The 46,723-nt window shown below is 67.9% G+C and carries 44 protein-coding genes; 22 read left to right on the top strand and 22 right to left on the bottom strand.

Annotated features, from left to right (window positions below; translation table 11 throughout):
• Nucleotides 1-103: 103 nt before the first annotated feature.
• From ACYSM9_RS18065 to tkt, 3 genes are read right to left on the bottom strand one after another with little or no spacing between them, the layout of a single operon-like run.
• Complete coding sequence (locus tag ACYSM9_RS18065) at nucleotides 104-1,735, bottom strand: glucose-6-phosphate isomerase (protein WP_461858333.1); 1,632 nt, start codon at nucleotides 1,733-1,735, stop codon at nucleotides 104-106.
• Nucleotides 1,736-1,741: 6 nt separating this feature from the next.
• The gene (gene tal / locus ACYSM9_RS18060) at nucleotides 1,742-2,857 is read right to left on the bottom strand and encodes a transaldolase (protein WP_461858332.1); all 1,116 of its coding nucleotides are present in this window, start codon (nucleotides 2,855-2,857) and stop codon (nucleotides 1,742-1,744) included.
• Between the two features lie 27 nt (nucleotides 2,858-2,884).
• Entirely contained in the window at nucleotides 2,885-5,002 is a 2,118-nt protein-coding gene (gene tkt, locus ACYSM9_RS18055) for a transketolase (protein ID WP_461858334.1), read from the bottom strand.
• A gap of 510 nt (nucleotides 5,003-5,512) precedes the next feature.
• Between tkt and ACYSM9_RS18050 the strand changes: the two genes are divergently transcribed.
• A complete protein-coding gene (locus tag ACYSM9_RS18050; RefSeq protein ID WP_461858331.1) occupies nucleotides 5,513-6,472 on the top strand; it encodes a heme o synthase in 960 nt (319 codons plus the stop codon).
• Nucleotides 6,473-6,680: 208 nt separating this feature from the next.
• Complete coding sequence (locus tag ACYSM9_RS18045) at nucleotides 6,681-8,936, top strand: SulP family inorganic anion transporter (protein WP_461858330.1); 2,256 nt, start codon at nucleotides 6,681-6,683, stop codon at nucleotides 8,934-8,936.
• Between the two features lie 93 nt (nucleotides 8,937-9,029).
• Here the strand turns inward: ACYSM9_RS18045 and ACYSM9_RS18040 are convergent, their stop codons facing one another.
• From ACYSM9_RS18040 to ACYSM9_RS18030, 3 genes are read right to left on the bottom strand one after another with little or no spacing between them, the layout of a single operon-like run.
• A complete protein-coding gene (locus tag ACYSM9_RS18040) occupies nucleotides 9,030-9,974 on the bottom strand; it encodes a COX15/CtaA family protein (protein ID WP_461858329.1) in 945 nt (314 codons plus the stop codon).
• A gap of 7 nt (nucleotides 9,975-9,981) precedes the next feature.
• Nucleotides 9,982-10,749, bottom strand: a complete 768-nt coding sequence (locus tag ACYSM9_RS18035; RefSeq protein WP_461858328.1) for an ABC transporter permease — start codon at nucleotides 10,747-10,749, stop codon at nucleotides 9,982-9,984.
• Nucleotides 10,746-11,714: an ABC transporter ATP-binding protein gene (locus ACYSM9_RS18030; RefSeq protein WP_461858327.1), complete on the bottom strand. Its 969-nt coding sequence runs from the start codon at nucleotides 11,712-11,714 to the stop codon at nucleotides 10,746-10,748. Before ACYSM9_RS18030 ends, ACYSM9_RS18035 begins: the two co-directional genes overlap by 4 nt.
• A 132-nt stretch (nucleotides 11,715-11,846) precedes the next feature.
• On the opposite strand from ACYSM9_RS18030, the gene ACYSM9_RS18025 reads away from it, so the two are divergent.
• From ACYSM9_RS18025 to ACYSM9_RS18000, 6 genes are read left to right on the top strand one after another with little or no spacing between them, the layout of a single operon-like run.
• Nucleotides 11,847-12,653: a helix-turn-helix transcriptional regulator gene (locus ACYSM9_RS18025; protein ID WP_461858326.1), complete on the top strand. Its 807-nt coding sequence runs from the start codon at nucleotides 11,847-11,849 to the stop codon at nucleotides 12,651-12,653.
• Nucleotides 12,653-14,116 (top strand): Fe-S cluster assembly protein SufB, encoded by a 1,464-nt coding sequence (gene sufB, locus ACYSM9_RS18020; protein WP_454486332.1) that lies wholly within the window; start codon nucleotides 12,653-12,655, stop codon nucleotides 14,114-14,116. Before ACYSM9_RS18025 ends, sufB begins: the two co-directional genes overlap by 1 nt.
• Nucleotides 14,116-15,357 (top strand): Fe-S cluster assembly protein SufD, encoded by a 1,242-nt coding sequence (gene sufD, locus ACYSM9_RS18015; RefSeq protein WP_461858325.1) that lies wholly within the window; start codon nucleotides 14,116-14,118, stop codon nucleotides 15,355-15,357. The genes sufB and sufD overlap by 1 nt, the downstream gene beginning before the upstream one ends.
• Before the next feature lie 20 nt (nucleotides 15,358-15,377).
• Nucleotides 15,378-15,734, top strand: coding sequence for a non-heme iron oxygenase ferredoxin subunit (locus ACYSM9_RS18010; protein ID WP_461858324.1), 357 nt, complete (start codon nucleotides 15,378-15,380; stop codon nucleotides 15,732-15,734).
• A 40-nt stretch (nucleotides 15,735-15,774) separates the two neighbouring features.
• A complete protein-coding gene (gene sufC / locus ACYSM9_RS18005) occupies nucleotides 15,775-16,569 on the top strand; it encodes a Fe-S cluster assembly ATPase SufC (protein WP_461858323.1) in 795 nt (264 codons plus the stop codon).
• Between the two features lie 12 nt (nucleotides 16,570-16,581).
• Nucleotides 16,582-16,914, top strand: coding sequence for a metal-sulfur cluster assembly factor (locus tag ACYSM9_RS18000; protein ID WP_009357674.1), 333 nt, complete (start codon nucleotides 16,582-16,584; stop codon nucleotides 16,912-16,914).
• Between the two features lie 133 nt (nucleotides 16,915-17,047).
• Here ACYSM9_RS18000 and ypfJ read toward each other — a convergent pair whose 3' ends face one another.
• Entirely contained in the window at nucleotides 17,048-17,929 is an 882-nt protein-coding gene (gene ypfJ / locus ACYSM9_RS17995) for a KPN_02809 family neutral zinc metallopeptidase (protein WP_461858322.1), read from the bottom strand.
• A 58-nt stretch (nucleotides 17,930-17,987) separates the two neighbouring features.
• Here ypfJ and ACYSM9_RS17990 point away from each other — a divergent pair, with 58 nt between their 5' ends.
• Together ACYSM9_RS17990 and ACYSM9_RS17985 are read left to right on the top strand one after the other, a co-directional pair.
• On the top strand, nucleotides 17,988-19,391 hold the full coding sequence (locus ACYSM9_RS17990) for a class I adenylate-forming enzyme family protein (RefSeq protein WP_461858321.1): 1,404 nt from the start codon (nucleotides 17,988-17,990) through the stop codon (nucleotides 19,389-19,391).
• Nucleotides 19,381-20,568 carry a thiolase family protein gene (locus ACYSM9_RS17985; RefSeq protein WP_461858320.1) on the top strand — a complete coding sequence of 396 codons (1,188 nt, stop codon included), beginning with the start codon at nucleotides 19,381-19,383 and terminating at the stop codon, nucleotides 20,566-20,568. Before ACYSM9_RS17990 ends, ACYSM9_RS17985 begins: the two co-directional genes overlap by 11 nt.
• A 13-nt stretch (nucleotides 20,569-20,581) precedes the next feature.
• On the opposite strand, the gene ACYSM9_RS17980 is transcribed toward ACYSM9_RS17985, so the two are convergent.
• From ACYSM9_RS17980 to ACYSM9_RS17960, 5 genes are all read right to left on the bottom strand, one after another.
• Complete coding sequence (locus ACYSM9_RS17980; protein ID WP_461858319.1) at nucleotides 20,582-21,205, bottom strand: energy-coupling factor transporter transmembrane component T family protein; 624 nt, start codon at nucleotides 21,203-21,205, stop codon at nucleotides 20,582-20,584.
• A complete protein-coding gene (locus ACYSM9_RS17975) occupies nucleotides 21,202-21,933 on the bottom strand; it encodes an energy-coupling factor ABC transporter ATP-binding protein (protein ID WP_461858318.1) in 732 nt (243 codons plus the stop codon). The genes ACYSM9_RS17980 and ACYSM9_RS17975 overlap by 4 nt, the downstream gene beginning before the upstream one ends.
• A 10-nt stretch (nucleotides 21,934-21,943) precedes the next feature.
• Nucleotides 21,944-22,588: a biotin transporter BioY gene (locus tag ACYSM9_RS17970; protein WP_461858317.1), complete on the bottom strand. Its 645-nt coding sequence runs from the start codon at nucleotides 22,586-22,588 to the stop codon at nucleotides 21,944-21,946.
• 174 nt (nucleotides 22,589-22,762) lie between these two features.
• A complete protein-coding gene (locus tag ACYSM9_RS17965; RefSeq protein ID WP_461858316.1) occupies nucleotides 22,763-23,575 on the bottom strand; it encodes a hypothetical protein in 813 nt (270 codons plus the stop codon).
• 19 nt (nucleotides 23,576-23,594) lie between these two features.
• A complete protein-coding gene (locus tag ACYSM9_RS17960) occupies nucleotides 23,595-24,659 on the bottom strand; it encodes a spore photoproduct lyase family protein (protein WP_461858315.1) in 1,065 nt (354 codons plus the stop codon).
• A gap of 193 nt (nucleotides 24,660-24,852) precedes the next feature.
• On the opposite strand from ACYSM9_RS17960, the gene ACYSM9_RS17955 reads away from it, so the two are divergent.
• On the top strand, nucleotides 24,853-26,451 hold the full coding sequence (locus ACYSM9_RS17955; protein WP_461858314.1) for an ABC-F family ATP-binding cassette domain-containing protein: 1,599 nt from the start codon (nucleotides 24,853-24,855) through the stop codon (nucleotides 26,449-26,451).
• A gap of 5 nt (nucleotides 26,452-26,456) precedes the next feature.
• On the opposite strand, the gene ACYSM9_RS17950 is transcribed toward ACYSM9_RS17955, so the two are convergent.
• From ACYSM9_RS17950 to ACYSM9_RS17935, 4 genes are read right to left on the bottom strand one after another with little or no spacing between them, the layout of a single operon-like run.
• Nucleotides 26,457-26,933, bottom strand: coding sequence for a YbaK/EbsC family protein (locus ACYSM9_RS17950; RefSeq protein ID WP_461858313.1), 477 nt, complete (start codon nucleotides 26,931-26,933; stop codon nucleotides 26,457-26,459).
• 3 nt (nucleotides 26,934-26,936) lie between these two features.
• Complete coding sequence (locus ACYSM9_RS17945; RefSeq protein ID WP_461858312.1) at nucleotides 26,937-27,812, bottom strand: SURF1 family cytochrome oxidase biogenesis protein; 876 nt, start codon at nucleotides 27,810-27,812, stop codon at nucleotides 26,937-26,939.
• A complete protein-coding gene (locus ACYSM9_RS17940) occupies nucleotides 27,813-28,076 on the bottom strand; it encodes a hypothetical protein (RefSeq protein ID WP_461858311.1) in 264 nt (87 codons plus the stop codon).
• Nucleotides 28,073-28,504, bottom strand: coding sequence for a DUF3099 domain-containing protein (locus ACYSM9_RS17935; RefSeq protein WP_461858310.1), 432 nt, complete (start codon nucleotides 28,502-28,504; stop codon nucleotides 28,073-28,075). The genes ACYSM9_RS17940 and ACYSM9_RS17935 overlap by 4 nt, the downstream gene beginning before the upstream one ends.
• A gap of 152 nt (nucleotides 28,505-28,656) precedes the next feature.
• Between ACYSM9_RS17935 and ACYSM9_RS17930 the strand changes: the two genes are divergently transcribed.
• The 3 genes from ACYSM9_RS17930 to ACYSM9_RS17920 all read left to right on the top strand — a co-directional run bounded on the left by ACYSM9_RS17930 (nucleotide 28,657) and on the right by ACYSM9_RS17920 (nucleotide 30,612).
• The gene (locus ACYSM9_RS17930; RefSeq protein ID WP_461858309.1) at nucleotides 28,657-29,382 is read left to right on the top strand and encodes a beta-ketoacyl-ACP reductase; all 726 of its coding nucleotides are present in this window, start codon (nucleotides 28,657-28,659) and stop codon (nucleotides 29,380-29,382) included.
• A gap of 138 nt (nucleotides 29,383-29,520) precedes the next feature.
• Nucleotides 29,521-30,285, top strand: a complete 765-nt coding sequence (locus tag ACYSM9_RS17925; RefSeq protein WP_461858308.1) for an SDR family oxidoreductase — start codon at nucleotides 29,521-29,523, stop codon at nucleotides 30,283-30,285.
• A gap of 117 nt (nucleotides 30,286-30,402) precedes the next feature.
• Nucleotides 30,403-30,612: a PLDc N-terminal domain-containing protein gene (locus tag ACYSM9_RS17920; RefSeq protein WP_461858307.1), complete on the top strand. Its 210-nt coding sequence runs from the start codon at nucleotides 30,403-30,405 to the stop codon at nucleotides 30,610-30,612.
• Between the two features lie 8 nt (nucleotides 30,613-30,620).
• Here the strand turns inward: ACYSM9_RS17920 and serB are convergent, their stop codons facing one another.
• Nucleotides 30,621-31,514: a phosphoserine phosphatase SerB gene (serB, locus tag ACYSM9_RS17915; RefSeq protein WP_461858306.1), complete on the bottom strand. Its 894-nt coding sequence runs from the start codon at nucleotides 31,512-31,514 to the stop codon at nucleotides 30,621-30,623.
• Between the two features lie 136 nt (nucleotides 31,515-31,650).
• Here serB and ACYSM9_RS17910 point away from each other — a divergent pair, with 136 nt between their 5' ends.
• From ACYSM9_RS17910 to ACYSM9_RS17900, 3 genes are read left to right on the top strand one after another with little or no spacing between them, the layout of a single operon-like run.
• Nucleotides 31,651-32,436 carry an ABC transporter ATP-binding protein gene (locus ACYSM9_RS17910; RefSeq protein WP_461858305.1) on the top strand — a complete coding sequence of 262 codons (786 nt, stop codon included), beginning with the start codon at nucleotides 31,651-31,653 and terminating at the stop codon, nucleotides 32,434-32,436.
• Nucleotides 32,437-32,453: 17 nt separating this feature from the next.
• On the top strand, nucleotides 32,454-33,239 hold the full coding sequence (locus ACYSM9_RS17905; protein ID WP_461858304.1) for a sulfite exporter TauE/SafE family protein: 786 nt from the start codon (nucleotides 32,454-32,456) through the stop codon (nucleotides 33,237-33,239).
• Between the two features lie 7 nt (nucleotides 33,240-33,246).
• Entirely contained in the window at nucleotides 33,247-34,140 is an 894-nt protein-coding gene (locus ACYSM9_RS17900) for a TrmH family RNA methyltransferase (protein WP_461858303.1), read from the top strand.
• Nucleotides 34,141-34,288: 148 nt separating this feature from the next.
• On the opposite strand, the gene ACYSM9_RS17895 is transcribed toward ACYSM9_RS17900, so the two are convergent.
• Nucleotides 34,289-35,674 (bottom strand): NAD(P)-binding protein, encoded by a 1,386-nt coding sequence (locus ACYSM9_RS17895; protein ID WP_461858302.1) that lies wholly within the window; start codon nucleotides 35,672-35,674, stop codon nucleotides 34,289-34,291.
• A 232-nt stretch (nucleotides 35,675-35,906) separates the two neighbouring features.
• Here ACYSM9_RS17895 and ACYSM9_RS17890 point away from each other — a divergent pair, with 232 nt between their 5' ends.
• On the top strand, nucleotides 35,907-36,164 hold the full coding sequence (locus ACYSM9_RS17890; RefSeq protein ID WP_003802336.1) for a type B 50S ribosomal protein L31: 258 nt from the start codon (nucleotides 35,907-35,909) through the stop codon (nucleotides 36,162-36,164).
• A 99-nt stretch (nucleotides 36,165-36,263) separates the two neighbouring features.
• A complete protein-coding gene (locus ACYSM9_RS17885; protein ID WP_461858301.1) occupies nucleotides 36,264-37,349 on the top strand; it encodes a lipoate--protein ligase family protein in 1,086 nt (361 codons plus the stop codon).
• Nucleotides 37,350-37,428: 79 nt separating this feature from the next.
• On the opposite strand, the gene pepN is transcribed toward ACYSM9_RS17885, so the two are convergent.
• The gene (gene pepN / locus ACYSM9_RS17880; RefSeq protein WP_461858300.1) at nucleotides 37,429-40,077 is read right to left on the bottom strand and encodes an aminopeptidase N; all 2,649 of its coding nucleotides are present in this window, start codon (nucleotides 40,075-40,077) and stop codon (nucleotides 37,429-37,431) included.
• Nucleotides 40,078-40,111: 34 nt separating this feature from the next.
• Nucleotides 40,112-41,155: a YeiH family protein gene (locus ACYSM9_RS17875; RefSeq protein ID WP_461858299.1), complete on the bottom strand. Its 1,044-nt coding sequence runs from the start codon at nucleotides 41,153-41,155 to the stop codon at nucleotides 40,112-40,114.
• A gap of 113 nt (nucleotides 41,156-41,268) precedes the next feature.
• On the opposite strand from ACYSM9_RS17875, the gene ACYSM9_RS17870 reads away from it, so the two are divergent.
• Genes ACYSM9_RS17870 through ACYSM9_RS17860 form a run of 3 tightly spaced genes read left to right on the top strand, consistent with a single transcriptional unit; the run spans nucleotide 41,269 to nucleotide 44,660 of the window.
• Complete coding sequence (locus ACYSM9_RS17870; protein WP_461858298.1) at nucleotides 41,269-42,825, top strand: circularly permuted type 2 ATP-grasp protein; 1,557 nt, start codon at nucleotides 41,269-41,271, stop codon at nucleotides 42,823-42,825.
• A gap of 60 nt (nucleotides 42,826-42,885) precedes the next feature.
• The gene (locus ACYSM9_RS17865; protein ID WP_009358288.1) at nucleotides 42,886-43,812 is read left to right on the top strand and encodes an alpha-E domain-containing protein; all 927 of its coding nucleotides are present in this window, start codon (nucleotides 42,886-42,888) and stop codon (nucleotides 43,810-43,812) included.
• On the top strand, nucleotides 43,809-44,660 hold the full coding sequence (locus ACYSM9_RS17860) for a transglutaminase family protein (protein WP_461858297.1): 852 nt from the start codon (nucleotides 43,809-43,811) through the stop codon (nucleotides 44,658-44,660). The genes ACYSM9_RS17865 and ACYSM9_RS17860 overlap by 4 nt, the downstream gene beginning before the upstream one ends.
• Before the next feature lie 6 nt (nucleotides 44,661-44,666).
• Here ACYSM9_RS17860 and ACYSM9_RS17855 read toward each other — a convergent pair whose 3' ends face one another.
• Entirely contained in the window at nucleotides 44,667-45,134 is a 468-nt protein-coding gene (locus tag ACYSM9_RS17855; RefSeq protein ID WP_461858296.1) for a pyridoxamine 5'-phosphate oxidase family protein, read from the bottom strand.
• 18 nt (nucleotides 45,135-45,152) lie between these two features.
• Complete coding sequence (locus ACYSM9_RS17850; protein WP_461858295.1) at nucleotides 45,153-46,604, bottom strand: SDR family NAD(P)-dependent oxidoreductase; 1,452 nt, start codon at nucleotides 46,602-46,604, stop codon at nucleotides 45,153-45,155.
• Between the last annotated feature and the right edge of the window lie 119 nt (nucleotides 46,605-46,723).

The raw sequence follows: 46,723 nt of genomic DNA, 5'->3' as shown, positions 1-46,723 counted from the left end.
GCAATCCGGTTCAAACGACGATCACGCGGGTCACGCAACGGATTACGCCCGCGGCCTGCGCCTTTCCTGCCGTATTCAGTTTCTGGCATGGTGGTTCTGTGCCTTAGCTTTCGGTTGCGGATGCGCGGGTGGACAGCGCAGCGACGATGTCCTGCAGCTGCGCCACGCCGGCGGCGCGGTCGGTGAGGTGGAGGCGCAGCACGGGACGGCCGTGCTCCGCCAGGACCTGGGCGTCCCCTGCCGCCTGGGCGGCGATGAGTTCACCAAAGGTGAAGGGACGGTCCGGGATGGCAAGGTCTTCCGTGGACGCGGCCGTCACCTGGAGGAACACGCCGATGGCGGGACCGCCCTTGTGGAACTGGCCGGTGGAGTGCAGGAAGCGTGGCCCCCAGCCGAAGGTCACCGGACGGCCGGTGACTGCGGCCAGGTCATCGCGGACGCCTTCGAGCTGCGCGAACGCCAGCCGGTCGAAGTACGCCTGGACACTGAGGTAGCTGTCCGGCTGGAGGGTGCCCAGGAGGGCACGGACGGCCTCTTCAGCCGTTGCGGCACCGCCCAGCCAGTCGCCGCCGCGGACCTCGATGGCGCCGTCGGTGAAGGCAGCCGGAGTAGGCTCGGGCTGCGCGTCCAGGAGCCCGCGGGCGGCCACCTTGGCAGCCTCGACGTCGGGCTGGTCAAACGGGTTGATGCCCAGCAGGCGCCCGGCCACGGCAGTGGCAAATTCCCACACCATCATCTGGGCGGCAAGGCCACCCGCGATGGCCACTTCGTTTTCGCCCAGATCAACGTCGGCGTCGGCACCCACCAGGCGCACCACCAGCACGTCGCTGGCCCCGGTCTTCACCTCGGGGGATGAAGGGCCGGCCACGACCGGCAGGACGCCGGTGCCCAGCTTGCCCGTGGATTCTGCGATGAGCTGTTCTGCCCAGTCGGCGAAGCCCACAATGCCGGAGCCGTCCTCGGCGATGACGATCTTGTTGCGCAGCGGGTTGGTTCCACCCAGTGCCGTGCCAAGAGCCAGGCCGATGTTCTCCGGTGCGTCCTCGTTCAGGACTTCGCCTGCTTCTTCCGCCTCGTCCAGGAAGGCCTGGATGTCCACGCCGGCCAGGCCGGAAGGCACAAGGCCGAACGCGGTCAGCGCGGAGAACCGGCCGCCCACGTTGGGGTCGGCGTTGAACACGGCGCGGTACCCTGCCTCGCGGGAGGCCTTGTCCAGCGGGGAACCAGGGTCGGTGACGATGATGATCCGGCTGGCCGCATCGATGCCGGCGTCGTTGAACGCCTTCTCAAAAACCCTCCGCTGGGAGTCGGTCTCCACGGTGGAGCCGGACTTGGAGGACACCACAATGGCGGTTTCGGCCAGGCGCTCCTCCAGGGCAGCACGGACCTGGTCCGGGTCCGTGCTGTCCAGCACAGTCAGCTCCACGCCCGCGGTGCCGGCGATGACCTCAGGGGCCAGCGAGGACCCGCCCATGCCGCAAAGCACGATGCGGGTGACGCCTTCAGACCGGAGGGCGTCCCGGAGCTCCAGGATCTCCTTCACCAGCGGCTGGGAGACGGTGGCCGCCTCGACCCAGCCGAGGCGGATAGCCGATTCGGACTCCGCGTCGGGTCCCCACAAGGTGTGGTCCTTGGCGAAGATCCGGGTGGCGATCCGGTCCTCCACCAGGGCGGGGAGGTGCTGTTCGAGTGCCTGCTGTGCGGCACCGGTGGCTTCGTAGCTGAGTGTGCTCATGGGTGGTTAGGAGGCCTTCCGTGCAGCGGCGAGGGCGCCTTCGACGTCGGCCAGCAGTTCCTTCCAGCTGGCCACGAACTTGTCGAGGCCTTCGGATTCGAGGATGGCGACGACGTCGTTGTAGGAGACGCCGAGCTTCTCCAGGGCGTCGAGGGTTGCGTTGGCGTCGGCGTAGTTGCCGGTGACGGTGTCACCGGTGACCACGCCGTGGTCGAAGGTGGCGTCCAGGGTCTTTTCGGGCATGGTGTTCACGACGCCGGGCGCTACCAGTTCGGTCACGTACAGGGTGTCCGGGTAGGCGGGGTCCTTCACCCCGGTGGATGCCCAGAGCGGACGCTGGGGGAGCGCGCCGGCTTCGGCGAGCAGCGCCCAGCGTTCGGTGGAGAAGAGTTCTTCGTAGACCTGGTAGGCCAGGCGGGCGTTGGCGACGCCGGCCTTGCCCTTCAGGGCCTTGGCTTCGTCGGTGCCGATCGCATCGAGGCGCTTGTCGATTTCGGTGTCCACGCGGGAGACGAAGAACGACGCGACCGAGTGGATCTTGGTGAGGTCGTGGCCGTTTTCCCGGGCCTGTTCCAGGCCGGACTGGAAGGCGTTGATGACCGCGCGGTAGCGCTCCAGGGAGAAGATCAGGGTCACGTTGACGCTGATGCCCTCGGCCAGGGTGGCGGTGATCGCTTCGAGGCCCTCGAGGGTGGCCGGGATCTTGATGTGGACGTTGTCCTTATTGACCTTCTTGTACAGGTGCTTCGCCTCGGCGATGGTTCCTGCGGTGTCCCACGCCAGACGCGGGTCCACTTCGATGGACACGCGGCCGTCGACGCCCTTGGTCGCTGCCGCCACGGGGGCGAACAGGTCGCAGGCGTCGGCGACGTCCGTGGTGGTGATTTCGAAGATGGTGTCCTCGACGCTGGCGCCGGCCGCTGCCTGGGCTGCGATCGTTGCGTCGTAGTCCGTGCCGGAGGTGATGGCGGCGTGGAAGATGGACGGGTTGGTGGTCACACCGACCACGTTCTTCTCTTCGATGAGCTTGCGCAGCGTGCCCGTTTCCAGGCGTCCGCGGGAGAGGTCGTCGAGCCAGATGGAGACTCCGGCGTCGGAGAGCTGCTGGGTGGGGGTAGTCATGGTGTTGATCTCCTAAAAGTCAGGGTTTCAGGCCTGGAGGGCGGCGAGGGAGTCCTTGGCGGCGGCGGCAACTGCCTCCGCGGTGATGCCGAACTCCTGGAAGAGGCGCTTGTAGTCGGCGGAAGCGCCGTAGTGCTCGAGGCTGACGGAACGGCCGGCGTCGCCGACGAATTCCTTCCAGCCCAGGGCCAGTCCTGCTTCGACCGAGACGCGGGCCTTGACGGCGGCGGGCAGGACGGATTCGCGGTAGGCGGCGTCCTGCTTGTTGAACCATTCGACGCAGGGCATGGAGACGACGCGGGCCGCGATGCCTTCGGACTGGAGGGTTTCGCGGGCCTTGACGGCCAGCTGGACCTCGGAGCCGGTGGCGATCAGGATGACGTCGGCGGGGACGGTGGCGCCGTCCTTGGAGGCCTCGGCCAGGACGTAGCCGCCCTTGGCGACACCGGCGGTGGACGCGAAGGTGTCGCCGTCGGCGTCGCCCTCGCCGCGCTCCCAGGTGGGGATGTTCTGGCGGGTCAGGACGATGCCTGCGGGGTTGGCGTGGTTTTCCAGCATGGTCTTCCACGCCGCTGCCACTTCGTTGGCGTCACCGGGGCGGACGACGTCCAGGCCCACGATGGCGCGCAGCGACGCGAGCTGTTCCACCGGCTGGTGGGTGGGGCCGTCTTCGCCGAGGCCGATGGAGTCGTGCGTCCAGACGTACAGGGACGGCACACCCATCAGGGCGCCGAGGCGGATGGCCGGGCGCTGGTAGTCGGAGAAGATCAGGAACGTGCCGGAGAACGCGCGGGTGTTGCCCGCAAGGCTGATGCCGTTCACGATCGAGGCTGCGGCGTGCTCGCGGATGCCGAAGTGCAGCACCCGGCCGTACGGGTTGCCCGACCAGGCACCGGTCTGCTTGGAGGCGGGCACGAACGAGGGCGAGCCTTCGATGGTGGTGTTGTTGGACTCCGCGAGGTCGGCCGAGCCGCCCCAGAGTTCGGGCAGGACCGGGCCAAGGGCGTTCAGGACCTTGCCGGAGGCGGCGCGGGTGGAGACGTCCTTGCCGGCCGGGAAGACCGGCAGGGCTGCGTCGACGCCGTCGGGCAGTTCCTGGGCTTCGATGCGCTGCAGCAGTGCCGCGCCCTCGGGGTTGGCTTCCTGCCAGGCGGTGAAGGATTCTTCCCATTCCTTGCGGGCTGCCGAGCCACGGTCCACGACCTGGCGGGCGTGGTCCAGGACTTCCTGGTCCACCTCGAAGGACTTGGCGGGGTCGAAGCCCAGCACCGACTTGAGCGCGGCGACTTCCTCGGAACCGAGGGCCGAGCCGTGGATCTTGCCCGTGTTCTGCTTCTTCGGGGCCGGGTAGCCGATGATGGTCCGCAGCGAGATGATCGACGGCTTGGCGGTTTCGGCCTTGGCCGCGAGCAGGGCGCTGTAAAGCTCCTGGACGTCTTCCTTGTATTCGCCGGTCTTGGTCCAGTCCACGCGCTGGGTGTGCCAGCCGTAGGCCTCGTAGCGCTTCAGTACGTCCTCGGTGAACGCGATGTCGGTGTCGTCCTCGATGGAGATGTGGTTCTCGTCGTAGATCACTACGAGGTTGCCCAGCTCCTGGTGTCCGGCCAGCGAGGACGCCTCGGCCGTGACGCCTTCCTGGAGGTCGCCGTCGGAGGCGATGACCCAGATGGTGTGGTCAAACGGCGACTGGCCGGCGGGAGCGTCGGCGTCGAACAGGCCGCGCTGGCGGCGCTGGGAGTAGGCGAAGCCGACCGAGGAGGCCAGGCCCTGGCCCAACGGACCGGTGGTGATTTCGACGCCCGCGGTGTGCTTGTACTCAGGGTGGCCCGGGGTCAGGGAGCCCCAGGTGCGCAGCGCCTCAAGGTCCTTCAGTTCCAGCCCGTAGCCGTTCAGGAACAGTTGGATGTAGAGCGTCAGCGAGGTGTGGCCCGGGGACAGGATGAAGCGGTCACGGCCCAGCCACTGCGGGTCGCGGGGGTCGTGGCGCATCAGCTTCTGGAACAGCAGGTACGCCGCCGGAGCCAGGCTCATCGCCGTGCCGGGGTGGCCGTTGCCCACCTTCTCCACCGCATCCGCGGCCAAAACGCGGATGGTGTCCACGGCCTTCTGGTCCAGGCTGGTCCATGACAGTTCTTGCTCTTCCAAATGTGGCACGAAAACCGGGCCCCTCTCTGTGCTGATCGCGCCGGTACATCCGATCGGTTGCAGGCGCGCTTTATGGCGCCCGTTGCGGGTGTACCCAGTCGCCATCGAAACGTTGATCCTTGACTCAGCCGCCGCACCTTTCGGAATGCGTTTTCCGCTGCTTCCCCGGTGCGTGCTGATCTGGTGCCAGCTTAGCTCTTATCCATACTTCGAGCGGCCCAAATCTCACGTTGTGGACGCAATTTCCCCTTTTGTGAATGACCCTGACGTGAGGTTGAGTTAATCTGCTCGAATCGGGCTGCGAGCGATCAAATGCGCATATGGCGGGGCCGGAAGCGCGGTGCCGGCGCGGTATGATATTTGAGGCCAACGCCGGGTGGGTGTCACTTTTGCCGTCCGGAGTTCCCCGGCTGTTGCACGATCCATCGGAACTGATCCTTTCGTGGCGTGCCCGGGCTGCGGGCCGCACGACCGGAGCTGCAAGCCAGCCTCAACTGCCATACAGAACGGGTGACTGCCACCGTGAGCACAACAGATACGCCGCTGAACGCATCCCGGGCCTCCGGTGCCGGGTTTGCCCGTAAGGCCAAGGCGTATCTCGCCCTCACCAAGCCCCGCGTCATCGAACTGCTGCTCGTCAGCACCCTGCCCACCATGATCTACGCCGAGCGGGGCTTCCCGTCCATCGGCCTGATCCTGGCCACCCTGGTGGGCGGCGCCTTCGCCGCCGGCAGTGCCGGAGCCTTCAACTGCTACATCGACCGGGATATCGACAAGCTGATGCACCGGACCGAGAACCGGCCGCTGGTCACCGGAGAGGTCACTCCCCGCGAGGCGCTGGTGTTCTCCTGGCTCCTGGGCGCGGCAGCCATCGCCATCCTGTGGTTTGGGGCCAACCCCCTCTCGGCCTGGCTTGGGCTGGGGGCCATCTTCTTCTACGTGGTCATCTACACCATGATCCTGAAGCGCCGCACTGCCCAGAACATCGTGTGGGGCGGCGCCGCCGGCTGCTTCCCGGTCCTCATCGCCTGGGCCGCCGTCACCAACTCCGTGGAGTGGCCCGCGGTCATCCTGTTCATGGTGATCTTCCTCTGGACCCCGCCGCACTATTGGCCGCTGTCCATGCGCTACGGCGAGGACTACCGCAACGCGAACGTTCCCATGCTCGGAGCCATTGCCGGCGCCAAGGTGGTTTCCGTCCAGGTGGTCCTCTACGCCTGGGCGATGGTGGCCTGCTCGCTGCTCATGATCCCTGCGGGCGGAGCCGGATGGGTGTACACGGCGACCGCCGTGCTTGCCGGCGCCTGGTTCCTTTACGAATCACACGCCCTGTATGCGCGGGCCCAGCGCGAAGACATCCCCGACAAGCGGGCCATGAAGGTCTTCCACGGGTCCATCAGCTACCTGACCCTGCTCTTCATCGCCCTGGCGGTCGACCCGTTCGTGGGGGCAGCGGTCGTGGGCGGCTGACGTCCCCAAAGCCGCCGCCTCCAGCCGGCCTCCACCCCACGGTGGAGGCCGGCTTTTTTGTTTTCCGGGGGAGTGCAGGAACGGGGGGCGTCCGGACGGCCGCGCCGGACCCGCATGACACCTTTGTCATATCCGTCACTTTTACTGTCATTGGGAATGACTGCGTGCTTACGGTGGAGCGGACCCTTCCCGCAATCAAAGGAGAACCATGGAAGCCCGTCCATCCGCCGTCCCTGCCCCCAGCCACAGCCCGCCGGGAGGAAGCCGGGGCCGCCGCCCCAGGTTCTCCCGTGCGCACTTTGCCCACCTGGGCGCCGACGTCCCGGCATCCCTGGTGGTCTTCCTCGTCGCCCTGCCGCTGTCGCTTGGCATTGCAGCCGCCTCCGGGGCGCCGATCATGGCTGGCCTCATCGCCGCCGCCGTCGGTGGGATCGTCGCGGGCAGCCTCGGCGGCTCGCCGCTCCAGGTGAGTGGACCCGCGGCCGGCCTGACTGTGGTGGTGGCCGGCCTGGTCCAGGAATTCGGCTGGCAGGTGACCTGCGCCATCACGGCCGCTGCCGGCGTCGTGCAGCTCCTGCTGGGCATCAGCAGGGTGGGCCGTGCGGCACTGGCGGTCTCGCCCGTTGTCGTCAAGGCCATGCTGGCCGGCATCGGCATCACCATCATCCTGCAGCAACTCCAGGTGCTGCTGGGGTCCGAGCCCGCCGGGTCCGCCCTCGAAAACCTCGTCGCACTTCCCGCGGCCATCACCAGCCTGGAGCTTCACGCAGCCCTGCTGGGACTGGCCGTCGTGGCGATCCTGCTGTGCTGGAAATTCACGCCGGCCGTGGTCCGGCGGATCCCCGGTCCGCTCGCCGCCGTTGCGGCCGGGACCGCCCTGTCCGTGGCCTTCGCGCCCGGCGTCGAACGCATCGCCCTGGATGGCTCGATCCTCGATGCCGTCGCCCTGCCGGAACTGCCCGACGGGAACTGGCGGGCCTTCACCTTCGCCGTCCTGACCATGGCACTCATCGCCAGCATCGAATCCCTGCTCTCCGCCGTAGCGGTGGACAAGATGCAGACCGGCCCCCGCACCAACCTCAACCGCGAACTCATGGGCCAGGGCGCGGCGAACATGGTCTCCGGCTCCCTGGGCGGGCTGCCGGTCACCGGGGTGATCGTCCGCAGCGCCACCAACGTCGAAGCCGGCGCCGCCACCCGCGCCTCCGCGGTACTGCACGGCGTCTGGGTCCTGGCCTTCTCGGCCCTGTTTGCCGGACTGATCCAGCTGATCCCCCTGGCGGTCCTGGCCGGGCTGCTGATCGTCATCGGTGCCCGCCTGATCAAGGTGGCCGACATCCGCACCAGCCTGCGCACCGGCGACCTTCCCATCTACGCCGTGACGCTGCTCTGCGTCGTGTTCCTGAACCTGCTCGAAGGGGTCATGATCGGCCTCGCCCTGGCCGCGGCCAGCGTGCTCTGGCGGATGCTCCGGACCGCCATCCACGCCCACGCGCCCGCCACGCCGTCGTCGTCCTGGCGTGTCACCATTGCCGGCTCGTGCAGCTTCTTTGCCCTTCCCCGGCTGAACGCCGTGCTGCAGTCCTTGCCCGCCGGAACCGGCGTCGTCGTCGAACTGAACGCGGATTACGTTGACCATGCCTTCCGCGAAGCACTGCTCGCCTGGCAGCTCCAGCACCAGGCCAGGGGAGGCTCGGTCCGCGTGGAGGAGCACGGGAACACGCTCTTCCAGGACGCGGAGCACCAGGCACCCCGGCGCGAGGAAGCGGCAGAGCTGCCGCTTCCGCCACGGTCCGCCCCGCTCCTGCTGGGCATCGACAAGTACCACCGCCGGTTCGCCAACCAGGTCCGTCCCCTGGTTCAGGACCTCACCGACGCCCAGAACCCCGACAGCCTGTTCGTGGCGTGTGTCGACTCGCGCGTGAACCCGAACCTGATCACCAGCAGCGGTCCCGGTGACCTGCTCACCCTCCGGAACATCGGCAACGTGGTGTGCAGCGACGGCCGGGACAGCTCGATCGATTCCGCCCTCTCCTTCGCGGTCAAGGCCCTGGCGGTGGACTCCATCGTTATCTGCGGCCACTCGAACTGCGGCGCCATGAAGGCAGTGCTGGGCGAGGCGTCCGGGGAGGACATCAGCTCCCTCGGTTCCGGCTTCGACGCCTGGCTCGACCACGCACGGCCACGCCACCTGGAACTGCTGGCAGGGCACCCGGTCGGCAGGCAGGCCGCCGAGGCGGGATACACCACGGTGGACCAGCTGGCGATGGTCAACATCGCCGTGCAGCTGGGCAAGCTGGACAACCACCCCGTGACGGGCCCTGCCCTGGCGGACGGACGCGTCCAGGCGATGGGCCTGTTCTACGACATCGCCACTGCCCGGGTCCTGCACATCACGGCTGGCGGCATCGAACACCTTGACCCGGCCTGTACAGCCGGTCTGGACGCCGTGCCGGCGCCGTGACGGGCCGGTAGGCGGGACGGTCCAACTACCCAGGCAAAAACCAGGTGCCCCGGTTCCACAACGGAACCGGGGCACCTGGCGCAGGGGCATGGACTACTGCACGGGGCTGGACCGGGCGACGTCCCACGCGTTCGTCGCCGCCGCCATGAGCAGGGCGGCGCCCAGCATGTGTGCCGCCACGAGCAGGGCTGGAATGCCGTTGTAGTACTGAGTGAAGCCAATGACCGCCTGGAGCACGGTCACCGCCAGAAGTGCCAGGACTGCGGTCCGGAAGGGCCCGGTGATCCGGCGCCGGAATACGAGGACCAGCGCCACGAGGGTCCCGGCCGTGACCAGGTACGCCGGGACGGCGTGGATGTGCGAGAACAGGTCCCAGTCCAGGTCGTTGCGCGGCGCGTCGGCGTCACCTGCGTGCGGTCCCGCGCCCGTCACCACCACGCCCAGCATCACTGCGGCGGCGGAGAAAAGCGCGACGGCGGCCGTCACCGGGCGCAGCACGCCCGGCAGGGCGGCAGGCCGGGCGGACAGGAAGCGGCCGGTCCGCCCGTAGGCGCGGTTCACGAGCAGGGTGGCGAACACGACCAGGGCCATGGAGACCAGGAAGTGCAGCCCCACCACCCAGGGGTTGAGGTTGGTCAGCACGGTGATGCCGCCGATCACGGCCTGGGCCGGGATGCTGCCCAGCAGGCCGAGGGCCAGCAGGAAAAGGTCCTTGCGTTCCTTCCGGAGGTTCCACAGGTACACCAGCATCAGGGCCGCCACGGCAGCCAGGGCGAACGTCAGCAGCCGGTTTCCGAATTCAATGAAGCCGTGGATACCCATCTCTGGGGTATTGACCAGCGAGTCGGAGGTGCAGCGGGGCCAGGTGGGGCAGCCCAGCCCGGAGGCTGTGAGGCGGACCGCGCCGCCGGTGACCACCAGGAGGGTCTGGCCGATCAGGGAGGCAACGGCGAGGCCGCGGATACGGGCGTCCACAGTGTGCGGCAGGCGTGAAGCCAGCCGGCCGGCCAGCTGGGGAAGGCGTGAAGCCGTGCTCACAATGATCTCAATTCCACTTGAACCAACGGATGGCTGCTGCCCCGGCGATGACCGTCCAGAGCAGCAGGATGAGGGCGGCGCCGCCGTTCACGGCCCCGCCAAGGAAAGCGGCACGCATCGACTCGCCCAGCGCGCCGGAGGGCAGGTAGTGCACCACCGCCTGTGCCGCGGCCGGCAGCCTCGTTGCGGGGATGACGATGCCGCCCATGGCCCCGAGGAGGATCCACAGCAGGTTGGTGATGGCCAGGGTTGCCTCGGGGCGCACCGTGCCGGCCACCAGGAGTCCCAGCGCCGTGAAGGCCGCCGCGCCCAGGGCCAGCAGTGCCAGCCCGGGGAGCCAGCCCCCGGGCACCGGCTGCCAGCCCAGTGCGAGCGCCACCAGGCCGACCACCACAACCTGCAGGCAGAGGACCGCCAGGACGGAGAGCACCTTGCCGGCGATCAGGCCGCCGCGGCCCAGGGGAGTGGTGGACAGGAACCGCAGGACCCCGTAGCGCCGGTCGAATCCGGTGGCGATGCCCTGGCCGGTGAAGGCGGTGGACATGGCGCACAGGGCCAGGATCCCCGGAACGGCCACGTTGATGCGGCTCGAACCCATCCCATCCAGGAAAGGGGTGACGGTCAGCCCCACCAGCGCCAGCAGCGGCAGCACGATCGCGAGGATCAGTTGCTCGCCGTTCCGCAGCATGGTCAGTGCCTCGTACTTTCCCTGCAGCAGGACACGGCGCAGCAGGGAGGCGGGCTGCTGGGTTTCCTGCGTGGCGGCCGGGCTCATCGGATGTCCTTTCCTGAAATATCCAAAAAGACGTCTTCAAGGCTACGCGCCTGGAGGCTCATTGACGCCGGCATGATGCCCTGCTGTTCCCACCACCGGGCGAGGGCTGCAAGATGGCCGGGGGTCAGGGCACCGGTCACCGTGTAGCTGCCGGCCCGGGGTTCGGAGACATCGACGCCCTCCGGAAGTACCTTCGCGGGGTCAAGTCCCGGCGGCGCCTCGAACACCAGGGTCCTGATGTGCTCGGCACCCTGCTCCGCGGCGGGGTGGTGCTGCAAAAGCTCCTGGACGGTCCCTTCGGCAACGTTGCGTCCGCCGTCGATGATGTAGACGTAGTCCGCCAGCCGCTGCGCGTCGTCCATCAGGTGGGTGGTGAGGATGATGCCCATGCCACCATCGCGGAGTTCGGCAATCAGGTCGAACACGAGCTGCCGCGACTGCGGATCAAGGCCCGCGCTGGGCTCGTCAAGGAAGAGCACCTCCGGCCGGCCGATCAAGGCGGCGGCCAGGGCGAGGCGCTGCTTCTGGCCGCCCGAGAGGCGGCGGACGCTGGTCCTGCTGAAGGTGTCGATGCCAAGCCGCCCCACCAGGTCCTCCACCGGCCAGGGGCGGGCATACAGCCCGGCGATGTGCCGCAGCAGCGGCAGGGGACGGGCCGACGGCGGGAGGCCGCCGTCCTGCAGCATCACGCCTACCCGGGAGCGCAGGTCCGCCCCGGCCGTGGCAGGGTCCTGGCCCAGCAGGGAGATGCTGCCGCCGCTGCGCTTCTGCAGGCCCTGGGCGCACTCCAGGGTGGTGGTCTTCCCCGCACCGTTGGCCCCCAGCAGGGCGGTCACCTGGCCCGGTTCCGCAACGAGGGAAACGCCGCTGACCACCCGGAGCATCTTTCCGTCGAGGCTGGAGAGGGGGCCTACGTCCTTGATCAGCCCATGGATGGACAGGACAGGGGATTGGGGGGATCGCACCCCAGTATTCTACGGGATGTAGTATTTACCGCCGTCCGCCCTGCGGCCGCTGCGCCGGGTGCCGCACCGAAGGTCAGCCTGTCCTTACTGGAGTGCGGGAGTAAATTACGACATGATTGTGTTGTGTATTCCATGACCAACGCTACTGCTGTGCCCGTCGCCGGGCCCGGTGCTGTCGCATCCAGCCCCGTGGCTGATGCCGACGAGCGCACCCGCGACCGCGTCCTGTCGGCAGTCCTGGAACACGGCCCCGTCAGCGCGGCCGAACTCGGCGACATGCTGGGATTCACCCCCGCGGCCGTGCGCCGCCACCTCGACCACCTGTCGCGCGCGGGCGTGATCGAAGTGAAGAGGATCGCCAAACCGGGTGCCGGCGCGGGCCGTCCCGCCCGCCGCTACGTCCTCAGCTCCCAGGGCCAGTCCAGCCTGGGCAACGACTACCTGGACATCGCCGCCCTGGCGCTCCAGCAGCTGCAGAAGGTCGCAGGCCCCGACGCTGTCCGCGCCTTCGCCGTCGAGCGCTTCGCCGACATGGAAAAGCGCTACGCACCGGAAATCGAGAAGGCCGGGCCCGATATCCGCGACCGCGCAGCGGCGTTGTCGGCTGCCCTGAGCCGGGACAACTTTGTCGCTTCCACAGCCTCCATCGAAGCCAAGGCCCCGCTGCCTGCCGCACTGTCCAGCGTGCAGCTGTGCCAGGGCCACTGCCCCATCCAGCAGCTCGCGGCCCGCTTTCCCGTCTTCTGCGACGTCGAGACCGAGGTCTTCTCGCGGCTGGTCGGAGTGGACGTCCGGCGGCTCTCCACCCTGGCCCGCGGCGGCCACGTGTGCACCACCCACATTCCTACAGGCAGGCTGTCTGCCAGGCCGGCCACCGTGCCGGCGGCAGCCCCCGCCAGCCTGGATGAAGTAACCAACCATCAGCAAGAAAGGCCGTGATGACGGACCAACTATCAGAGAAAGCAGTAGCCGAAAACACTGTGATCTCGGAGATTCTGGAAAAGAATCCCGAGCTGCACGGCATCGGCAACTATGAGTACGGCTGGGCCGACAAGAACGACGTCGGCGCCAATGCACGGCGTGGTCTCGATGAAGAGGTAGTCCGGGACATTTCGGCCAAGAAGAGCGAACCCGAATGGATGCTTGACCTGCGCCTGAAGGGCCTGAAGTACTTCGACCGCAAGCCCATGCCCACCTGGGGTGCAGACCTCTCCGGCATCGACTTCGACAACATCAAGTACTTTGTCCGCTCCACCGAGAAGCAGGCCGCCACCTGGGAGGACCTGCCCGAGGACATCCGCAACACCTACGAGAAGCTGGGTATCCCGGAAGCCGAGCGCAGCCGCCTCGTCTCCGGTGTCGCTGCCCAGTACGAATCCGAAGTGGTGTACCACCAGATCCGCGAGGACCTCGAAGCCCAGGGGGTGATCTTCCTGGACACCGACACCGCCCTGAAGGAACACCCGGAGATCTTCCAGGAGTACTTCGGCACCGTCATCCCCGTCGGCGACAACAAGTTCGCGTCGCTGAACACCGCCGTGTGGTCCGGCGGCTCCTTCGTGTACGTCCCCAAGGGCGTCCACGTGGAAATCCCGCTGCAGGCCTACTTCCGCATCAACACCGAGAACATGGGCCAGTTCGAGCGGACCCTGATCATCGCCGACGAGGACTCCTACGTCCACTACATCGAAGGCTGCACCGCGCCGATCTACACCTCGGACTCGCTGCACTCCGCCGTCGTCGAGATCATCGTGAAGAAGGGCGCCCGCGTCCGGTACACCACCATCCAGAACTGGTCGAACAACGTCTACAACCTGGTGACCAAGCGCGCCGTCTGCGAAGCGGGCGCCACCATGGAGTGGATCGACGGCAACATCGGTTCCAAGGTGACCATGAAGTACCCGGCCGTCTACCTCGTGGGCGAGCACGCCAAGGGTGAGACCCTGTCCATCGCGTTCGCCGGCGAGGGCCAGCACCAGGACACCGGATCGAAGATGGTGCACATCGCGCCGAACACCAAGAGCTCCATCATCTCCAAGTCGGTAGCCCGCGGCGGCGGCCGTGCAGCATACCGCGGCCTGGTCCAGGTCCGCGAAGGCGCCAAGCACTCCGCCAACACGGTCCGCTGCGACGCCCTGCTGGTGGACACCATTTCGCGCTCCGACACCTACCCGTACATCGACATCCGCGAGGACGATGTCCAGCTGGGACACGAGGCAACCGTCTCCCGCGTCAGCGAGGAACAGCTGTTCTACCTCATGTCCCGCGGCATGCCCGAGGACGAGGCCATGGCCATGATCGTGCGCGGCTTCATCGAGCCGATCGCCCGTGAACTGCCCATGGAATACGCCCTTGAGCTGAACCGCCTCATCGAACTCCAGATGGAAGGATCCGTCGGTTAATGACTGCCGAAGCAACTACTGAAAAGGCGCGCATCGGCGCACCGTCGATCGCCGGCTTCACCGAGGAGGGCGAGCAGCTCGTCGCCTCCAAGGTGGACCGCCACCACAGCCACGGCGTCCAGGTCATGGCCTCCCGCGCGGAGCGCCTGACCAGCCACGACGTGGCCGACTTCGCCCTGCCCAACGGCCGCGAAGAGGAATGGCGTTTCACCCCGGTCCGCGAACTGGCGAACCTGCTCTCCGACGCCGCCTCGGACGCCGGCGCCCTCGGCGTATCCGTGGACGCCCCCGCAGCGGTGGCGCAGCGTCTGCTGCGCGCCGGCGAGGCCCCCCGCGGCGCCACCCTGGTCCCCGCGGACCGGGCCGCCGTCGTCGCCTCCGCCAACACGGAGGAAGCCCAGCTCATCTCCATCCCGGAGAACGCCGAGCTGGACGCTCCCGTACGCCTGGTCCTGACCGGCAACGGCGCGGGCCGCCGCACCAACTCACACCACGTGATCGAGGCCGGTGCGAACAGCCGCGCCGTCGTCATCATCGAACACGACGGCTCCGCCGACCACAACGGCAACGTCGAGATCCTGGTCCGCGAAGGCGCCCAGCTCACGGTCGTCTCCGTGCAGCTCTGGGAAGACGACGCCAAGCACCTGGCCCAGCATGACGCCGAGGTGGGCAAGGACGCCGTCTACAAGCACATCGCCGTCTCCCTGGGCGGCAAGATCGTGCGCCTGAACTCCAACGTCCGCTTCGCCGGTGAGGGCGCCGAGGCCGAGCTCCTGGGCCTCTACTTCGCCGACGCCGGGCAGCACCTGGAACACCGCTCCTTCGTGGACCACAACGTGCCCAACTGCACCTCCAACGTCCTGTACAAGGGTGCGCTGCAGGGCAAGGGCGCGCACACGGTCTGGGTTGGCGACGTCCTCATCCAGAAGCAGGCCGAAGGCACCGACTCGTACGAGAAGAACCAGAACCTGGTCCTGACCGACGGCTGCCGCGCGGACTCCGTGCCGAACCTCGAGATCGAGACCGGCCTGATCGAGGGCGCGGGCCACGCCAGCGCCACCGGCCGCTTCGACGACGAGCACCTGTTCTACCTGATGGCCCGCGGCATTCCCGAGGACGTCGCGCGCCGCCTGGTGGTCCGCGGCTTCCTCAACGAGATCATCCAGCAGATCAAGGTCCCGGCCCTCGAAGAGCGCCTGACCGAGGCTGTGGAACGCGAACTCGCGGCCACCGACAACTAACGACAGGCAGGCAGGAACGTATGAGCGGGACACCCAAGGGCGAGCTGGTCTGCAGCGCCAATGACATCAAGGTCAAGCAGGCGCTGCGCATCCTGGTCGACGGCTACCCGGTAGCCGTCGTCCGGGATTCGATGGGCGATATCCATGCCATCGGCGACACCTGCTCGCACGCGGACATTTCGCTGTCCGAAGGCGACGTGGAAGGCTGCGCCATCGAGTGCTGGGGCCACGGCTCCCAGTTCGACCTGCGCAGCGGCCAGCCGCTGCAGCTTCCCGCCTACGATCCCGTTCCGGTGTTCGCCGTCGAGCTCGACGGCGACGACGTCTACGTGGACGTCACCAACGTTTTGAACGGCGCGGCAGTAACCAACTACTGAGCGCCGGCAGCACAGACTTACGAGCAAAAGAAAGAAGCGCATGTCAACTCTTGAGATCAAGGACCTGCACGTCAGCATTGAGACGGAACAGGGCACCAAGGAGATCCTGAAGGGCGTCAGCCTGACCATCCGCACCGGCGAGACCCACGCGATCATGGGCCCCAACGGTTCGGGCAAGTCCACCCTGGCCTCCACCATCGCCGGCCACCCCCGCTACACCGTCACCCGCGGCACCATCACCCTGGACGGCGAAGACGTCCTGGCGATGAGCGTGGACGAGCGCGCCCGCGCCGGCGTCTTCCTGGCCATGCAGTACCCGGTCGAGGTCCCCGGCGTCACCATGACCAACTTCCTGCGCACCGCCAAGACCGCAATCGACGGCGAAGCACCCAAGCTGCGTACCTGGACCAAGGACGTCAAGGACGCCATGGAGAAGCTGCGCATCGACGCCGACTTCGCCCAGCGCAACGTTAACGAAGGCTTCTCCGGCGGCGAGAAGAAGCGCGTGGAGATCCTGCAGCTGGAACTCTTCAAGCCCAAGTTCGCCGTCCTGGACGAGACCGACTCCGGCCTGGACGTTGACGCGCTCAAGATCGTGTCCGAGGGCGTCAACCGGGCACACGCCGAGGGCAACATGGGCACCCTGCTCATCACGCACTACACGCGTATCCTGCGATACATCAAGCCTGACTTCGTCCACGTCTTCGTGGACGGCCAGGTTGTCGAAGAGGGCGGCCCCGAGCTCGCCGACCGCCTTGAGGAAGAAGGCTACGACCGCTACGCCAAGGGCGCCGGCGCAGCCAGCATCGCGGCCGCCACCGCAGCACAGGCCTAGTAAGGACCAGTCATGACCGAAATCACGCCGGGCCGTACGGCCCTGGAGGACGTCGAAGAGGCGCTCAAGGACGTCATCGACCCCGAGCTTGGGGTCAACGTGGTGGACCTCGGGCTGCTGTACGGCCTGAAGTACTCCGACGACGACGGCGCGCTGCTGATCGACATGACGCTCACCACCGCCGCCTGCCCGCTCACCGACGTGCTCGAGGAGCAGGTGGGCAAGGCCCTGGACGGCGTCGTGGACGACTGGCGCCTGAACTGGGTCTGGATGCCGCCGTGGGGTCCGGAACGGATCACCGACGACGGCAAGGACCAGATGCGGGCCCTCGGCTTCAACATCTAGGTTCCTTTAGTACGACGACGGCGGGTCACCTTCCTTGTGGAGGGTGACCCGCCGTCGTCGTAACCTCATCCGTTGCTCCGTAACTGCCGTTTTGACCCTTCAAAAGGGCCGTTACGGAGCAATCGATGGGGGATTAGAGGGTGCCGGCGCTGAAGGTGTCGCACTGCTTGAGGTCGCCTGACTGGTAGCCCTGCAGGAACCAGCGCTGGCGTTCCTCGCTGGAACCGTGGGTCCAGCCTTCCGGGGAGACCCGGCCCGTCGCGGCCTTCTGGATCCGGTCATCGCCGACGGACGCTGCCGCTGACAGGGCATCGCTGACGTCCTGCTGCGTCAGGGGCTCCAGGTAGGGCTGCCCGGTGTCCGGGTTCGGCGTCGTGGAAGCGTATTTGGCCCACAGGCCGGCGTAGCAGTCGGCCTGGAGTTCTGTGCGGACGGAGCCTGACTCCGGGCCCTGCGGGTCCTGCTGCGCCCGGTTCAGGTCGCCCAGCAGGTTCTGCACATGGTGCCCGAACTCGTGCGCCACCACGTATTCCTGCGCCAGCGGGCCGCCGGAGGAACCGAACCGGTCCACGAGTTCCTGGAAGAAGCCAGGATCGAAGTACGCGGTGGTGTCGGTGGGGCAGTAGAAGGGCCCCACCTCCGAGGTCGCCGCGCCGCAGCCGGTGTTGGTGCCGCCGCTGAAGATCACTGCCTCGGGCCGCGGATACTGCACGTTGTACTGCTTCAGGTAGCCGGGCCAGAACGCGTTGAGGCTGTTGACCGTGCCGGTGATCCTGCAGTCCAGGCGCGCATCAGCATCCGCACCCGTACTGCAGGCCGGCGCCGTGCCCTGGGACTGTCCGCCGGTGTCGCCGCCGGTCAGGCCACCGAGCATGTTGGGATTAATGCCCAGCAGGAGCGCAACGAGCAGCACCAGGCCTCCGCCGATCCCGCCGCCAACCTTCACTCCCCGGCCCATGCCGCGCCGGTCCTGGACCTGGGACGGATCCAGCTGCACGTTGTCGTTGAAACTCATAAAGTCACAATACCCATGGGCCCGCGGCTCAATCCGTGCAGGCCGGTAAAGTTGGTGCGTGCCTTTCCTGAACAGAATCCAGCGCTGGGCGGAACAGCGGCCCCACGACACCGCCGTCGTGGTCGGCGGCCGCCGCCTCGACTGGGCCGGGCTGCGGGACCAGGCCGCGGACCTGGTGCCGGAAGCGAAATCGGTCACGACCCTGTGTGAAGCGAATTCGGTGGACTTCGCAGTACAGTTCGCGGCCGCGGTGGCGGGCGGCCGGCAGTGCGCCGTCCTGGACCCCGCCTGGCCCGTGGCCCTGCAGGAGGACATCGCCCGGCGCGTGGAGGCGTACGCTGCCGCGGCGCCCGTGTCTCCGGACGACGCCTTGGACGACGGCGCACCGGAAACCAGCTTCCTCATTGGCCTGACCTCCGGAACCACGTCCATTCCCAAGGCCTTCACCCGGTCCCGCCGGTCCTGGCAGCAGTCCTTTGACGCTTCCATCGAATTTTTCGGACTCCGCCAGGAGGATGTGACGCTCGCCCCGGGGCCGCTGGCGGCGAGCCTGAACCTTTACGCCCTGGCCGAATGCCTGTACGCCGGCTCCGAGTTCCAGGCCCTCGAAGCCTTCGACGTCGGCGACGTCCACGCGGCCATTACCCACGACCGGGTCACCCGGCTGGTCCTGGTCCCCACCATGCTGCGCATGCTCAGCGAACGGGGCATGACCGGATGCGTTGACGCCTCCGGCATCCGCACCATCATCTGCGCCGGGTCCAAGCTCGATGCACGCACCCTGGAGGCAGCGCGCCGGTGGGCACCCAACGCCACGATCTACGAATACTACGGCGCCTCCGAGCTGAGTTTCGTCTCCGGCACGGGACTTGTCGCCGGGCAGCTGGCTGCCGGCGGCACCGGGATTGGCCGCCCGTTCCCGGGTGTCGATGTCCGGATCCTGGACGACGACGGCGCGCAACTGCCGGACGGGGAGTACGGCAACATCTGCGTCCGCAGCGGCATGGTCAGCAACGGGTACCTGTGGGGCGATGACGGTGAGGCGCTGCGGTCTTTCGATGGCTGGTACACAGTGGGGGACCAGGGCTACCTTGAGGCCGGCGAACTGCACATCCTGGGCCGCCGGGCGGACATGATCCTCACCGCGGGCAGGAACGTGTACCCGCACGAGGTGGAGCTGGCGCTGGCCGCTGTGCCCGGCGTCGGCGCGGCGGTGGCGGCGGGGATGCCTGATGACCTGCGTGGCCAACGGGTGGTTGCGGGTGTGGTTCCTTCCCAGGGCGGGATCACCGCCACCCAGCTGCGCGCGGGGCTGGAGAGCCTCCTTGCCCGGGACAAGCGGCCCTTGCAGTATTTCCTCCTGTCCGAGCTTCCCGTCACCGACCGCGGAAAGGTCAGCCGGAACCTGCTGCTGGACTGGATCGACTCCCGTGACCCCAGGGTGCGCCTCCTTGGAAGCTGAACTGCTTCCCCCCGAACGGCAGCCGGTCATCATCGCCGCGCTGCGCACCCCGGTCTGCCGCACCAACGGGGCCCTGCGGACGCTGCGGGCACACCAACTCCTGGCCCCCGTGCTGCGCCGGCTCGTCTCCAGCTGCGGGCTGGACCCCGCATCCGTTGACGACGTCGTGATCGGCAACGCCGTGGGCGGCGGCGGGAACGTGGCCCGGCTGGCACTGCTGGAGGCGGGACTCCCGGTCGGCGTGCCGGGCCTGACGGTTGACCGGCAATGCGGTTCGGGGCTGGACGCCATCGTCCTGGCGGCGCGGCTCGTTGCCGCCGGCGGCAACCCGCTGTACCTGGCAGGTGGTGTGGAAAGCACCAGCACGGCGCCCCTGCGTGCCCACCGGAAGGACGACGGCGGCCCGGAGTTCTACAGCCGCGCCCAGTTCGTGCCGGAGAGCTTTGGCGACCCGGACATGGGCGTGGCCGCGGAGACGGTGGCGCGCGACTATGGCGTCGGCCGGGACCGGCAGGACGCGTTCGCCCTGGCAAGCCACCACAAAGCCCTCGCCGCCGCGGCGGCTGGCCTGTTCGAAGGCGAACTGGTGCCCCTGGCCGTAAACGATGCCACGGTAGCGGCGGATGACGGCCCGCGCCGCGGCCTGAACCAGGGCGTCATGGCCCGGTTCCCCGCCGCCTTCGTACCCGGGGGAACTGTCACCGCCGGGAACTCATGCTTTGACGCGGACGCCGCGTCCGCCGTCGTCGTCACCTCCCTGGAACGGGCCCGCCGACTGGGCGCCGCCGACGCCCTGCTGGTGCGCGGGACGGGAACCGCCGGCGTCGCCCCCGCCGTGCTGGGGATCGGCGCTGCCGTGGCCGCCCGGGACGTGCTGGCCGCGGCAGGAGTGACGGCGGCCCAGGTGGACCTGGTGGAATTCAACGAGGCCTTCGCATCACAGACCCTGGCCTGCCTTGACCACGTGGGGTTCGGGTCCGGGCGGGCGAACCTGGACGGCGGGGCCCTGGCCCTGGGCCATGCCTATGGCGCATCCGGGGCCGTGCTGGTGACGCGGCTGCTGGCGCAGGCGCGCAGGCGGAAGGTGCAGGGGACCCTGGCGCTGGCCATGATCAGCATGGCCGGCGGCATGGGGACCGCTGCCCTGCTGGAGTACCGGCCGCTGGCGTCCGGCTGACGCTTGCAGCGCCTCAGTTCTCCGCTTCGCCGAGCCCCCGGGCGGCGAGCGCTTCGCCCGTCTGCCTCGCGTACGCCACCGAGGTGATGAACACGGGCAGGACCAACGCCCGCGGGTTCCGCTCCAGCCCACGGGCCCGGGCGGAATCCCGGACATCCGAGAACGTGCCCGCGATGTAGGGGATGCTCCGCAGCATGATGCCGATGGTCAGGGCGAAGCGCTCCGGATCCGCGCCCAGCGGCTTGAACGGACCCACGGCTTTGACCACGCCGTCCAGAAGCTGCTGGACCGGGGTGGTGGCGGTGAGCAGCGAAGCGGCAACAACGCAGACAAGGATATTCAGGACGATCCGGGCGGCAGTGGGCGCGCCCAGCTGCCACCACTGGAACAGGCCGATCACCAGCAACACCGCCGCGAGGGGACGGACCGCACGCCACAGGCGCTTCACGCCGGCACCGGTCAGCAGGAATAGGCCGCAGAGGACACCCAGCATGGCAGCGGAGATCCGCCAGTCCACGATGATGAAGGACGCCAGGCCGCAGGCGAAGACGAGGAGGAACTTCAATCCCAGCGGGCAGCGGTGGATGAGCGAATCGCCCGGCACATAGTTGGCCAGCAGGAAGCCGTGGCCCCTCACCGGGAATCCCATCCCTCGGAGCCCAGTCCTTCCAGGCACCAGGACCGGTAGGCGGCAACGGCCTCCGCCGGGGCACCATCGAACGTAACCCGGCCCTGGTCGATGACCAATACCCGGTCCATGTCCAGGGCGAGGTCAAGGTCGTGGGTGGACATGATGACCTGTTGGTCCAGGCCCGCCAGGGTCCGGCGGAGCAGTTCCCGGTTGCGCAGGTCCAGCAGCGTGGAGGGCTCATCCAGCACCAGGATTTTCGGGTCCACGGCGAGTACGGCGGCGAGCGCCATCAGCTGCCGCTCGCCGCCGGAGAGCTCATAGATGCTCTGGTCGGCCAGGGGCAGCAGGCCAAGGCGTTCGAGAGCGGCCTCGGCGTGGGCGTGGCGCTCGGCGCCGTTGCGCACCGAACGCCGCAGGGAGAGTTCCACGTCCTCCCTGCCGGTGGGCATCACCAGCTGGGACAGCGGATCGGTGAAGACGAAGCCGACATTCCGGCGGACCTTCCGCACGGCACGCACTGTATCGTCGCCGTCGACAGTGACCGCGCCCGCAGTGGGCTGGATGAGTCCGTTGACCAGGCGCAGCAGCGTGGACTTGCCGGATCCGTTGGCTCCGATCACGCCAACCCGGGCTTCATCCAGGCGCAGGTTGACGGATTCGAGCAGGACTTTGGGCTGCGGGTTGTTGTCCTGTTCGACGGCGACGGCCGCCTGGTCAAAGATCACTGCAGGCATGTGCCGGGTCCTAGGCCTTCCCGGCCGGGGCCGCGGGACGGCGTACACGGCGGACCAGGACGTCGGGGAAGGCCCGGTGGAGGGCGACGGCGATGGCGGCGGCGAGGACGTTCTTGATGATGTCCCCCGGGTAGAAGATCAGGTCACTGAAGAACGCCTGGCCGAGCGTGGCTTTGGAGTTCAGGGCGATGCCGAGGATACCCAGCGAGTGCACCACCACGACGCTGGTGGCGGTGGCGGAGAGGAAAAACCACAGGGCCCGTGCCTTGGTGGTCCGGCGGATCACCATCGTGGCCAGCCAGCCCACGATGCCGGCCGCGATGGGGAAGGCAATGATGTACCCGGCGGAAGGCCCGGCCAGGATTCCCAGCCCGCTGCGGCCCTGGCTGAAGATGGGCAGGCCGGCGAGGCCCAGCAGCGTGTAGAGGCCGACGGCGGCGAACCCGCGGGCGGGTCCCAGCACCAGGCCGGTCAGCATCACCGCCAGGGTCTGGAAGGTGATGGGGACGCCGAAGCCGTTCAGGGCCAGTCCGGGCACCAGGGCTGCGCCGGCCACCAGGGCGGCGAAGACCGCGATCAGTCCGAGGTCGGTGCCGTTCCAGCGGCGGCGGTCGGTGCGGGGACTGTTCTGTGTGGGGGTGTCGGTGTTGCTCATGGCGGTCCTGTCGGGGTTGTACAAACGGAATCTAGGGTACCGCCGACGTTACCGGCGCCGGGGTGGCCCCATTTTGTAGGGCGCCTACTAAAGCGGCGTGGCCATGCTGACGGCTGGGCACAAATGCGGCACCGCCGGGCTGCCTGTCTTTGCGCCTGCACAGGGGAGCGCCGCTCAGGCGGGGGCCAGCGGCAGCACCAGCAGGTAGCCGGCGGGGAGGTTGCTGCTCCACCGCCGGGGCTCGCGCACCACGAACTGGGTGGCCAGCTGTTCCGGGCTCAGCAGGCTGTTGGGCGGAGGCGAGGGGCCCCACTGCCCGCTGCCGTAGGGGTAGAGCGGATCCAGGACATGGATGCCGGTCACGGTGAAGTCCGCGAACTGGCGGGGATCGCCCACCGATTCGAATCCACTCATTACCCACGCGTGGCGGCCGCTCCACATGACCAGCCCCACCGGCCTGCCTGTCGCAGTCATGGCGCCGGCGGCGGTGCGCAGTGCGGTGGCGTAGTCGGCGATGCTGACCACGCCGTAGCCACCCATCCCGGACTGGGTCAGGACCTCTGCCCAGCCATACGGGTTGGCACCGTTGAACGAGTCTGACGAGCGTGCCCGCGCCATCTGCCAGAGGTCGCCCTGCTGGGTGGGATCGGACCACGTGGCCGTTCCCGTGGCATCCGCCAGGTTGTGCGCCATCTGGATGCTCGCCGCGACGCACCAGTCGAACGTGTACTGCGGTACGAAATCGCCGTCCTGGTAGAGGTTGAGGGCGAACGGCTGGGGGACCGGAGGTTGGGCGGGTGCCGGGGGAGGAGCGGCAACGGTGGATGGGGCCGGGGACGGCGGGGTGCTGGTGCCCACCGCCGTGGCGGCGGAGGTGGCCGGTGCGACGGTGGCGGCCTCGTCGAGGCTGACGGCGGGTGTGCAGCCCGACAGGAGGCCGGCCAGGAGGGCGGACCAGGCCACAAGGCGAAAACCGGCGCCAGTCATGATCTGCCCAGTTTAATCCTCAGAACGCGTAGCGGATACGGCAGTAGGGCGCAATTTCGCCGATGAGCTTCGTGAGCTGGTTGACGTACCGGGCCTTGGTTCCGGAGCGGTAGCGGACGTTGGTGAAGCCGTTGGACGACACTTTCGCTTCCTGCAGGTCCGGGCGCCACAGGACACGCTCGGCCTGCGGATGCCACCCCAGGTTGACCTGGTGCAGTTGCTCGTTGTGGGTGAGGAAGATGATTTCCGCAGCGAGCTGGGCCTTCGCGGCGGGGCTCAGCACCGCGTCGAGCTCGCGCAGCAGTTCCGCCCAGTCGCTGAGCCAGGTGTCCGTAACGATGACGGGGGAGAAGTTCACGTGCACCTCATACCCGGCGTCGACGAAGTCGTTGATGGCTGCCATGCGCCCGGACACCGGTGAGGTCCTGACGTCCACCGATTTCGCCAGCTGCGCCGGCATGAGCGAGAAGCGGATCCGCGTGTGTCCGCCGTGGTCCCAGTCCAGCATTGCCGGGTTGACGAACTTGGTGGCGAACGACAGCTTGGCGTTGGGCAAATCACGGAAGAGCGTCACCAGGTCTTCCACGTTGTCGCTGATCAGCGCATCCACGGAGCAGTCGCTGTTTTCCCCGATGTCGTACACCCAGAGCCAGGGGTCGCACTGGTTTGGCTCCAGTTTCAGGCCCTGACGGGTGGCATGCCGCTCCACCGCCCGGGCGATCTGGTCGATGTTCGCGAACACCGTGACCGGGTTGCTGTAGCCCTTGTGCCGTGGTACGTAGCAGTAGGCGCAGGCCATGGCGCACCCGTTCGCCGTCGAGGGGGCGATGAAGTCCGCGGAACGGCCGTTGGGTTTGACGGTCAGGGCTTTCTTGACACCGAGGACCAGCGCTTCTGTCTTGATCCGGGACCAGCGGGGCACGTTCGTCTCGTCGCCGTGAACCTCCGGAATGTTCCAGTGGTTTTCGACCAGGACGACGTCGGCTTCGGGCCAGCGTTCCACAATCTCCCTGCCCCGGGGAAGGTCCAGGGCAGCCTGCTGCGCGTAAATACGCCGGATCTGCAGCAGGCGGTCGAAGTCCATGGGTCCATTCTCGATGGATGCTGGCCTCCCGGGGGCAGTTTAAGCCCTGGGCGTCCGCCCCGGCAGGCCGCCGTCGTTGGTTTAGGCGGACCAACGGTAGACTGGGGCAGGCCGTTCTGCCGCCCATTGCCGCCCACGCTCCTGACGCCACGGGGGTGGCGGCCCACCCCTTTGCTGAAAGGCTTTACCTGCTGTGATTACTGTCCAGGATCTTGAACTGCGTGCCGGCGCCCGCCTCCTGATGGACCAGGTGAGCTTCCGCATCGACAAGGGGGACAAGATCGGGCTGGTCGGCCGCAACGGCGCCGGCAAGACCACGCTCACCCGGGTCCTTGCGGGCGAGGGCCTCCCGGCGGCCGGGAAGGTCACCCGCAGCGGCGAGATCGGCTACCTGCCCCAGGACCCGCGCACCCCGGACATGGATCAGCTGGCCCGCGACCGGATCCTTTCCGCACGCGGCCTGGACATTGTCGTCGGCAAACTGCGCAAGGCCCACGACGAGATGGCCAGCGAGAACGCCGATGTCCAGCGCAAGGCCATGAACCGTTACGACCGGCTGGAGTCCGAATTCCTGGCGGCCGGCGGCTACGCGGCGGAAGCCGAAGCTGCTTCGATTTGCTCCAACCTTGCCCTCCCTGACCGCCTCCTGAACCAGCCACTCAAGACACTGTCCGGCGGGCAGCGCCGCCGCGTGGAGCTCGCCCGCATCCTGTACTCCGACGCCGAGACCATGCTCCTGGACGAACCCACCAACCACCTGGACGCCGACTCCATCGCCTGGCTCCGTGACTTCCTCAAGAACCACCAGGGCGGCCTGATCGTGATCAGCCACGACGTCGAACTGCTCGAAGCCACGGTCAACAAGGTCTACCACCTGGATGCGAACCGGGCCCAGATCGACGTCTACAACATGGGGTGGAAGCGGTACCTGCAGCAGCGCGAAACCGATGAACGCGCCCGCAAGCGTGAACGTGCCAACGCCGAGAAGAAGGCGCAGGTCCTCATGGACCAGGCCAACAAGATGCGGGCGAAAGCCACCAAGGCCGTTGCCGCGCAGAACATGGCCAAGCGCGCCGAGCGGCTGCTCAGCGGCCTCGAAGCAGTACGGGAGCAGGACCGCGTCGCAGCGCTGCGCTTCCCCGACCCCTCACCCTGCGGCAAGACGCCGCTCACGGCCGAGGGCCTGAGCAAGTCCTACGGATCCCTGGAGATCTTCACCGACGTCGACCTCGCCATCGACCGCGGGTCGAAAGTGGTCATCCTGGGCCTGAACGGTGCCGGCAAGACGACGCTGCTGAGGATGCTGGCCGGCGTTGACCGGCCGGACACCGGCGACATCGTACCCGGGCACGGGCTCAAGGTGGGCTACTATGCGCAGGAACACGAAACCCTGGACCACAACCGCACGGTGCTGGAGAACATGCGCTCGGCTGCGCCCGACATGAAGGACGCCGAAGTGCGCGGCATCCTGGGCTCGTTCCTGTTCTCGGGCGATGACGTTGACAAGCCTGCCGGCGTGCTGTCCGGCGGGGAAAAGACCCGCCTGGCCCTCGCCACGATCGTGGCTTCCAGCGCCAACGTCCTGCTCCTGGACGAACCCACCAACAACCTCGACCCGGCCAGCCGCGCCGAAATCCTGGGCGCCCTGCGCAACTACACCGGCGCCGTCGTCCTGGTCAGCCACGACGAAGGTGCCGTCGAGGCCCTGAATCCGGAGCGCGTGGTGCTGCTGCCAGACGGCGTGGAGGACCACTGGAACGAGGACTACCTGGACCTGATCACGCTGGCCTAGCTAGCTCAGCGCACCTGGAGTTCCAGCGCCCCCGTAATTCTTTTTAGCTGGGGGTAGGTGATGCTGAACATCGACTGGTGGTCTCCTGCTCCGGCCCAGAGCAGGTCGTGGGCCTGCAGCGACTCGTCGAGGAGGGTCGTGATCCTCTTCGGGTGGCCTATCGGCGCCACGCCGCCCACCTCCTGGCCGGTGTGTTCGAGGACGAACGCAGGGGAGGCGCGGCGGATTGTACCGCTGCCAAGCTGCTTGGCCACCAAGGACGTGTCCACCCGGGCCGCCCCGCTGGCCAGGATCAACAGCGGCTCGCCGCCGAGGTCGAACACCAGGCTGTTGGTGATCGCGGCGAGGTCGCAGTCCAGCGCTTCAGCTGCCGCCGCCGCCGTGGGTACACCCGTAGCGAAAGTCCGCACGGTGTCACCGACGCCGGCGCCCACCAGAGCCGAGCGCACCAAGCCGACCGGGCCGCCGTCGTAATCCGTCACGGCTTAGAACCCCTGCGCGTCCAGGAGCGCATCTTCCTCTTCTTCCGCTGTCGCCTTCTTCCGCTTGCGGGGCTCCGGACGGCGGCGGGCGGCCGGGACTGCCGAGTGGACGGTGCCGTCGGCCGGCACCCCGTCCTCGTCCTCGGCATCAATGGCGGCGTTGCGCGCCTGCTGCCGGGCCGCGTAGCCGAAGCCGACGAACATGAGCACGCCGAAAGCGAACCACTGCAGCGAATACGACAGATGCGTCCCCTCGTCCGTGGACGGCTTGGGGAACGGGACCGGCATGTCGGCGGCGGGCGGCGTCTCCGAGGCGAGCTGGCCGTAGGCGCCGGTCAGCAAGGGGTAGCCAAGCTGCGCGGCGTAGGTGGGAAGGTCGATGGACGCCAGCTGGCCTTCGGGGGCCCCGCGCTGGAGTTCCGGCTCGCCTTGCTTCAGGCGTACGACGGCGGTCACCTCACCGGAGGGAGGCGCCGGCACCGAATCCGGGCTGCCCGGGTTCCTGTTGCCGATCGGCAGCCAGCCACGGTCGATGACGACCGTCTCTCCGGTATCCAGCCGGAACGGGACCACCACTTCGTATCCGGGCTGCCCGTTGAGCGGACGGTTCCGGACCACGCGCTGTCCCGCGGCGTCGTAGGAGCCCTTCAGCTCCACCTGGGTCCACTCCTTGGCGGGGTCCAGCCGGGTGAACTGGTCGCGGGCCTGCGCGAAGGGAACCGGCGTGGCTGAATAGTTGCTGACCACCCGGTTGATTTCGGCCAGGGTCTCTGCCCTCCGGTCCATCTGCCAGCGGCCCAGGAACACGCACGCCGTGGCGAAGATCGCGGCCAGCAGCAGATAGCCCAGCCACTTGCTGGAGAAAAGGAAACGGTACATTCAGAGGTCCTGCGCCATGGAAACCGGACCGTCGCCTTCGATCGGGACGGTCTCCTTCCACAGGCCGCGGGTCTGCAGGTAGTCCTGGAGCCAGTCCCGGTGGTCCGTGCAGGCCAGCCAGATCTTGCGCCGCTCGGGGTCGTGGATTTTCGGGTTGTTCCAAAGCAGCTGCCAGGACGCCTCCGCCCGGCAGGCCTTGCGGGAGCAGATGGCGCCGGGCTCGGACGCAACGTCCGTTCCCGCCGCGAAATCGAAGATGCTCATGATGCCTGCCGCTCCTCTCCTGGGCCTGCTTCGTCGTCCCTGACCACTTCGCCCTGCAGCACGGCGCTCCCCGGTTCATCGGCGTCGACGGGGCCGGCGGGACTTTCGAGCTCGGCCAGGGGAGCGGAATCGAGCAGCAGGTCGCTGTGGGCCTCGGCCTTGTCGCTGCCGTTCGCTATGACCACGGCGATCCACGGCAGGAAGACGGCACCGGCAACGGCAATGATCTTGAACCAGCCGTCAACCACGAAAATCAGGATCAGGCACACCATGCGGATCCCCATCGCCAGGGCGTACTTGATCATGCGCTGGCGCATGTCTTCCGAGTGCGCGCCCGCGGCATCCGTAATGCTGTGGACCCCGGTATCGCCGGAGAACCGTGACGGTTCTTCAGGCGCGGAGTGTCCCGCATGGTTTTCAAGGGTCACTGTGTTTGATCACGCTCCAAAGGCTTCCCTTAATTCTCGCACCATCGGCAGTGCTGCCCAAACCCGTGCCGGGGCTGCCGCTAAGATCAAAGGCAGCCCAAACCACACCTTGCTACCGCGGCGCAGCCTGCCGCAGATTCCGGAGCCCCTCCATGACTGAAGCAGTTCCCGCCGCCCGCAGCGTCCTGATCACCGGCGGCAACCGCGGCATCGGCCTGGCCATCGCGGAAGCATTCCTGGCCAATGGGGACAAGGTGGCAGTGACGTACCGCAGCGAAGCAAAGCTGCCCGAGGGCATCCTCGGGGTGAAGGCGGACGTCACCGACGAAGCCTCCATCGATGCCGCCTTCAAGGAGGTCGAAGCCGCCCACGGTCCCGTGGAGGTCCTGGTGGCCAACGCCGGCATCACCAAGGACACCCTGTTGCTGCGCATGAGCGAGGACGATTTCACCTCCGTGATTGATACCAACCTCACCGGCGCCTTCCGGGTCATCAAGCGCGCGTCCAAGGGCATGATCCGGCTCCGCAAGGGACGCGTGGTCCTGATTTCCTCGGTCTCCGGCCTGTACGGCGCCCCCGGCCAGATCAACTACTCAGCCTCCAAGGCCGGCCTGCTGGGCATCGCCCGTTCCCTCACCCGTGAACTCGGTTCCCGCGGCATCACCGCCAACGTGGTGGCTCCCGGGTTCATCAACACCGACATGACCGCCGAGCTGCCCGAAGCCACCCAGAAGGACTACCTGGCCAGCATCCCGGCCGGGCGCTTCGCCGAAGCCGCCGAAGTGGCCAACGTGGTCCGCTGGGTTGCCAGCGACGAGGCTGCCTACATCTCCGGGGCGGTCATCCCGGTGGACGGCGGCCTGGGCATGGGTCACTGACGCTGTTCCACACTGCCCTGCGGGGACTAGCCGCACGGTCCTTAATTGTGGGACCCGGACAAACATTCCGGCACTGCCCGCTGGCATTATGGACTGCAGGCCACACCAATTTAGACGTTTCGAACAAAGGAAGCACGTATGGGACTGCTGGAGAACAAGACCGCCATCGTTACCGGATCATCCCGGGGCATCGGCGCGGACGTAGCCAAGATCCTCGCCTCGGAGGGCGCCGCCGTCGTCGTCAATTACCGCCAGAAGGCACCCCGCGCCAACAAGGTGGTGCAGGGAATCGAAGCCGCGGGCGGCCGCGCCGTTGCCGTCGGCGCCGACCTCACCACCCAGGAGGGAGTGCAGGCACTGGCCTCCGCCGCCATGGAGAACTTCGGGTCCCTGGACCTCCTGGTCCTCAACGCCTCCGGCGGCATGGAGACCGGCATGGGCGAGGACTATGCGCTTAAGCTGAACCGCGACGCGCAGATCAACATGCTCAACGCCGCGGTGCCGCTCATGAAGGAGGGCTCCCGGGTGGTGTTCGTCACCAGCCACCAGGCCCACTTCATCAACACCGTTCCCACCATGCCCGCTTACGAGCCCGTGGCCCGCAGCAAGCGCGCCGGTGAAGACGCACTGCGCGAACTGATCCCCAACCTGGCGGAAAAGGGAATCACCCTGGTGGTGGTCTCCGGCGACATGATCGAAGGCACGGTCACCGCCACGCTGCTGGACCGCTCCACCCCGGGCGCCATCGAGGCCCGCCGCGCGGAGGCCGGCAAGCTGTATTCGGTGGAGGAATTCGCGCAGGTTGTGGCCGGGATGGCTACCGCCGATGTCGAATCCGGCCACACCGAGTACGCCGGCGGAGCCGACTACTTCGGCAAGGGCGCCGGGCAGGCGTCCAGCTAAGCGCCCAGCCCCCTGGCAGGCAGGATGTGGCACCGTCCCGGCGGCGGTGCCGCACCCTGCCTCCTGCTGTCTAAAGGGAGCGTTCACAAGGAGCCGGACCAGCGCGATAATAGGGGCATGAACCTTGGGCAGCCCACGTTCTGGCTTCCGCAGGTGGTTCTTGCCGCCGCGGTGGTTTTCTGGGCCTACTGCCTGGCGGACTTCACCCGGGCCGATCCCCGGCGGATCCGGGGGATGACCCGGGACGCGTGGCTCGTCCTGCTGGTGGTGGGCAACGTGTTTGGCGGCCTGGCCTGGCTGCTTGCCGGGCGGCCCCGCCCGCGTTAGCAGCGCTGTCAGACGCCCGCGATGTAGCGGACGGCATCCAGGTACGGCATGTTCAGCGCAGCGTCGGCCACTGCCCGGACGGCGGGCTTGGCGTTGAAGGCCACCCCGATGCCGGCGGCGCCGAGCATGTCCAAATCGTTGGCGCCGTCGCCCACGGCAATGGTGTGTTCGAGGGCAATGCCCTCGGCGGCTGCCCACTCCCGCAGGTACTTCTCCTTGGCGGCGCGGTCCACTACGGCGCCAAGCACCTTCCCGGTCAGGGCGCCGTCCACGATTTCCAGCTCGTTGGCCTGCCAGTAGTCAAGGGACAGTTCGTCCGCGATCGGCTCAAGGATCTGGTTAAAGCCGCCCGACACCACGGCCACGGCGTGGCCTGCCGCCTTGAAGGCTGCCACCAGCTCAGCGGCACCTTCGCTGAGTTTCACTTCGTTCCGGACGGAATGGACGACGTCGGCCGGCAGCCCGGCGAGTACGGCCACCCGGGCGTGCAGGCTTTGGGCGAAGTCCAGTTCGCCGCGCATGGCGGCCTCGGTGACAGCCGCCACCTCCTCACGCTTACCGGCGTAGGCGGCCAGGAGTTCGATGACTTCCTGCTGGATCAGGGTGGAGTCCACGTCCATGATCAGCAGCTTCCGCGCCGCGGACCGGAGGCCGGAAGGCACCAGCGCCGTATCAAAGCCATCGATGGCGGCGTCGGCCACGGCGCGGCGCAGGGCTGCAACGCCGGCGGCCGTCGCGTCCGGCAGGGCCAGTTCGGCCACGTGCACGCTGTAACGTTCATCACCCCGGGAGTCCTCGGTGAGCACGCCGGCGCCGGCGGATGCCAGGACGGAACGCAGCTGCTCCAGCCCGGTGGGGGTCATATTTTGGCCATAGCTGACCGCAGTCACGTTCGAAGTCATGCCTGCAATCTTATCGAGCGGCGGCAGGGTCCCCTGAATTCATTGCGCACCGGCACATTTGCCGCGGGGGATGGCGCTTTTGCGGGGCCCCCTCCGGTTATCAGTCGGCTCCTTTTTTGTCCTAGTGTCTACTCCTATGAGTGATGTTCTGGAACTGGACTCCGTCAGCGTTGTCCGTGGCAAAAAGACCCTGCTGGACAAGGTCGACTGGCAGGTCAACGAAGGCGAACGCTGGGTGATCCTTGGTCCCAACGGCGCCGGCAAGACCACACTCCTCCAGATCGCGGCAGCCAGGCTGCACCCGAGCAGCGGCACCGCCGGCATCCTTGACGAAGTGCTGGGCCGCGTGGACGTCTTCGAACTGCGTCCCCGCATCGGCCTGTCCTCCGCGGCCCTCGCCACCCAGATCCCGGAACAGGAGAACGTCCTCAACGTGGTGGTCACCGCCGCCTACGGTGTCACTGGCCGCTGGCGGGAAGGGTACGAACGCGACGACGAACGCCGCGCCTTCCGCCTGCTCAACGACTGGGGCATGGGGCCGCTGCTCAACAGGACCTTCGCCACCCTGTCCGAAGGAGAGCGCAAGCGCGTCCAGATCGCCCGCGCCCTCATGACGGACCCTGAACTGCTGCTGCTGGACGAGCCGGGCGCCGGACTGGACCTGGGGGGACGCGAGGAGCTCGTCCACAAGCTCGGTGAGCTCGCCCGCGACGAGGGCGCGCCCGCCATGGTCCTGGTCACCCACCACCTTGAGGAAGTCCCGCCGGGCTTCACGCACGCCATGCTCCTGCGCGACGGCGGCGTCGTCGCCGCCGGCCCCATCACCGAGGTGCTGACCGAAGAGCACCTGAGCACCACCTTTGGCCTGCCGCTGGACGTGTCCGAAAACGCCGGACGCTACACGGCCACGGCCCGCCGCTAGGGCAGGCTCTCCCCGGTTTGGAACTTTTCAGCAGCATCATTGTGTCCATCGCCGGCCTGTGGGCCGGCACCATCAACGCCGTGGTGGGCTCCGGCACCCTCGTCACCTTCCCCGTGCTGATCGCACTGGGGGTGGCGCCCGTCGTCGCCTCCATGAGCAACGCCATGGGGCTGGTGGCCGGGACCGCCGCCGGGGCCTTCGGCTACCGGCGCGAACTGGCCGGCCGCGGCCGGCAGGTCCTGCGCCTGCTGCCCGCATCCGTGCTGGGTGGTGTTTCCGGAGCCTGGCTGCTGCTGCACCTGCCGGAAAAGGTCTTCCACTACGTCGCGCCGGCGCTGCTGGTCCTTGCGCTGCTCATGGTGGTGTTCCAGCCGCGGCTCCAGGACTGGGTGCGCAACCGTGAGGCCAACCCGGAGCACGCCGTGCGGGACAAGCGCCACGGCATCCTGCTGGTGGTCCTCGTCTACCTGGCGGGCGTGTACGGCGGCTACTTTGTCGCAGCGCAGGGGATCCTGCTGGTGGGCATCCTCGGCGTCTTCCTGACCGGGACCATCCAGAACGCCAACGCGATGAAGAACATCCTAGTGCTCGGGGTGAACATGGTGGCGGCCATCTCGTACCTGCTCTTCGCCTTCGACCGGATCAACTGGCTGGTGGTGCTGCTGATCGCGGTCAGTTCCACCATCGGCGGCCTCCTGGGCTCCAAGGTGGGACGAAAGCTGTCCCCGCGTGTCCTCCGGGGGGTCATTTTCACCCTCGGCATCGTGGCCCTCGGCGTCATGATCGCCAACCTGCTGAAATAATCGCCCGGTGACGTTCCACTACCTCGAGTCCGCCGACGACCCCCGCGTCAGCGACTACACCACCCTGACCGACGTGCACCTGCGCAAGCTCCGCGAACCGGCGGAGGGGATGTACATCGCCGAGTCCTCCCGTGTGCTGCGCCGGGCCCTCGCCGCCGGCCACCAACCCCGCTCATTCTTCCTCGCGGAGAAGTGGCTGGCGGACCTCGATGACGTCTTCAAGGCGTACCCCGACGTCCCGGTGTTCATTGGCACGGCCGCACTGCTGGAGGAAATCACCGGATTCCACCTGCACCGCGGCGCCATGGCGGCCATGGAACGTCCCGCGCCGGTACCGCTGCCCGAACTCCTGGCCGGGGCGCGCCGCGTGGCGGTGCTGGAGGACGTCGTGGACCACACGAATGTCATTGACCCCAAAGTACAAGGGCCGGACACCGCTCGACTACCGGGACGATCAAGGATCGCGGTCCTGGAGAACCTTACCGACCATACAAATGTTGGTGCGATTTTCCGCAGTGCCGCAGCCATCGGAGTCGACGCTGTGCTGGTCTCGCCCCAGTGCGCCGACCCGCTGTACCGACGTTCCATCCGAGTGTCGATGGGCACGGTGTTCCAGGTGCCTTGGACGCGGATCGAGTCGTGGCCTGAGGACCTTGAGGTCCTCAAGGAAGCAGGCTACTTCGTGGCCGGCATGTCGCTCGGCGAGGGCGCCATCACTCTTGATGAGCTGGTCGCCCAGGACCATCCGAACCTGGCGCTGGTCTTCGGGACCGAGGGGGACGGGCTGAGACCTGAGACCGATCAAGTGCTCGACGCGCGCGTGACGATTCCGATGATGAACGGTGTCGACTCGCTCAACGTCGCTGCCTCGTCGGCGGTCGCCTTCTACGCGACCAGGTAGTGGCTTGCTACCCAGCGGAAGATTCCCGTCAAGTATGTGCGCGGTGCTCATCGCCTGTAATCAGCGCCTGCGCTGAGCCCTCGGGTAAACAGCGAGCGTTGAGGGCGGACCTCGCCGCTGCGGTGAAGGCCGGCCGACGATGACCGGGTCACGCCGAGGCGATGAGGCGGGGGAGGTTGGAGAGCGCTCCGGCGGCATGGGCCCGGCTGCGCTCGCGAGCTTCGGGGATTCGTGGATCGTCCGCGTAACGCTCCAGCTCGGCGAAAGGATACAGCCGGCTCGTGCGCGACCAAGCGGACACGGCCGGATGGTGGCCGCGTGCCCGGGCGTTCGCCATCAGTGCGGCGTAGGCGATGAGGAAGTCGACATTCCGGTCCCAGAGGTGCAGCGGGCGGCACAGCTTGTTCTTCTGGTCATCGTCCGGGAGTTCGGCTTCGACGACGCCAAGCATCGCGTACTGGAACGAGACCGTGCCCCAGAACATCGGCTGAAGGGTTATGCGGCCAGGTTCGAAGATCGGACGCAGTGGCGGCCGCGCGAGCCCCGACGCCGCGCAATGGACGTGCAGCGTGTCGGGCGTCGTGGGGATGACGCCGTCGTCGAGGATGATGCGGTCGCGCTCGACAGCACGCACGTGGCCGAGGCGGACGACATCCTCGATCTGCCGGAGGAGGGCGATCTCGGCTTCTCCGACGATCGCGCCGTGGAACATCGTGGGCGGCACCGACGGATCGACCCGCAGCAGGATTCCCTGTTCGTCGAGCCGTGCGAAGAGATCGTCAACCGTCGTCGCCTGGGCCATGGCCTCGATCTGTGCGGCGTTCGCGACGTACTGCTCGACAACCATGTCGTGCGGCTGCAGGTAGCGCCGATTCGGCCACCAACCCTCGCGCGGTTTGATCCACGTGAGGTCGGCGGGATCCACACCCCGCTCGAGAAGCCACACACACGTGTCGAGGGCGGTCTTTCCCGCGCCGATCACGGTGAAGCGTCCCGCCGGGTGGGCGAGACGGGCGAGCCCACCGGTGGGGATGCAGCGGACTCCCTCGGCCACGGCAAACGGCGGGGTGGAGCTGGCGGGGATGCGGCCCTCGAGATACCTCGCGTCCACCACGCGGCGGCGCACGCTGACGGGCACGGTGCGGCCGTCCAGGCGGGAGATGATTCGACCTTCGTCAACAAACTCGCACTCGGGCAGGTAAACTACACGACCAGTCGGAAGGAAGACCCGCGTCATCGCCTCTTCGAAGTGCGCGCAAATTTCGCTCGGGCCTGCCAGCTCGTACATGCCTGCGTTCGTGCCGCTGACGTCGCGCCTGTCGGCTCCGAATGGCACGGATTCGACGCCATAGAGGTTCGCGGGCTGGTGCAGCCGAACGAACGGATATGCGTCCTGCCAGTGTCCGCCGGGTGCGTGCCGACGGTCGACGATCGCAACCGTGGCATCCGAATGCGCGAGGATCCGGTCAGTGAAGACCATCCCCGCTGTCCCAGCGCCGACCACCAGATAGTCGGCTTCGACGCGCCCGCGCACGCACCCACAGTAAACCCGGCCGTCTGCGCAGGGGAATCCCCCGGTGCGCAGGTACCGTCGGGAGGTGGCGCCTGCCACCGGGCAGGCCGCGCCGGTTCGTCAGCCCCTTCCGCGTCGGCTATGATTGATTGCTGGTTGTCCTGCTTTATCGGCTTCGGCTGCTGCAGATCCCAGCCATCCCATTCATACCTGGCAACTGGCAAAATCCAGCTGCGTGAACAAAGGTCCCATTATGAAGTCTGATATCCACCCGAAGTACGAAGCTGTTGTCTTCAACGACCTGGCCTCCGGCACCAAGTTCCTGACCCGCTCCACCGTGTCTTCCTCGAAGACCATCGAGTGGGAAGACGGCAACACCTACCCGGTCATCGACGTCGAAATCTCTTCCGAGTCCCACCCGTTCTACACGGGCAAGCAGCGCATCATGGACTCTGCAGGCCGCGTCGAGCGCTTCAACGCTCGCTTCAAGGGCTTCGGCGGCAAGAAGTAATTCCTTCGCCAGAGCTTGTTGTCCAGGAAGCCCGCACCGGCAACGGTGCGGGCTTCCTGCGTTAACCGCGCACCTGTTTTCTGGGGCAGGATGGAAGGCATGACACAGCCCCTTCCACCTGCCAACAACCAGCGGCTCCATGGCGAGTACAAGGTTCCCGGCGGCAAGCTCGTCGTGGCCGACCTGGCCGTGGTGGACGGCCGGCTGGCCGGGGTATCGATCAGCGGCGATTTCTTCCTGGAACCGGATGAGGCGCTGGACGACATCAACCGGGCTCTGACAGGCCTCCCGGACACGACGCCCGCGTCCGACCTCGCCGCGGCCGTCACCGCCGCCTTGCCGGCCGGAGCAGTCCTCTTCGGCTTCTCCGCCGACGCCGTCGCCGTGACCGTCCGCCGTGCACTGGCCAAGGCGACTTCCTGGGCTGACCATGAGTGGAACGTCATCGCGCCCAGTGTCCTGCCCACCGAGATCAACGTGGCCCTGGACGAAGTCCTGACCGAGGCGGTGGGATCAGGGCTGCGCACCCCGACGCTGCGGTTCTGGGACTGGCAGGAGCCGTCCGTGGTCATCGGCAGCTTCCAGTCGGTGCGCAACGAGGTGGATCCGGCCGGCGCCGCCCGGCACGGCATCAACGTGGTCCGGCGGATCAGCGGCGGGGGAGCGATGTTCATGGAAGCCGGCAACTGCATCACCTACTCGCTGTACCTGCCGCAGACATTGGTGGACGGGCTCAGCTTCGCGGACTCCTACCCCTTCCTGGACGCCTGGGTCATGGCCGCGCTGGAGCAGCTGGGCATCAACGCGTTCTACGTCCCGCTGAACGACATCGCCACGGACCAGGGCAAGATCGGCGGCGCCGCGCAGAAGCGCCTGGCCAACGGCGGCATGCTGCACCACGTGACCATGAGCTACGACATCGACGCCGACAAAATGGTGGAGGTCCTGCGGATCGGCAAGGAGAAACTCTCCGACAAAGGCACCCGCAGCGCCAAGAAACGGGTGGACCCGCTCCGGAGGCAGACCGGTCTGGCGCGCACCGCCATCATCGAGGCGATGATGGGCGTCTTCAGCGAGCGCTACGGGGCAACACCGTCACAGCTGACGGGGCAGGAGCTGGCCGCCGCCGAGGAGCGGGTGGCCGCCAAGTTCGGCACCGAGGAGTGGCTCCACCGGGTCCCGTGACGCCGCACTGTGAGCGCCAGGGCGCAGTGAGGCCCCGGTTCGCTGCGCAGGGACCGTCCCTGCGCATCGATGAGCGCCGTCAGTGCGCAGGCGCGGCCGGGGTCGATGAATCCACGACGGCGGCCTGGGCGTTGAGTGCCCGCAGCAGGTGGCTGCGCTGCTCGATGACGATCCGGCGCAACGCGTGCGGGGCGTCCTGGTTGGCGGCGAGCCAGCCGTCCGTCAGCCGGAGCACCCTCTGGTCCTCCGGGCGCGTCCCCGCGGGAAGGTCCTGCGCCGCTGGATACAGGCCACGCAAGATCCGGCCGGCGATCTCGATGCTGCGGGTGTCCCACGTCTTCCGCAGGCACGCAAAATACGGTTCCACATAGGGTTCCAGCCGCTCCGCCGGGGCAGTGGTGAATCCGCTGATAGTCGCAGTGAGCAGCTGGTTGGACAGCTGTGTGCCCTTCACGGCAGCATTCCAGGCCGCGGCCTTGACCTCCGGATCGGGGCGGGAGGCCATTGCGGTGGCATGTCCGGCGCGTCCGGAGGCTGTGGTGTCCCGCTTCAGTTCCGCGTCCAGTTCAGCCGCGGAAGCCTGCCCCTGCGCGGCGAGGGCGTGCCAGAAATGCCAGCGCAGCTCCGCGTCCACGGCCAGGCCTTCGACGGCGGCTGTCCCGTCCAGGAGTCTCCGCAGCCGTGGCAGCAGCACGGGGTCGTGCCGGCTGAGCGTGCCAAGGGTCCGGGCCCAGGCCAGCTGCTGGTCGGACCCCGGGGTGGCCCGGTCCAGTTCGGCAGCCGCGGTGGCCAGGAAGGAGGCGCGCACTGCCGGGCGGCTTCCGGCAGGTGTGTAGCGTTCGACGGCGGTCACGGCGTTGTCGAGGATGTTCAGCAGGACGCCAATGCCCGGCTCGGCCGGGGCGAAGGCAGCGACGGCGTCAACGTAATGCGGGGCCGGGCTCACTCCGTCCCGTGCGGAGTTCCAGAGCGCCGTCCAGCACAGTGCCCGGGCCATCGGGTCGCTGATCCGGTCCAGGGCAGCGCGGACCGTAGCTTCGGAGACCGGATCGAGCCGGACCTTGGCATAGGTGAGGTCGTCGTCATTGACCAGCAGCAGCGCCGGCCGCTGCCGTCCCGCCAGCTGGGGCAGCTCCGTCCGGGCGCCCAGCACGTCTGTTTCGATGCTGCCGGTCCGAGCCAGGGCCCCGGATGCGTCAAAATCGTAGGACCCGACGCGCAGGCGGTGCGGCCGCAGTTCCTCCCGTCCCGTGACAGGATCCGTTGCCTCCTGGACGATCGCGACGGCGGCCGGCACGCCGTCGTCGTCCGTTTCCGGAATGATGTCCAGGGACAGGGTGGAAATTCCGGCTGTCTGCAGCCACTGCTGCGCCCAGCCCGCCAGGTCCCGCCCGGACGCCGCTCCCAGGGGCTCCAGAAGGTCCGCCAGGGTGGTGTTGCCGTAGGCGTGCTTGCGGAAGTAGGCCCGCGATCCGGCGATGAAGGCGTCAAAGCCCACGTACGCCACCAGCTGCTTCAGCACCGAGGCGCCCTTGGCGTAGGTGATCCCGTCGAAGTTCTGCTTGGCCGCTTCCAGGTCAGGGATGTCCGCCACGATCGGGTGCGTGGTGGGCAGCTGGTCCTGGACGTAGGCCCAGGCCTTGCGCTTGTTGGCGAAGTTCACCCACGCGGTGTCCCAGTCCGTTGCGCGGTCAACGCCCAGGGTGCCCATGTAGTCGGCGAAGGATTCCTTCAGCCACAGGTCGTCCCACCACTGCATGGTCACCAGGTCGCCGAACCACATGTGCGCCATCTCGTGCATGAGGGTGTTGGCGCGGCCCTGGTACTGGGCGTCGGTGGCGCGGGAGGTGAAGACGTAGCTTTCGGTGAAGGTGACCAGGCCAGGGTTCTCCATCGCGCCGAGGTTGTACTCCGGGACGAACGCCTGGTCGTATTTGCCCCACGGGTAGGGAAAGTCGAAGAGCCGGTTGAAGAAGTCGAGCCCGCTCTTGGTCAGCCGGAACAGCTCGCCGGCATCGAAGGAGTCCGCCATCGAGGCCCGGCAGTAGAGGGCAAGCGGCACGTCCAGGCGGGTTCCGTCGTCGAGCGTTGCTTCCCAGCGGTCCTCGGCCTTGAAGTAGGGGCCGGCCAGCACGGTGGTGATGTAGGTGGACATCGGCAAGGTGGTGGCGAAGTCCCAGCAGGCCGTGGCCGGGTCGCTGGTGAGCTGTGTGCGCTTCACCTCGGCGCCGTTGGAGGCCACCTGCCACTGCGCCGGCGCCATGACGTGGAAGGTGTAGGTGGCTTTGAGGTCGGGCTGCTCGAAGTTGGCGAACACGCGCCGGGCATCCGCGGGCTCGTACTGGGTGTACAGGTAGCACTGGCCGTCGGCGGGGTCCACGAAGCGGTGCATGCCCTCGCCGGAGCGGCTGTACAGGGCGGTGCCGGTCACCGTCACCTGGTTTTGGGCCAGGAGGTTGTCCAGCCTGATCCGGGAGCCGTCCACCACATCCTCCACCGCCAGGGCCCTGCCGTTGAGGGCCACGCTGTGCACACCGGCGCCGATGAAGTCGAGGAACGTGGAGGCCCCCGGCTTCGAGGCGGTGAAGGTGATGACGCTGCGGGTGGTGTAGCCGGCCACGTCCGGGTCCGCGGCCTGGCGGACATCCAGGGAGACGTCGTAGTCCGCCGTCGTAATCAGGGCTGACCGTTCGGCGGCTTCGCTGCGCTGCAGATTCTCAAGTGGCACCCGGCTATCTAATCACGCTGCCGGTCCGGTCCGGTTACCCGGCGATCAGGAGGGCCGCCGCCAGCCCCAGCAAGGCGATCAGCAGCCACGAAGCCAGCGCCGCCAGGAGCGCCCGGCCCCCGGTGTGCAGCAGGTGCCGGATCCGGACCGCGGAGCCCAGGCCGAACAGCGCAGCGCCCAGCAGGATGTCCTGCAGCGCGGCTCCGGCCTCCAGCCAGGCGTCCGCGAGCCAACCCGAGGAGCGCAGCAGCACCATCGCCACGAAGCCCAGCACGAAAAGGGGCACCACGGGCGGCAGCCTGGCATCCACCCCGTCCGGCCGGGCAGCCCGGCGGTGGTGCACCCCCGCCACAGCGGCGACGGGTGCCAGCAGCAGCACACGGGTGAGTTTGACGACGACGGCGATCGCCAGCGCCGCGGTCCCTGCGGTTTGCGCGGTGGCCACCACCTGGCCGACGTCGTGCACCGACGCACCGGTCCAGGCGCCGAAGACTGCCGCCGTGAGGCCCAGGGGATGCACGAACAGGGGGAGGACGCCGATGGCCAGCGTGCCGCAGAGGGTCACCAGTGCCACGGGCAGGACGGTGTCCGCGTGCCGGATCCTGCGGACGGCGGCCATGGCACCGATCGCGGAAGCCCCGCAGATGGAGAAGCCGGTGGCCACCAGGAGCGAAGTCACCGGCGGCAGGCGGAACGCGCGCGAGATCAGGTAGGTGCCGGCGAAACTGGCCGCCACCACGGCGGCAATCAGGACCAGCGAGAGCCAGCCCAGCCCCAGGACATCCATGATGCTGACTTTGAGCCCGAGCAGGACGATCCCGGCCCGCATGAGGTGCTTGCCGGCGAAGTCCAGGCCGGGGCGGGCGCGTCCCGCGGTCCAGGCCCCCGTGCCGGGAAGGTTCGCGGCCAGGACACCCAGGACCACGGCCAGGGTCATGGCCGGCAGCGCCGGCAGCAGGCCGTGGAGCAGGAACGCCGCGCCCACGGCAAGGGCCGCCGTCGCCAACCCGGCAGCCAGGCGCCCGCCGCGCCGGGAACCGCCCTGGCCGGACGCGTGGGGGTTTCTGCTGGGTGGCACTCACCTACTGTGCAGGATCAGGCCCGGAATCACCGAACCGGCGGGTGGCGCCAACACGCCAGCATGGGGCGCCGTTTATGAATTGGAAACAAAAAGATGGTTGGCTATTGGGCATGCCAGACCTATTCCAGGATTACTCCGAGGCCGCGGGCCGGACCGGAGCCTACGACGAGATGTTCGCCCCCGGGCAGCAGGCACGGGACTCCTACGCCGAGGTGGCGGACGCCCTGCGGAAGCTGTCCCTGGCGGACGTCAGCGCCCGCGCGGACTCCATGGCCCGCACCTTCCTGGACCGCGGCGTCACCTTCGACTACGCCGGCGAAGAGCGGCCCTTTCCGCTCGACATCGTGCCCCGGATCATTCCCGCGGCCGAGTGGGGCGTGCTGGAACGGGGCGTAGCCCAGCGCGTGCGCGCCCTGGAAGCCTTCCTGAACGACGTCTACGACAAGATGACGGTCGTGTCCGACGGCGTGATCCCGCGGCAGCTGGTGACCACCAGCGCCCACTTCCACCGGCAGGTCCATGGTTTTGAACCGGCCGGCGGAGTGCGCGTCCACATCTCCGGCATCGACGTGGTCCGCGACGCCGCCGGCACCTTCCGCGTCCTGGAAGACAACGTCCGCGTACCCTCCGGCGTCAGCTACGTCCTCGAGAACCGCCGCGCCATGGCCAAGGGCCTGCCCGAAGCCTTCGGCCAGCAGCTCATCCGGCCGGTCGAGGAATACCCGCGCCGGCTGCTCTCGGCCCTGCGCAAAACCGCACCGTCCGGCGTCGACGACCCCACCGTCGTCGTCCTCACTCCCGGGGTGTTCAACAGCGCCTACTTCGAGCACACGCTGCTGGCCGGCCTGATGGGCGTCGAGCTCGTCGAGGGCCGGGACCTCATCTGCCGCGGAAACCGCGTCTACATGCGCACTACGGCCGGTGAGCAGCGTGTGGACGTCATCTACAAGCGCATCGACGACGACTTCCTGGACCCGCTGCAGTTCCGGGCGGACTCCATGCTCGGCTGCCCGGGCCTGGTCAACGCCGCCCGCGCCGGCGGGGTCACGATCGCCAACGCCGTGGGCAACGGCGTCGCCGACGACAAACTGGTCTACAGTTACGTTCCTGACCTGATCCGGTACTACCTCGGCGAGGAGCCCATCATCGCGAACGTGGACACGTACCGGCTCGAGGAGAAGGAGGCGCGGGAATACACCCTGGACAACCTCGCCGACCTCGTCGTCAAGCCGGTGGACGGTTCCGGCGGCAAGGGCCTGGTGATCGGCCCGGACGCCTCCCACGATGAACTGGAGGCGCTGCGGCAGCGGATCATCGCCGATCCCCGCGGCTGGATCGCCCAGCCCGTCCTGCAGCTTTCCACCGTGCCCACACTGGGCGGCGACAAGTTCGGTCCCCGGCACGTCGACCTGCGGCCGTTCGCGGTGAACGACGGCGACAACGTCTGGGTGCTGCCCGGCGGCCTGACCCGGGTAGCCCTGAAGGAAGGGTCCTTGATCGTCAATTCCAGCCAGGGCGGCGGTTCCAAGGACACCTGGGTCCTGGCCGATTCGCCCCAGATGCCGGTGGAGACCCTTCCCCGCCAGTCGGTCACGGTCCGTGAACGGGTCTCCGTGTGGCCGGTGGAAAGCAACTGGCGCGACCGCCAGTCGGAGCAGCAGCAGTGACCCCCGCCGTCATTGCCCCCATGATTTTTTCAGTTTCGGGCCCGCAGGAGGTAGCCGCGAATGCTTAGCCGTATTGCCGAATCCTTGTTCTGGATCGGCCGCTACGTGGAACGCGCCGACGGCACCGCCCGCATCCTCGACGTGCACCTGGAGCGGCTGAACCACCTGCCCATGGAGGAACGCAAAAGCGTGGCGCAGGAACTGCTGGCCGTCATGGGCGCGCGCCCGCAGAACGAGGACTTCGGCCTGCCGGAACTGCTCCATGCCCTGGCCTACGACAAGACCAGCGCCACCTCCATCGCAGGTTCCCTGGGCGCGGCCCGCGAGAACGCCCGCCGTGCCCGCGAAACCGTCTCCTCGGGACTGTGGGAGAGCCTGAACACCACGTACTACGGGCTGAGCCAGCACCGCAAGGACGTGGTGGGCACCTACCGGTTCTGCAACTGGACCCTGGAACGCACGGCCATGGTCAGCGGCCTCGCGGACACCACGGTGAGCCACGACGAAAGCTGGCTGTTCCTGGTGCTGGGCCGTTCCCTGGAACGGGCCGACATGACCGCACGCATGCTGTCCACGCGCGATGTCCTCTCGGCCGGCATGTCCTGGGTCAACATGCTCCGCTGCGCCGGCGCCTACGAGTCGTTCCTCCGGACGCGGCGCGCAGCGTTCGGCGACCAGCACGCCGCCGAGTTCCTGCTCCTGGACCGCCTCTTCCCGCGGTCCATCGTCTACGCCCTGCGCGACGCCGACGAGTGCCTGGCCAAGCTGGACCCCTCCGCGCAGCGGGTCGGGTTCATCAACGACGCCCGCAGGATAGTGGGGCAGGCCCGGACCTTCCTCGAGTTCCACCGGACCGACGACCTCATGTCCGAGCTGCCCGAGCACATGGAGCGCGTACAAAAGGCCGTGTCCCAGGCTTCGGACGCCATTTCCCGTAAGTACTTCAATCAGGCGGACGAACTGGCCTGGGTGGGAGAAGTTTCATGACCCGGCTGAGCATCGTCCACCGGACGGCGTACAAGTACAACAAGCGCGTCACCCTGTCATACAACGAAGCCAGGATGACACCGCTGACGGACTCCCAGCAGGTGGTCCTGGAATCGCTGGTCAAGGTCTCCCCGTCGCAGGCGGCGGTCAGCACCTACCGCGACTACTGGGGCACCCGGGTCACTGCCTTCGACATGCAGATGCCGCACGACCACCTGGAGGTGGTTTCCAACATCACCGTGGAAGTGCACCGGGCAGGGAAGATCCCGTCCGGGGCGGACATCGTCGGCTGGGACGTCCTCGCCTCGCCGGAGACCCTCAACGCCTTCAGCGACTGGCTGCCGCAGTCGCGGCTCAGCGGGCCGGGCGACGAGGTCCTGGGCATCATCCCGGACGTCGTGGCCGGGAAGAACCCGCACGAGGCAGCCATGGCGGTGTTCGCCTGGATGCGCGGCGAGATGACCTACATGTCCGGATCCACCGCCGTCACCACCAACGCGGAGGAGGCCTGGGGCCAGCGCCAGGGGGTGTGCCAGGACCTGGCCCACCTGGCCATCGGGGCCCTGCGCAGCTGCGGCATCCCGGCCCGGTACGTGTCGGGCTACCTGCACCCGCGTTCCAGTGCCGGCATCGGCGAAACGGTCGCCGGGCAGTCACACGCGTGGCTGGAATGGTGGGACGGCGAATGGCGCAGCTGGGACCCCACCAACCACAAGCCGGCCGGGGACTTCCACGTGACCGTCGCCCGGGGCCGGGATTACCGGGATGTGACGCCCCTGAAGGGCATCCTGTCCGGCGGCGGCGGGTCGGCGCTCAACGTCAGCGTGGAAATCACCCAGCTCGCGTAGGGGCTGCTACTCGAAGGACGTCTTCGCGGAACTGCTGATCTGGGTCCACCAGGTCATCGGATCCGTGACCTTGAAGCGGCGGCCGGTGACCGAGTCGGGGCTGATGCGGACGAACGCGTCCTTCCGGCCTGCCTGCCAGGGGAAGAGGTACAGCCGGGAGGTCTCAAGCACTTCCTCGGTGCTCTTGACGAGCGCGCCGGTTCCCTTGATCACCACGCTCCACGCCATGCCGGTGCTGGCGTCCACGCCGTCCGCCTCCACGGCCACGGGAGCGTCCCCGGTGGCCGCCGCCAGCTTGGTGCCCTGGCTGGTGCGGAAGACCAGCGTGCCGCCGTCCACCGTGAAGTTCACCGGGAAGATGTCCGGGCGGCCGTCAACGAGGACCGCCAGCCTGCCCACGGACACCGTCCGCAGCAGGGCCCAGCATTCGTGGTGTTCAAGGTTCTGCACTTGGGAGGATGACTCGTTGCTCATGCCGTGAGCATACGCCCATCACCAGGGGCTGGGCTTGTAATCCTTCAGGAAGACGCCGTACTGGTCCTCGCCGTGTTCACCCATGACGATGGGGTCGTAGACCCGCGCCGCGCCGTCCACCAGGTCCAGGGGAGCGTGGAAGCCTTCCTCCATGAGCCGGACCTTGGTGAAGTGCGGACGCTCGTCCGTGATCCAGCCGGTGTCCACGGCGGTCATCAGGATCCCGTCCGTGTCCAGCATCTCCTGGGCGCTGGTGCGGGTCATCATGTTCAGCGCGGCCTTGGCCATGTTCGTGTGCGGATGGCCCGGCCCCTTGTAGGCACGCGAGAACTGGCCTTCCATGGCGGAGACGTTCACGATGTACTTGCGCCGCGCCGTGGAACGCCGCATGGCGCCGCGGAGGCGGCTCACCAGCAGAAACGGTGCAGTGACGTTGCAGAGCTGGACCTCGAGCATCTCCAGCGGGTCCACTTCGTCCACCACCTGGGTCCAGCTATTGATGGTGGCCAGGTCCGGTACCAGGCCGCCCGCGTCGATGGCGGTGCCGGCGGCGATCCGCTCCAGCGAGGCCGACCCGGTGGACAGCGCCAGGGACGTAATGGCGTCGCCGGCCAGGACCGGGTGTTCGGTGACGCTGCCGGCAAGCGCCAGCGGATGCTTGTCGTGGGCGTGGCCGAAGGTCAGCAGTTCCGGGCCGCCGTTGGCCTGCTCCAGGGCGGCCGGCAGCGGTTCATCCTCGGCGTCCACCAGGGGCTTGTAGGCGTTGCCGGAGCGGCGGACCGTCTGGGCCGCGTTGTTGATGATGATGTCCAGCGGACCGGCCTCGTTGAGGGAGTCGGTCAGGGCCATGACCTCCGCCGGGTCGCGCAGGTCGATGCCGACGATCCGGAGCCGGTGCAGCCAGTCGGCGCTGTCCTCCATCGCCGCGAACCGGCGCGCCGCATCCTTGGGGAAGCGGGTGGTGATGGTGGTGTGGGCACCGTCGCGCAGCAGGCGGAGGGCGATGTACATGCCGATCTTCGCGCGGCCCCCGGTGAGCAACGCCCGCCTGCCGGTCAGGTCTGTCCGGGCGTCGCGCTTGCTGTGGCTGAAGGCTGCGCATTCGGGACACAGCTGGTGGTAGAAGGCGTCCACCTGGGTGTAGTGCTGCTTGCAGATGTAGCAGGGGCGGGACCGGATGAGGTGCCCTGCCACCTTGCCGGTGGCCGAGGGTGCGAGCTTGTTGCCGCGGGTTTCGTCGTCGATCCGGTCCGGGGCGGCGGTGGCGGTCTGCGCGATGACGGCCTTGTCCGCTTCGGCAATGAGGTCGCGCTTGGTGACCCGGCGGTGCCGCTTGACGGCTTTGAACATCTTTCCCGTGGCGCGGCGCACCGAGATGTAGTCGGGGTGCTCCTCGTCGTACGCGTGGATCGTGTTCAGGACCTTGAGGCAGGCCTGGATTTCCTCAGGGGTCAGATCGGGGGAGCTCATTAGCCAAATTTTACAGCGTACGCTGCGGGCCGGAGCACCGTCCTGGTGCTCCGGCCCGCGCGGTCCGGTGGGGGGAGGGGATTCCGGATCAGGACACCCGAGCACCGTCCGGTGACGCC

Source organism: Arthrobacter sp. C152, assembly GCF_054890965.1.
This window is presented reverse-complemented; position numbering and strand designations above follow the sequence as displayed.

Coding starts and splice junctions, on each gene's coding strand:
- ACYSM9_RS17970 (WP_461858317.1), bottom strand. CDS start 22,588: ATGAGCAACACCGACACCCCCACACAGAACAGTCCCCGCACCGACCGC.
- ACYSM9_RS17930 (WP_461858309.1), top strand. CDS start 28,657: ATGACTGAAGCAGTTCCCGCCGCCCGCAGCGTCCTGATCACCGGCGGC.
- ACYSM9_RS18000 (WP_009357674.1), top strand. CDS start 16,582: ATGACCGAAATCACGCCGGGCCGTACGGCCCTGGAGGACGTCGAAGAG.
- ACYSM9_RS18045 (WP_461858330.1), top strand. CDS start 6,681: ATGGAAGCCCGTCCATCCGCCGTCCCTGCCCCCAGCCACAGCCCGCCG.
- ypfJ (WP_461858322.1), bottom strand. CDS start 17,929: ATGAGTTTCAACGACAACGTGCAGCTGGATCCGTCCCAGGTCCAGGAC.
- ACYSM9_RS18035 (WP_461858328.1), bottom strand. CDS start 10,749: ATGAGCCCGGCCGCCACGCAGGAAACCCAGCAGCCCGCCTCCCTGCTG.
- ACYSM9_RS17940 (WP_461858311.1), bottom strand. CDS start 28,076: ATGAGCATCTTCGATTTCGCGGCGGGAACGGACGTTGCGTCCGAGCCC.
- ACYSM9_RS17890 (WP_003802336.1), top strand. CDS start 35,907: ATGAAGTCTGATATCCACCCGAAGTACGAAGCTGTTGTCTTCAACGAC.
- ACYSM9_RS17885 (WP_461858301.1), top strand. CDS start 36,264: ATGACACAGCCCCTTCCACCTGCCAACAACCAGCGGCTCCATGGCGAG.
- sufD (WP_461858325.1), top strand. CDS start 14,116: ATGACTGCCGAAGCAACTACTGAAAAGGCGCGCATCGGCGCACCGTCG.
- ACYSM9_RS18025 (WP_461858326.1), top strand. CDS start 11,847: ATGACCAACGCTACTGCTGTGCCCGTCGCCGGGCCCGGTGCTGTCGCA.
- tal (WP_461858332.1), bottom strand. CDS start 2,857: ATGACTACCCCCACCCAGCAGCTCTCCGACGCCGGAGTCTCCATCTGG.
- serB (WP_461858306.1), bottom strand. CDS start 31,514: ATGACTTCGAACGTGACTGCGGTCAGCTATGGCCAAAATATGACCCCC.
- sufC (WP_461858323.1), top strand. CDS start 15,775: ATGTCAACTCTTGAGATCAAGGACCTGCACGTCAGCATTGAGACGGAA.
- ACYSM9_RS17910 (WP_461858305.1), top strand. CDS start 31,651: ATGAGTGATGTTCTGGAACTGGACTCCGTCAGCGTTGTCCGTGGCAAA.
- ACYSM9_RS18065 (WP_461858333.1), bottom strand. CDS start 1,735: ATGAGCACACTCAGCTACGAAGCCACCGGTGCCGCACAGCAGGCACTC.
- ACYSM9_RS17975 (WP_461858318.1), bottom strand. CDS start 21,933: ATGCCTGCAGTGATCTTTGACCAGGCGGCCGTCGCCGTCGAACAGGAC.
- ACYSM9_RS17865 (WP_009358288.1), top strand. CDS start 42,886: ATGCTTAGCCGTATTGCCGAATCCTTGTTCTGGATCGGCCGCTACGTG.
- ACYSM9_RS17925 (WP_461858308.1), top strand. CDS start 29,521: ATGGGACTGCTGGAGAACAAGACCGCCATCGTTACCGGATCATCCCGG.
- ACYSM9_RS17965 (WP_461858316.1), bottom strand. CDS start 23,575: ATGACTGGCGCCGGTTTTCGCCTTGTGGCCTGGTCCGCCCTCCTGGCC.
- ACYSM9_RS17860 (WP_461858297.1), top strand. CDS start 43,809: ATGACCCGGCTGAGCATCGTCCACCGGACGGCGTACAAGTACAACAAG.
- ACYSM9_RS17855 (WP_461858296.1), bottom strand. CDS start 45,134: ATGAGCAACGAGTCATCCTCCCAAGTGCAGAACCTTGAACACCACGAA.
- ACYSM9_RS17920 (WP_461858307.1), top strand. CDS start 30,403: ATGAACCTTGGGCAGCCCACGTTCTGGCTTCCGCAGGTGGTTCTTGCC.
- ACYSM9_RS18010 (WP_461858324.1), top strand. CDS start 15,378: ATGAGCGGGACACCCAAGGGCGAGCTGGTCTGCAGCGCCAATGACATC.
- ACYSM9_RS17850 (WP_461858295.1), bottom strand. CDS start 46,604: ATGAGCTCCCCCGATCTGACCCCTGAGGAAATCCAGGCCTGCCTCAAG.
- ACYSM9_RS17945 (WP_461858312.1), bottom strand. CDS start 27,812: ATGTACCGTTTCCTTTTCTCCAGCAAGTGGCTGGGCTATCTGCTGCTG.
- ACYSM9_RS17960 (WP_461858315.1), bottom strand. CDS start 24,659: ATGGACTTCGACCGCCTGCTGCAGATCCGGCGTATTTACGCGCAGCAG.
- ACYSM9_RS17870 (WP_461858298.1), top strand. CDS start 41,269: ATGCCAGACCTATTCCAGGATTACTCCGAGGCCGCGGGCCGGACCGGA.
- sufB (WP_454486332.1), top strand. CDS start 12,653: ATGACGGACCAACTATCAGAGAAAGCAGTAGCCGAAAACACTGTGATC.